49 protein-coding genes, 1 tRNA gene, 1 other RNA gene and 3 pseudogenes (1 of these 54 running past the window's edge) are annotated in these 57671 nt (G+C 56.0%); 20 read left to right on the forward strand and 34 right to left on the reverse strand.

The window, feature by feature from the left end:
• Positions 1 to 403: 403 nt before the first annotated feature.
• The 10 genes from ABRP84_RS00005 to ftsE form a co-directional block, all read right to left on the reverse strand.
• Positions 404 to 1159: an iron ABC transporter ATP-binding protein gene (locus tag ABRP84_RS00005; protein WP_349851936.1), complete on the reverse strand. Its 756-nt coding sequence runs from the start codon at positions 1157 to 1159 to the stop codon at positions 404 to 406.
• On the reverse strand, positions 1156 to 2133 hold the full coding sequence (locus tag ABRP84_RS00010) for an iron chelate uptake ABC transporter family permease subunit (protein ID WP_349852323.1): 978 nt from the start codon (positions 2131 to 2133) through the stop codon (positions 1156 to 1158). The genes ABRP84_RS00005 and ABRP84_RS00010 overlap by 4 nt, the downstream gene beginning before the upstream one ends.
• A 1-nt stretch (position 2134) precedes the next feature.
• Positions 2135 to 3100: an ABC transporter permease gene (locus ABRP84_RS00015; protein ID WP_349851938.1), complete on the reverse strand. Its 966-nt coding sequence runs from the start codon at positions 3098 to 3100 to the stop codon at positions 2135 to 2137.
• 67 nt (positions 3101 to 3167) lie between these two features.
• Positions 3168 to 4160: a siderophore ABC transporter substrate-binding protein gene (locus ABRP84_RS00020; RefSeq protein ID WP_502879757.1), complete on the reverse strand. Its 993-nt coding sequence runs from the start codon at positions 4158 to 4160 to the stop codon at positions 3168 to 3170.
• 85 nt (positions 4161 to 4245) lie between these two features.
• On the reverse strand, positions 4246 to 5013 hold the full coding sequence (locus ABRP84_RS00025) for an amidohydrolase family protein (protein WP_349851942.1): 768 nt from the start codon (positions 5011 to 5013) through the stop codon (positions 4246 to 4248).
• Positions 5014 to 5087: 74 nt separating this feature from the next.
• Positions 5088 to 5470: a transfer-messenger RNA gene (ssrA, locus tag ABRP84_RS00030) on the reverse strand.
• A gap of 66 nt (positions 5471 to 5536) precedes the next feature.
• Positions 5537 to 5902, reverse strand: coding sequence for a DUF488 domain-containing protein (locus tag ABRP84_RS00035; RefSeq protein ID WP_349851944.1), 366 nt, complete (start codon positions 5900 to 5902; stop codon positions 5537 to 5539).
• Complete coding sequence (gene smpB / locus ABRP84_RS00040) at positions 5895 to 6398, reverse strand: SsrA-binding protein SmpB (RefSeq protein WP_023016945.1); 504 nt, start codon at positions 6396 to 6398, stop codon at positions 5895 to 5897. Before smpB ends, ABRP84_RS00035 begins: the two co-directional genes overlap by 8 nt.
• Positions 6399 to 6442: 44 nt before the next feature.
• A complete protein-coding gene (ftsX, locus tag ABRP84_RS00045) occupies positions 6443 to 7345 on the reverse strand; it encodes a permease-like cell division protein FtsX (RefSeq protein WP_349851946.1) in 903 nt (300 codons plus the stop codon).
• Entirely contained in the window at positions 7342 to 8040 is a 699-nt protein-coding gene (ftsE, locus tag ABRP84_RS00050; RefSeq protein ID WP_349851948.1) for a cell division ATP-binding protein FtsE, read from the reverse strand. Before ftsE ends, ftsX begins: the two co-directional genes overlap by 4 nt.
• Before the next feature lie 120 nt (positions 8041 to 8160).
• Here ftsE and ABRP84_RS00055 point away from each other — a divergent pair, with 120 nt between their 5' ends.
• On the forward strand, positions 8161 to 9783 hold the full coding sequence (locus ABRP84_RS00055; protein WP_023025795.1) for an AbgT family transporter: 1623 nt from the start codon (positions 8161 to 8163) through the stop codon (positions 9781 to 9783).
• Between the two features lie 21 nt (positions 9784 to 9804).
• Here the strand turns inward: ABRP84_RS00055 and prfB are convergent, their stop codons facing one another.
• The gene (prfB, locus tag ABRP84_RS00060; RefSeq protein ID WP_005277601.1) at positions 9805 to 10908 is read right to left on the reverse strand and encodes a peptide chain release factor 2; all 1104 of its coding nucleotides are present in this window, start codon (positions 10906 to 10908) and stop codon (positions 9805 to 9807) included.
• 60 nt (positions 10909 to 10968) lie between these two features.
• Here prfB and ABRP84_RS00065 point away from each other — a divergent pair, with 60 nt between their 5' ends.
• Entirely contained in the window at positions 10969 to 11805 is an 837-nt protein-coding gene (locus tag ABRP84_RS00065) for an inositol monophosphatase family protein (protein WP_284869914.1), read from the forward strand.
• Entirely contained in the window at positions 11798 to 12580 is a 783-nt protein-coding gene (hisN, locus tag ABRP84_RS00070) for a histidinol-phosphatase (protein WP_005277599.1), read from the forward strand. The genes ABRP84_RS00065 and hisN overlap by 8 nt, the downstream gene beginning before the upstream one ends.
• Here hisN and ABRP84_RS00075 read toward each other — a convergent pair.
• From ABRP84_RS00075 to ABRP84_RS00090, 4 genes are all read right to left on the reverse strand, one after another.
• Positions 12577 to 12837 (reverse strand): MarR family transcriptional regulator, encoded by a 261-nt coding sequence (locus ABRP84_RS00075; protein ID WP_284869915.1) that lies wholly within the window; start codon positions 12835 to 12837, stop codon positions 12577 to 12579. The two genes, hisN and ABRP84_RS00075, sit on opposite strands and share 4 nt — an antisense overlap.
• Positions 12834 to 14771 carry a ferrous iron transport protein B gene (gene feoB, locus ABRP84_RS00080; RefSeq protein WP_284869916.1) on the reverse strand — a complete coding sequence of 646 codons (1938 nt, stop codon included), beginning with the start codon at positions 14769 to 14771 and terminating at the stop codon, positions 12834 to 12836. The genes ABRP84_RS00075 and feoB overlap by 4 nt, the downstream gene beginning before the upstream one ends.
• Positions 14772 to 14774: 3 nt before the next feature.
• A complete protein-coding gene (locus tag ABRP84_RS00085) occupies positions 14775 to 15059 on the reverse strand; it encodes a FeoA family protein (protein WP_284869917.1) in 285 nt (94 codons plus the stop codon).
• Positions 15060 to 15297: 238 nt separating this feature from the next.
• Entirely contained in the window at positions 15298 to 16389 is a 1092-nt protein-coding gene (locus ABRP84_RS00090) for a S1 family peptidase (protein WP_284869918.1), read from the reverse strand.
• 210 nt (positions 16390 to 16599) lie between these two features.
• Here ABRP84_RS00090 and ABRP84_RS00095 point away from each other — a divergent pair, with 210 nt between their 5' ends.
• On the forward strand, positions 16600 to 17040 hold the full coding sequence (locus ABRP84_RS00095) for a DUF1990 family protein (protein WP_284869919.1): 441 nt from the start codon (positions 16600 to 16602) through the stop codon (positions 17038 to 17040).
• Between the two features lie 63 nt (positions 17041 to 17103).
• Here ABRP84_RS00095 and ABRP84_RS00100 read toward each other — a convergent pair whose 3' ends face one another.
• The gene (locus ABRP84_RS00100; protein ID WP_284869920.1) at positions 17104 to 17718 is read right to left on the reverse strand and encodes a kinesin; all 615 of its coding nucleotides are present in this window, start codon (positions 17716 to 17718) and stop codon (positions 17104 to 17106) included.
• 319 nt (positions 17719 to 18037) lie between these two features.
• Between ABRP84_RS00100 and ABRP84_RS00105 the strand changes: the two genes are divergently transcribed.
• Together ABRP84_RS00105 and ABRP84_RS00110 are read left to right on the forward strand one after the other, a co-directional pair.
• On the forward strand, positions 18038 to 18481 hold the full coding sequence (locus ABRP84_RS00105) for a MarR family winged helix-turn-helix transcriptional regulator (RefSeq protein WP_284869921.1): 444 nt from the start codon (positions 18038 to 18040) through the stop codon (positions 18479 to 18481).
• Between the two features lie 80 nt (positions 18482 to 18561).
• The gene (locus ABRP84_RS00110) at positions 18562 to 19923 is read left to right on the forward strand and encodes a DHA2 family efflux MFS transporter permease subunit (RefSeq protein ID WP_284869922.1); all 1362 of its coding nucleotides are present in this window, start codon (positions 18562 to 18564) and stop codon (positions 19921 to 19923) included.
• Between the two features lie 40 nt (positions 19924 to 19963).
• Here the strand turns inward: ABRP84_RS00110 and ABRP84_RS00115 are convergent, their stop codons facing one another.
• Together ABRP84_RS00115 and ABRP84_RS00120 are read right to left on the reverse strand one after the other, a co-directional pair.
• A complete protein-coding gene (locus ABRP84_RS00115) occupies positions 19964 to 21760 on the reverse strand; it encodes a siderophore-interacting protein (RefSeq protein ID WP_284869923.1) in 1797 nt (598 codons plus the stop codon).
• A 402-nt stretch (positions 21761 to 22162) separates the two neighbouring features.
• Positions 22163 to 23143 carry an ABC transporter substrate-binding protein gene (locus ABRP84_RS00120; protein ID WP_284869924.1) on the reverse strand — a complete coding sequence of 327 codons (981 nt, stop codon included), beginning with the start codon at positions 23141 to 23143 and terminating at the stop codon, positions 22163 to 22165.
• A 568-nt stretch (positions 23144 to 23711) separates the two neighbouring features.
• Here ABRP84_RS00120 and ABRP84_RS00125 point away from each other — a divergent pair.
• From ABRP84_RS00125 to ABRP84_RS00135, 3 genes are read left to right on the forward strand one after another with little or no spacing between them, the layout of a single operon-like run.
• Positions 23712 to 24779, forward strand: a complete 1068-nt coding sequence (locus ABRP84_RS00125; RefSeq protein ID WP_023025755.1) for a FecCD family ABC transporter permease — start codon at positions 23712 to 23714, stop codon at positions 24777 to 24779.
• Positions 24776 to 25867, forward strand: a complete 1092-nt coding sequence (locus tag ABRP84_RS00130; protein ID WP_023025753.1) for a FecCD family ABC transporter permease — start codon at positions 24776 to 24778, stop codon at positions 25865 to 25867. The genes ABRP84_RS00125 and ABRP84_RS00130 overlap by 4 nt, the downstream gene beginning before the upstream one ends.
• Positions 25867 to 26679 (forward strand): ABC transporter ATP-binding protein, encoded by an 813-nt coding sequence (locus ABRP84_RS00135; protein WP_023025750.1) that lies wholly within the window; start codon positions 25867 to 25869, stop codon positions 26677 to 26679. The genes ABRP84_RS00130 and ABRP84_RS00135 overlap by 1 nt, the downstream gene beginning before the upstream one ends.
• A 157-nt stretch (positions 26680 to 26836) precedes the next feature.
• Here ABRP84_RS00135 and ABRP84_RS00140 read toward each other — a convergent pair whose 3' ends face one another.
• From ABRP84_RS00140 to ABRP84_RS00155, 4 genes and pseudogenes are all read right to left on the reverse strand, one after another.
• Positions 26837 to 27667: a GDSL-type esterase/lipase family protein gene (locus tag ABRP84_RS00140; protein WP_349851956.1), complete on the reverse strand. Its 831-nt coding sequence runs from the start codon at positions 27665 to 27667 to the stop codon at positions 26837 to 26839.
• A 1306-nt stretch (positions 27668 to 28973) separates the two neighbouring features.
• Positions 28974 to 30167 (reverse strand): annotated as a pseudogene (locus ABRP84_RS00145) (IS3 family transposase).
• Positions 30168 to 30241: 74 nt separating this feature from the next.
• Positions 30242 to 31606, reverse strand: coding sequence for an MFS transporter (locus tag ABRP84_RS00150; RefSeq protein WP_349851958.1), 1365 nt, complete (start codon positions 31604 to 31606; stop codon positions 30242 to 30244).
• Entirely contained in the window at positions 31603 to 32112 is a 510-nt protein-coding gene (locus tag ABRP84_RS00155; RefSeq protein ID WP_023025736.1) for a ThiF family adenylyltransferase, read from the reverse strand. Before ABRP84_RS00155 ends, ABRP84_RS00150 begins: the two co-directional genes overlap by 4 nt.
• Positions 32113 to 32141: 29 nt before the next feature.
• Here ABRP84_RS00155 and ABRP84_RS00160 point away from each other — a divergent pair, with 29 nt between their 5' ends.
• Complete coding sequence (locus ABRP84_RS00160) at positions 32142 to 32951, forward strand: ArsR/SmtB family transcription factor (protein ID WP_023025734.1); 810 nt, start codon at positions 32142 to 32144, stop codon at positions 32949 to 32951.
• A gap of 93 nt (positions 32952 to 33044) precedes the next feature.
• Positions 33045 to 33438 (forward strand): annotated as a pseudogene (locus ABRP84_RS00165) (IS6 family transposase); the annotation flags it as partial.
• A gap of 877 nt (positions 33439 to 34315) precedes the next feature.
• On the opposite strand, the gene ABRP84_RS00170 reads toward ABRP84_RS00165, so the two are convergent.
• The 6 genes from ABRP84_RS00170 to ABRP84_RS00195 form a co-directional block, all read right to left on the reverse strand.
• Entirely contained in the window at positions 34316 to 35437 is a 1122-nt protein-coding gene (locus tag ABRP84_RS00170) for a YbfB/YjiJ family MFS transporter (RefSeq protein WP_284869926.1), read from the reverse strand.
• A gap of 18 nt (positions 35438 to 35455) precedes the next feature.
• Positions 35456 to 35836 carry a carboxymuconolactone decarboxylase family protein gene (locus ABRP84_RS00175; RefSeq protein ID WP_023025722.1) on the reverse strand — a complete coding sequence of 127 codons (381 nt, stop codon included), beginning with the start codon at positions 35834 to 35836 and terminating at the stop codon, positions 35456 to 35458.
• Positions 35817 to 38720, reverse strand: coding sequence for an FAD/NAD(P)-binding protein (locus ABRP84_RS00180; RefSeq protein ID WP_284869927.1), 2904 nt, complete (start codon positions 38718 to 38720; stop codon positions 35817 to 35819). The genes ABRP84_RS00175 and ABRP84_RS00180 overlap by 20 nt, the downstream gene beginning before the upstream one ends.
• A 630-nt stretch (positions 38721 to 39350) precedes the next feature.
• On the reverse strand, positions 39351 to 39752 hold the full coding sequence (locus ABRP84_RS00185; protein ID WP_156904663.1) for a type II toxin-antitoxin system death-on-curing family toxin: 402 nt from the start codon (positions 39750 to 39752) through the stop codon (positions 39351 to 39353).
• Complete coding sequence (locus tag ABRP84_RS00190) at positions 39728 to 40822, reverse strand: HigA family addiction module antitoxin (protein ID WP_023025715.1); 1095 nt, start codon at positions 40820 to 40822, stop codon at positions 39728 to 39730. Before ABRP84_RS00190 ends, ABRP84_RS00185 begins: the two co-directional genes overlap by 25 nt.
• Before the next feature lie 14 nt (positions 40823 to 40836).
• Positions 40837 to 41136 carry a type II toxin-antitoxin system RelE/ParE family toxin gene (locus tag ABRP84_RS00195; RefSeq protein WP_023025236.1) on the reverse strand — a complete coding sequence of 100 codons (300 nt, stop codon included), beginning with the start codon at positions 41134 to 41136 and terminating at the stop codon, positions 40837 to 40839.
• A gap of 262 nt (positions 41137 to 41398) precedes the next feature.
• Between ABRP84_RS00195 and ABRP84_RS00200 the strand changes: the two genes are divergently transcribed.
• The 5 genes and pseudogenes from ABRP84_RS00200 to ABRP84_RS00220 all read left to right on the forward strand — a co-directional run bounded on the left by ABRP84_RS00200 (position 41399) and on the right by ABRP84_RS00220 (position 46169).
• On the forward strand, positions 41399 to 41539 hold the full coding sequence (locus tag ABRP84_RS00200; RefSeq protein WP_023025712.1) for a hypothetical protein: 141 nt from the start codon (positions 41399 to 41401) through the stop codon (positions 41537 to 41539).
• A gap of 262 nt (positions 41540 to 41801) precedes the next feature.
• Positions 41802 to 42713 (forward strand): DMT family transporter, encoded by a 912-nt coding sequence (locus ABRP84_RS00205; RefSeq protein ID WP_297455193.1) that lies wholly within the window; start codon positions 41802 to 41804, stop codon positions 42711 to 42713.
• Entirely contained in the window at positions 42694 to 44010 is a 1317-nt protein-coding gene (locus tag ABRP84_RS00210; RefSeq protein WP_023025709.1) for an ATP-grasp domain-containing protein, read from the forward strand. Before ABRP84_RS00205 ends, ABRP84_RS00210 begins: the two co-directional genes overlap by 20 nt.
• A complete protein-coding gene (locus ABRP84_RS00215) occupies positions 43925 to 45322 on the forward strand; it encodes an FAD/NAD(P)-binding protein (protein ID WP_349851964.1) in 1398 nt (465 codons plus the stop codon). The genes ABRP84_RS00210 and ABRP84_RS00215 overlap by 86 nt, the downstream gene beginning before the upstream one ends.
• Positions 45323 to 45459: 137 nt before the next feature.
• Positions 45460 to 46169 (forward strand): annotated as a pseudogene (locus ABRP84_RS00220) (IS6 family transposase).
• Between the two features lie 609 nt (positions 46170 to 46778).
• On the opposite strand, the gene ABRP84_RS00225 reads toward ABRP84_RS00220, so the two are convergent.
• From ABRP84_RS00225 to ABRP84_RS00235, 3 genes are all read right to left on the reverse strand, one after another.
• Positions 46779 to 47396: a hypothetical protein gene (locus ABRP84_RS00225; RefSeq protein WP_156904658.1), complete on the reverse strand. Its 618-nt coding sequence runs from the start codon at positions 47394 to 47396 to the stop codon at positions 46779 to 46781.
• Between the two features lie 168 nt (positions 47397 to 47564).
• A tRNA-Met gene (locus ABRP84_RS00230) sits at positions 47565 to 47641 on the reverse strand.
• A gap of 162 nt (positions 47642 to 47803) precedes the next feature.
• The gene (locus ABRP84_RS00235) at positions 47804 to 50773 is read right to left on the reverse strand and encodes a UPF0182 family protein (RefSeq protein ID WP_349851967.1); all 2970 of its coding nucleotides are present in this window, start codon (positions 50771 to 50773) and stop codon (positions 47804 to 47806) included.
• A 123-nt stretch (positions 50774 to 50896) separates the two neighbouring features.
• On the opposite strand from ABRP84_RS00235, the gene ABRP84_RS00240 reads away from it, so the two are divergent.
• Both ABRP84_RS00240 and ABRP84_RS00245 read left to right on the forward strand, forming a co-directional pair.
• Positions 50897 to 51433 carry a PPA1309 family protein gene (locus ABRP84_RS00240; RefSeq protein WP_005281826.1) on the forward strand — a complete coding sequence of 179 codons (537 nt, stop codon included), beginning with the start codon at positions 50897 to 50899 and terminating at the stop codon, positions 51431 to 51433.
• Positions 51434 to 51469: 36 nt separating this feature from the next.
• Positions 51470 to 52123, forward strand: a complete 654-nt coding sequence (locus ABRP84_RS00245) for a beta-N-acetylglucosaminidase (protein ID WP_349851969.1) — start codon at positions 51470 to 51472, stop codon at positions 52121 to 52123.
• Positions 52124 to 52145: 22 nt separating this feature from the next.
• On the opposite strand, the gene ABRP84_RS00250 is transcribed toward ABRP84_RS00245, so the two are convergent.
• Positions 52146 to 53210, reverse strand: a complete 1065-nt coding sequence (locus tag ABRP84_RS00250; protein WP_349851971.1) for a YlbL family protein — start codon at positions 53208 to 53210, stop codon at positions 52146 to 52148.
• 93 nt (positions 53211 to 53303) lie between these two features.
• On the opposite strand from ABRP84_RS00250, the gene ABRP84_RS00255 reads away from it, so the two are divergent.
• Positions 53304 to 54749, forward strand: coding sequence for a zinc-dependent metalloprotease (locus ABRP84_RS00255; protein ID WP_023025690.1), 1446 nt, complete (start codon positions 53304 to 53306; stop codon positions 54747 to 54749).
• 6 nt (positions 54750 to 54755) lie between these two features.
• Here the strand turns inward: ABRP84_RS00255 and ABRP84_RS00260 are convergent, their stop codons facing one another.
• The gene (locus ABRP84_RS00260; protein WP_023025688.1) at positions 54756 to 55277 is read right to left on the reverse strand and encodes a M48 family metallopeptidase; all 522 of its coding nucleotides are present in this window, start codon (positions 55275 to 55277) and stop codon (positions 54756 to 54758) included.
• A gap of 166 nt (positions 55278 to 55443) precedes the next feature.
• Here ABRP84_RS00260 and ABRP84_RS00265 point away from each other — a divergent pair, with 166 nt between their 5' ends.
• Positions 55444 to 56265, forward strand: a complete 822-nt coding sequence (locus tag ABRP84_RS00265) for a hypothetical protein (RefSeq protein ID WP_023025686.1) — start codon at positions 55444 to 55446, stop codon at positions 56263 to 56265.
• On the opposite strand, the gene ABRP84_RS00270 is transcribed toward ABRP84_RS00265, so the two are convergent.
• A protein-coding gene (locus tag ABRP84_RS00270; RefSeq protein ID WP_023025684.1) for an ATP-dependent DNA helicase UvrD2 crosses the window boundary here: on the reverse strand, positions 56243 to 57671 show its 3' portion. The gene runs 626 nt beyond the window's last position; the window shows 1429 of its 2055 coding nt (coding positions 627–2055); its start codon lies beyond the right edge, outside the window; its stop codon occupies positions 56243 to 56245. The two genes, ABRP84_RS00265 and ABRP84_RS00270, sit on opposite strands and share 23 nt — an antisense overlap.

Below are 57671 nucleotides of genomic sequence, written 5' to 3' on the forward strand. Positions count from 1 at the left end.
CACATGCCAACCAATCCATCAATGCAGCCGAAACACTAAACAGTATTCAAAAAGATGCGTATTCCAACACCTTACCGGCACACACCAACCAACAAACCACCATAGGTTCGCCGGCCAACAGACCAATCAACACACAACCATGCACACAAAAATAAAAAATAAGTACATTGGCACACTATTGAGTTCTCAAACAACATCCACACACCACGAGAAAATTAACCAAACGTTAACCTCTCGTTGGCGGCTCGTACCAACTTACCCAACAACCTGAACCAAGTCAAATCCTCGGACCAAGCCAGTACAAAAAGTCACTCACAAGTAACCAACCGGCTACCTCTCGGCGACTCGCTAAAATTTATACCACCCCACTACACAACGCAAACTCGCAGGCCAACGTTTGTTTTTAGTGATAGCACGCGATCTTTCCATCGGGCCCATCGATAACGCGCACCGGAGTGTTGAAGATGGGCGTCAGGATATCGTCGCGCATAATCTCCTCGGCCGGACCGAATTCGACGATCTGCCCGCCCTTGCAAGCACAGATATAGTCCGCGTAGCGCGCGGCAAAGTTGATGTCATGCAGAACCACGATGACCGTGCGCCCCAATTCCTGGGCAGCCTCGCGCAGATGGCGCATCATGTCCACCGAGTGCGAAATGTCCAGGTTATTCAGAGGCTCATCTAGCAACACGTAATCGGTTTCTTGGCACAGCACCATGGCTACGTACGCGCGCTGGCGCTGACCACCAGACAGCTGGTCAAGGTAGCGGTGCTGCAATTCTTCCAAATGCAGGAAGTGGATGTATTTGGAAATGACCTCTTCATCGTGTTTATTAAGTCGACCCTTGGTATAGGGAAAGCGGCCAAAGCCCACGAGCTGGCGCACAGTTAGTTTCGTGACGAAGTGATTTTCCTGCCGCAAGATAGACACAATCTTCGCCAGGTCGGCGGACTTGCTGGATTGAATGTCATAGCCGGCGATTTCGATGCTGCCTTCATCCATGTCGAGCAGGCGCCCGATCATGGTGAGCATCGTCGACTTACCCGCACCATTCGGCCCCACCAGCGCGGTGATGCCTCCTTGCGGGATGGTCAGGTTGAGCGGACCAATAGCGGTCTCGGCGGAATAGGTTTTAGAAACGTTCTTTAATTCGATCACAGTCGGCCCTTTCGCATAATGACAAACAGGAACACGGAGCCACCTACCAGCTCAATGATGATGGACACCACACCTTGGGCGGAAAATACGTGCTGCATGAGGAAGTAGGCCGCAATGAGCACGAAGAATGCTAAGCCCACCGCCATCGGAAAGATATAGCGGTGATCGTAGGTATCGGCGAATTGATAAGCCAGCGTAGCCACCAAAAAGCCCAGGAAGGTCATGGGACCTACCAGCGCGGTGGTCGTCGCCATCAACAACGAGACCAACACCAGCGTGTAAATTGCGTGCGCTTTATGGTTCACGCCCAAGTTTGTGCTGACATCGGCGCCCAAGGAAATCACGTTGAGCTTGCGCGCATTGAGCACCAACAGCGTGGTAGCGATGGCCACGATGGGAATGGCGATGGGATAGTACTCAGTCTCGGCGTTATTGACGGAGCCAAAAAGGCGCGCGGTCAGCACGTCGAACTCGCTGGGGGTTAGCATGCGCTGCATAAAGGTAGACAGCGAGCCTAGGCCACCACCGATGACCACGCCGACCAGCAGCATGGCGTGCATATTCTGTTTTCTGTTGGTTAGCAGCCACGAATAAAGCACCAGGGAAAGGCCCACCATGACGCCCATTTGCATGAGGAAGGTGGGCAAGGTGCGGGCATCGTTAAGCCCACTAGCACCCAGGAAGAAAATGGTCGCGGTATTGATGGCAACGTACAGCGACTCAAAGCCCATGATGGACGGGGTCAAAATGCGGTTATTGGTCACGGTATGGAAAGAAACCGTCGCCATGGCTTGGCACACAGCGACGATCGCCATGGCGATGAGGGCATCGGCGCGGCGCTGGGCGATGAGCCAAAACTTGTGCGTACCAAACTCCATCGGATTGCCATAGGCCAGGTAGGCAAAGGCCAAAGCCGCAGCTAGGCCCCATACGCAGACCAGCGTGATCCAATATTTCTTTGGCGGGGCGGACATCTTAGTTCGCACGGGTCGACCTCACAATCATGATGATGAAGACGATGGCGCCGATGACGCCAAGGATGACCGAAACCGGCATCTCGAATGGGGCGATGATGACGCGACCCACCAGGTCACACACCGTGACGATGCCAATGCCCAACAGGCAGACCCAAGGCACGTTGGAACGCAGGTCATCGCCGCGCACCATGGAGACAATATTCGGCACGATTAGGCCCAGGAAGGGCAGCGAACCCACGACGACGGTCACCACGCCCGTAGCAATGGCGATGAGGCCAGTTCCCAGCAACAACATGCGGTTATAGTTCAGCCCGACGTTGGTGGCCACGTCCTCGCCCAAGCCAACCACGGTGAGGCGGTCGGCGTAAATGTACACCGCCACCAGCACCAAAAGCACGATCCACAAAACCTCGTATTGGCCCTTGTACACCGCGGTAAACGAGCCCATGAACCAGATTCCCAATTGCTGGAGCATATCGGTCATCAGGGCGAAAAACGTCGAGATTGCAGAGACCACGGCACCCAGCATGATGCCGATGATCGGCACAATGAGCGAGGAGCGCAGGGTCACCCGACGCAGGAAGAGGAAGAATACGACGGTGCCCAGGAAGGAAAAGACCACCGCACCAATCATCTTGACCAGAATCGAGGACGTGGGCGCGACGGCCATGACGGTGAGCAGGCCCAACCCGGCCCACTCCGTGGTTCCGGTGGTCGAGGGTTCGACGAAGCGATTCTGGGTGAGCAGCTGCATGACCAGGCCGCTTACAGCCATGGCCGCGCCGGCCAGTACCAAGGCGATGGTGCGCGGCAAGCGGGTAATGCCGAACATGGCGGCGCCATCGTCGGCACCAAAAACGTCGTACTGCCCAGTCAGCAAGGAGGCAACGAGCAACGCGGCGACGATGAGCACGCCGAGGCCGAGCTTCCAATCCCAGACCTTTGTGCGGGTGGTGGTTTCCATAACTATCCTTTACGCACCTGAAAACCGGAGGGCACAAATCCCTCCGGTTTCCGATTTTTAGTGGTGGCTAGTTCTTTTCAAACGCGTCTGCCATCGCGTTGAGCGTCTCCGTGAAGGTAATGATGTTTTCATTGGTGTAGGTATCCTGCGGAGCGGAAACGATCTTGCCTTCCTTAACGGCAGTCACGTTCTTAAGGGCCGCGGAATCCTCTACAAGCTTCTTACCTGGGGTGTAGCCTGCTTCATCCTTGGCAACGGCACCATCGCGGTCCATGATGAGGATGTAGTCAGGGTTGGAATCAGCAATTGCCTCGACGGAGATGTCATCGCCTTCGTGGTCATCGCTGGCGTTTTCCACCTCGAGGGAAGGCTTCATGCCCAGCAGGTCAAAGAATGGTCCAAAGAAACGGCCCTTACCTGGGGCGATGTAGTTGATATCGCCACCGGAGGTGTTAACGGCCATGACGGTCTTTTCAGGGTCGTAGGCGTCCTTAGCGCGGTCCAGCGCCTTGTTGAAGTCATCCACGAGCTTCTTTGACTCGTCTTCGTGGTCAAAGATCTTGCCCAGGGCTTCGGTCTGGCGAATGAGTTCTTCCGCCATGTCCTTATCGTCGCGCGGGGAGAAGTCCAGGACCGGGGTATCTTCCATCAAAGCCTCGATATCGGCCTGGTGCTGGGTGAAGCGCTGACCGTTGATGACGATATCCGGCTCTGCAGCAACCAGCGCCTCCAGGTCGGGTTCGCGGTGCATGCCCAGGTTGGCCTCAATCGTGTCCTCATTGATCTTGTCCGAGAGGGTATCCGGGACGATGCCAAGCGGGGCAGCGACGATATTGACGTCCCAATCCGCGAGGATTTCGAAGGCGCGGTTATCCGTTACCGCGACGCGCTCGAACGGTACGTCCAGCTCGTGGGTGCCGTTATTATCTTCGATCTGCAGTGCGCTTTCCGATGTCCCCTTATTCGAACCCTGGTCCTCTTCTTCCGCAGTGCTACATGCGGTAAGCGCCAAGGAGGCGACAGCCACGACAGACAAAAGAGCGCGATGAATTTTCTTCATTGTGCTTTCCTTATAGACGAGAAACAAATGCCCCATAAACTTATCTTAAGTCACCCTAACCAATCAAGGGTGAGGGTAACCTTTCCTAAAATACATCGTCCAGCCCATAGAAACGCGCTGCATTGGCGAAGAAAACGTCATCAGCATGTACCCCCGCCGCCTCCCCGATGAGCCGGAAATCGTCCACCGAAAACACCCGGCTCGCCCGCTGCGAGGGCAAATCGGTACCCGCCATGAGCGCGGTTGGATCAACGTCGACAATGCGGCGCACCACCTCCCTCGGATCGAGGTCCACTCGCCCGAATCCGGTGGCCTTGACCTTTACCCCGGCATCGACAAGCTCTAAGAGACCATCTACCCCCTGCGCGCTCAGGCCGAGGTGGTCGATACTCACGGCAGGCAACTTCTTCAGCACTGGGGCCATATCGCCCACCGTAGCCGCATCCACATAGAGCTCCACGTGCCAGCCGGCCAGGTCATAAATCCGCCACGCCAGCTCCTCAAGGTCCTCCCGCGCTGCGCTGCCACCGCGCCGGAAGTTGAAGCGCACCGCCCGCACGCCTAGGCCATCAAGGCGGCGGATTTCAGCATCGGGGACATCGGCAGGCAGCTGTGTCACGCCTACGAAGTTATCCAACTCCCCCAGAGCTTCTGCCAGATACCCCTGGTCAAAGCCCTGAAAGGAACCGGAAACTACCGCGCCAGCGGTGATATCAAAACCCTCACTCCGCAGCTTTTCGCGCCATACGTCATAGGCCGGAACCAAAAACTCCGGCGGCGTATAACTCTGATTCTCCTGAATGGGGTGGGAAAAATCGATGATGTGGAGGTGGGAATCGAATACTCGCTGCATGTCCACCACCCTAGCCGCGCGCGGGCAACCTTATGAGAAAAGCCCCAGCTAGAACTGAATCTAGCTGGGGCTCTCGGTGGAGCTGCCGGGACTTGAACCCGGGTCCTTCGTCACCTTGCCAGGGCTTCTCCGTGCGCAGTTCGCACATGATCTCTGCTCGGCCCTCCGGTTCGGGCGAACTCGTACCGGATGATGGGCCCAGTCACCAGTAAGAGTCCCATCTGGCCCTGATGACACAGCCAGACGGCAAGTTCCTTAGTCGATGCCAGGTTCTAGGTCAGGAACGAAACCTAGGCTGACAGACACGCGTCGCTGTAATTAGGCAGCGAGGGCGTAGTCACGCTGAGAGTTCTTCTCTGCGTTTATTTGTTTGCTACGACGCTTAAACGGTGGTCGGTAGCCTTCACCGGCACGCTTCCCCTGGCGCAGTGTACGAAGTCGAAACCAAATCAACCCCATAGCACTGTAGGGACGGGATAGTGCATCATTCCCTACGGTTATTCCAACACTACCGCAGACGCTTTTATTTCTCCAAGTGCTCTTCCAGCCAGTCCTTTAAGACCACCGCGTGGTTAATCTCGCGGTCGGCAGCACCAAAGAGCAGGGTGAGGTCCCCCTCCTTTGCCAAGGAGAGCAGCTGGGTGAGCTCTTCGGATTCCCGCTCATCGAGCTCGGCGCGGTAGCGGCGCGAAAACTCTTGGAAAGAATCCGCGTCATGGCTCCACCACTTGCGCAGCTCGGGGCTAGGCGCCACGTCCTTGAACCATTCGTCATAGTCCAGGTCCGCCTTGGCGATGCCCCGCGGCCACAGGCGGTCTACTAGGACGCCGGTTCCGGAAATGGAGTCCTCGCCCTTGACTGCGTCGTGAACCTTTACCGTCTTAAGCATTAATCCCCTTCACGCGGCGGCCGAGCTCGCGGGTGATTTCGCGGTTCTGATCGCGCCGCTTGATGTCTTCGCGCTTGTCATAATCCTGCTTACCCTGCGCCAGCGCCAGCGACAACTTCGCGTACCCATTTTTGAGGTACACCTTGAGCGGCACCAGGGTTTTATTGCCATTGCGCACCTGCCCGTAGAGCTTGTCGATCTCCCGGCGGTGCAGCAAAAGCTTGCGGGTGCGCCGCGGACTGTGGTTGGTCCACGACCCCATCGAATACTCCGGAATGTGCAGGTTGCGCAGGTACACCTCGCCATTATCAATGGTGGCGAAGGCATCATTGAGCGAGATCTTGCCCTCCCGGAGGGATTTGATCTCCGTGCCGAGCAAGACGATGCCGCACTCGAATTCTTCGAGGATCTTATAGTCGTGCCGGGCCCGGCGGTTGGTCGCAAGCGTGGCGTCCCCGGAAGCCGCCTTCTTATTCTTCTTGCCCTTTTTAGCCATAATTGCCTCAGTGTACTGTTCGTTTACCGCACCCGGCAAACGGCTTAGCGGCGGACATAAGAACGTAGGGTAATCTGCGCGGTGGCAGCGGTAACCGCCAAGGCGAGCAGGCCTACCAGCGGCAGCGCTACCCACAGATCACTGGACTTCATCGGCGCCAGCAATTGCGATTCGTACAGGCCCTGCAGGGAAGGATCGATCACTTGGGATTTCGCGACGAGCAGCCCGGCGCCGCCCAAGATCACGCCGATGAGGGAAGCGAGCACGGCTTCTACCACGAACGGCGCCTGCGTCATCCAGCGCGAAGCGCCCACCATGCGCATGATTTCGGTCTCGCGGGTGCGGTGGAAAGCGGCGATTTGCACCATATTGGCCACCAGGAAGATGGCCGCAATGGACATCACGATGGCCACGATGAAGGTGGCGGTGCGGATGGAATCGAGGTTGCTTGCAGCCTCGCGCACCTCTTCTTGCTGGTCCACGACCTCTTCTACCGCCGGGTTATCCCGCACAGCATCGATGGCGGAGGCCTCTTCCGGGTCAACGAGGCGCACGTGCAACGCTGCCGGCAGCGCGTCCGGCGAGGTTTGTTCCACCATCACCGGGTCCGTGTCCTGGAAGAGCTCACGGAAGCGCTCGTAGGAGGCCTCTCGGTTGCGAAATTCCACTGATTCCACGGAACTATCGGATTCCAGCTGGTCCTTTAAATCCGCGCAGGCGGGAGTAGAGCAGTTTGGATCGGTGGCGGAAATATCCTCGTTGAGCTGCACCATGACCTCCACGCGGTCCAAGTAGATATCCTTCGTATCCTTGGTGAGGTTGGTGACCATGATGCCGGCAACCACGGCGCCGACAGAAATGGCCGTGGTAATGATCATCGCGATGGTCATCGTCAGGTTGCGGCCCAAGCCCTTGGTGGCCTCGCGGAAGATGAATCCTAGGTTCATGCTTGCTCCTCCTGCGCCGAATAGGCTGCGTTGTGCTCATCGCGAACGAGCGTGCCTTCGCGCAATTCCAGCACGCGTTTGTGCGCCTTATCCACGGCGCGGGAATTGTGCGTGGACATCACGACGGTGGTGCCACGCTTGTTGATGCGCAGCAGCAAGTCCATGATCCCGTCGGCGGTGGCTGGATCGAGGTTGCCCGTGGGTTCATCGGCAAGCAGCAGCTTCGGGCGATTGACCAGGGCGCGCGCGATGGCCACGCGCTGCTGCTCACCGCCGGAAAGCTCGTGCGGCATCGCATGGTGGCGGTTGTCCAGACCCACCATCTCCAGTACCTGCGGCACCGCGGTGGAGATGCGGTGCTTGCTCTTGCCGATGACCTCCAAGGCAAACGCCACATTCTGGTACACGTTCAGCTTGGGAAGCAGCCGAAAATCCTGGAATACGTAGCCGATGGATTGGCGCAGGGCGTTGATGTCCTTGCCGCTCAGCTCGTTGACGTGAAAATCGCCGAAGTAAATATCGCCCGAGGTCACATTGCTGTAGCGCACCATGAGCTCTAGAAAGGTAGACTTTCCGGACCCCGAAGGTCCGATGAGGAAGGCAAACTCACCGTCCGCAATCTCAAAAGACACCCCATCGAGCGCGGGGCGGGACTGGGCGGAATACACCTTAGTCACGTTATTGAAAGTAATCACTCCGCCACTGTAGCAACCAAAGTTGACAGCAACCTGTGAACGCTATTTAGTAGTGTAGTCTAGAACACAAAATCTGGTGCGCAATGATGCCCGACCCGATCGACAGGAAGTGCCGATACTATGGCCGAGACTAAAACCAAAGAAAAACCGGAGAAAGCAAGCGGCTTTTTAGGCACCGTAGAAAAGATCGGCAATAAATTGCCCGATCCTTTCTGGCTCTTCGTTATCCTCGCGATCATCGTCGCCATTACCTCCTGGATTGGCCACTTGATTGGCATGAGCGCCGAGGACCCTAAAACCGGCGATACCATCGAGGTTGAATCCCTCCTGACCACCGAAAATATCTCGCGCATGGTCACAGACGCGGTGGAAAACTTCACGAGCTTCCCGCCGTTGGGCGTCATCCTGGCAGTGATGCTGGGTGTGGCCGTGGCCGAGCAGTCCGGGCTTTTGTCCGCACTCGTGCGCGCCATGGTGACCAAGGTCAGCCCGAAGCTCCTTACCTTCATCGTCGCGCTAGCCGGCGTGACCGGTTCCGTGGCCTCCGATGCCATTTATGTCATCCTCATCCCACTAGGCGCAATGGCCTTTCACTCGGTGGGACGCTCCCCCATCGTGGGCGCCATGGTGGCCTTTGCAGCGTCCTCGGCAGGCTTCAACGCCTCGCTGATCCTCAACATCACTGACCTCCTGCTGGCCGGTATTTCCACGCCCGCCGCGCAGTTCGTGGATGAGGCTTATGAGGTCAGCCCGCTGGCCAATATCTTCTTCGTCATCCCATCCGCCATCGTATTGTCCCTTATCATCACCGCCGTCACGGAATGGTTCATGGTGAAAAAGGCCCGCGATCTGGTCAACCACGACAAGATCAATTACGAGGAAGTCTCCTTCTCCCAGGCCGCCGGCGCCGCTGATAACGAGGCGGACGAGGAAGAAAGCGACGTTGATTTCGAGGAAGAAGAAGACGAGCTGCGGGTAAAGCCGGAGGAGCAAAAGGGCTTGACCGCCTCTGGCATCGCGCTAGTCATCTTCCTCGCGGGATTCTTTGCCCTGCTCTTTATCCCAGGCTCCCCGCTGGCAAGCCAAGAAGATAGCTTCATGGAGTCGCCGCTCATTAGCGCGATTGCGGTTCCCATTGCCCTGGCATTCTTGGTGTGCGGCATCGTCTACGGCATCTACGCCGGCACGCTGAAGTCCGCCTCCGACGTGCCAGATTTCATGGCTAAAGGCATTAAGACCTTGGTTCCCATGCTGGTGCTCTTCTTCGCTGTGGCCCAGTTCTTGGCGTGGTTCCAGTGGTCCAACCTCGGTGTCTGGACCGCGATTAAGGGTTCTGAGCTGCTACAGGCATGGTCGCTGCCGCCCGTCTTGATGTTCGCCGCACTCGTGGCCATGGTGGCAGTCCTCAACCTGTTCATTACCTCAGGTTCTGCGCAGTGGGCACTGATGGCGCCGGTAATCATCCCGATGATGATGTACGTGGGCATCTCCCCCGAGGTTTCCCAGATGCTCTTCCGTATCGGTGACTCGCCGACAAATATCATCACACCGATGTCGCCGTACTTCGCCCTCGCACTGACCTTCCTGCAGCGCTACTACAAGCCGGCGGGCGTTGGCACGCTGATGTCACTGGCGCTGCCGTATTCCATCGCCATGATCGTTGGCTGGTTCATCTTCTTTATCGTGTGGTACCTGCTGGGTATCCCGCTCGGGCCGGGCGCCCCGATGCACTACCCGGCTTAAGCCTGCAGAGCGCGGTTGAGGTTAATCCTCCCCGCGCTCTTGTTGCATCCGCCACCGGATGCCGGCTTCCAAGAATCCATCGATGTCCCCATCGAGCACCTTGGAGGGATCGCCCATTTCAAAATTGGTGCGCAGGTCCTTGACCATTTGGTACGGGTGCAAAACATAAGAGCGCATCTGGTTGCCCCAAGAGGCATTGCCGCCGGCGCCAAGCGCATCGAGCTCCGCCCGCTCTTCCTGGCGCTTGCGCTCCAAGAGCTTGGCCTGCAAAACCCGCATGGCAGAGGCCTTATTTTGAATCTGTGATTTCTCGTTCTGGCAAGTGACCACGATGCCGGTGGGGATATGGGTCAGACGCACCGCGGAATCGGTGGTGTTAACTGACTGTCCACCGGGGCCAGAGGAACGGTACACATCCACGCGCACCTCGTTATCTGGCACATCAATGTGGTCCGTTTGCTCCACCACGGGAAGAACCTCGACCTCCGCAAAGGAGGTTTGGCGCCGGCCCTGGTTATCAAAGGGCGAAAGGCGCACCAGGCGGTGCGCGCCCTGTTCCACGGAGAGCTGGCCGTACATGTATTCCCCGTGCACCACAAAGGTGGCGGATTTAATGCCCGCTTCTTCGGCATAGGAAATATCGTAAATATCCACCTTGTGGTCATGCTTTCCCGCCCAGCGGGTGTACATGCGCATGAGCATCTCCGCCCAATCGGCCGCGTCTACCCCGCCGGCGCCGGAGCGGATATTGATCACGGCCTCGCGCGGGTCATATTCCCCGGAGAGCATGGTGGTTACCTCGAGGGATTCGATGGCGCTTTCTAGCTCAGCAAGGTCTTCATCGGCAACGGAGACGGTGCCTTCTTCCTCCGCGAGCTCGTACATCACCGGCATATCATCTAAGCGCCCGCGCAAAGACTCCAGTTTGCGGACCTTTGCTTGCGCGCTAGAAAGCTCAGAGGTGACCTTCTGTGCGTGCTCGGGGTCGTCCCACAACGAGGGATCCCCAGCTTGGGCTTCCAATTCCCGAATGCGCGCAGCCAAGGCTTCCGGATCCATGACCTTTTCAATGGTGGTCAGGGTGGTGTCCAATTGCTTGAGCCGTGTAATTACTTCGGGACGCATAGGGCCCAATCTTACCCACCTCCCCCACAGAATTAGCCATTGGTTGGATTTAGGGTGACAATGGTGTGCATGGATCAAAAGCCAAGCTTGCAGGAGATGATCGATGCGGTCATCAAAACGTTTATTGTCGCGCATGCTGACGATGGGGATGCCCATTTGGCGCAGGCGCTTGTGTATAACGCAGGACGCTTGGCTTGGCGCTTGCGCGAGATGGGCGTCTCGGTTGAGCAGAAATCCTCTATTTCTGATGTGGTTACGGATGCGGACCGCGCCGCCGAGCGCTTTATCGCCGGCGTGCTAGAGGCCGTGCGCCCTGAGGACGGCCTCGTGGGTGAGGAAGGCACGGCCCGCGAGTCCCAGTCTGGGCGCAATTGGGTCATCGATCCGGTCGATGGGACCTACAATTTCACCTCTGGCTCGGATTATTGGTGCTCGGCGCTCGCGCTTACCGATGCCTCCGGGGTCGCCCTCGGCGCCGTCCACCGCCCCGCCATGGGCTATACCTGGTTTGGCGGGCGCGACTATCCCACCTCGCTCGATGGCAAGGACGTTGCCAAGCTGCAGGATAAGCCGGCAGAAGAAATCTCTCTCTCGTCCTACCTACACCCAACGTCGCTGGCGGATCCAGAAATTCGTGCCGCGTGGCAGCGGGTGGCCGAAAACTTTGCTACAGTCCGTATGCTTGGTGCCGGTTCGGTGGACTTGGCCTCCGTGGCAGAAGGCACGTGGGGCGCATGGATGCAGCACTCGGTAGCAGATTGGGATTGGTTCCCCGGCAAGGCTCTCATTGAGGCCGCCGGTGGTGCAGCCCGCAAGGTAGAAGCCGGTAGCGTCGAGTGGTGCTTGGCCGGAAATAAACAAGTAGTTCAACAAATGGAGGAATGGCTCCGTGGGTAAATTCAAAGAAGACTTAGGTCTCGCACTCGAGTTAGCCGGTCACGCCGATGTGGTCACGATGCACCGTTTTGAGGCCACCGACCTTTCCGTGAAGGAAAAACCGGACCTGACCCCGGTTTCGGATGCGGATCTGAACTGCGAGAAGCACATCCGCGATTCGCTGAAGCGCTCCCGCCCGCGCGATGAGGTTTTGGGCGAAGAATTCGGTGGCCAGGCCTGCTACGAAGGCCGCCAGTGGGTCATCGATCCCATCGATGGTACGAAGAACTTCGTGCGCGGTGTGCCGGTATGGGCCACGCTTATTTCCCTGCTTGAGGACGGCGAACCGGTCGTCTCCGTGGTTTCTGCCCCTGCCCTGCGCCGGCGCTGGTACGCGGCGAAAGGCGCCGGTGCCTACCGCGTTTTTGGCGGCGAACCGAAGCGCCTGCACGTCTCCCAGATCGAAAAGCTTGGGCATGCATCCCTGGCCATGAGCTCGCTGACAGGCTGGTCCGAGCGCGGGTTGCGCGATAAGTTCCTCAACCTCACGGATAAGACCTGGCGCCTGCGTGGCTACGGCGATTTCTGGTCCTACTGCCTCGTGGCAGAAGGCGCCGTCGATATCGCCACCGAGCCGGAGGTCTCCCTCTGGGACCTCGCCGCCCCATCCCTGCTCGTGACCGAGGCCGGCGGCACGTTTACGGATCTGTCCGGCAATCCTGGGCCGCACGGCGGATCGGCCATTGCCTCCAATGGCCGCCTGCACAAGGCCGCATTGGAGATGCTGCAGGATTAGGGTCGGGCCGAAAGCTTCAATAGGACCGGTTCGCGGAGCCCGGCCTCGGCGCCGGAGCAGCCATCACTGTGCGAGCAACTACCGCAGCCGCCCGTGGGACACGAGGACAGCGATTCGCGCACGAGCTGCGCGCTGTGCTCCAAGTGGGCGAGGATGACCTCCACGGTCCCCTGCCCCAGTCCGGTCGCGCGGGCGATGTTCGCGGGGGTGGAGTGACCGCCGCGGATCGCTTCTTTTACTTTGTCTGTAGGGCTCATAGGAATAACCTCAGCACTTGGAAGACGCCGACGGCCAAGACCCAAGCCGTGACGAGCTGCAGTACAAAGCCGATGAGCGTCCACTTCCAGCCAATTTCGCGCCGCTGCGCGGCCACCGTGGCCACACACGGGGTATAGGCCAAGAGGAAGACCATATATGCCCACACCGCAGCTAGGCCGTGCCCGCCGGAGGTGGCATCGAAATCGCTGCGGATGTGATCGGCCAGCGAAGACTCGGCTTGTTCCTCAGGATCCGCATCCGTGACGTCATCGACGGCGTAGGTCTGCGCCCAGGTGGAAATCAGTGTTTCCTTCGCCACGAAGCCCGTTACCAGCGGGCCGGTCAGGGACCACGAATCGAAGCCAGCCGGCGCAAACGCCGGGGATATCGCCTTGGATACCGCACCATACGCCGAGTCCTCCGGCGGGACGGCTTCCTCGTCGAAGGAGTGGCCACCGGTAACCGGGATGGACATGAGCAGCCAAATGACCACTACCGTGGCCACGATGATGCCGCCGGCGGTATGCAGGAATCCCTTTAAGCGCACCCACATGACCGAAAGCGATAGCTTGAACGTGGGCAGCTGATACGACGGCAAGTCGATAACGAGTGCCTCGGACGGCATGGCGCGCCAGACTGTTTTGCGCAGTGCCAAGCCCACGGCTACCACCAGGGCGATGGACAGAACGTACATGCCAAAGACCGCCGATCCGGCGTGATCTGGGAAAAAGACCTGCGCCAGCATCATAAAGACGATAAGCCGCGCCGAGCACGAGGTGAAGGGGATAAGCAGGCAGGTAAGGATGCGGTGGCGGACATCGCCAAGCACTCGCGTGGCCGAAATCGCCGGCACGTTGCAGCCATAGCCCACCACGATGGGGATAAAGGCCTTGCCAGGCAGGCCAATCGAGCGCATCACCCTATCGGTGACCACCGCAGCGCGCGCCATATAGCCGGAATCCTCCAGCACCGCCAAGCACAGAAACATCAGCGCCAGTAGCGGAGCGAAGGTCAGCACCATGCCGACGCCACCAATGAGGCCATCAACAAGCAAGCCCGAAATCAGCCAGTGATCCAGGCCAATGGCTTCCAGCCCGGCGCGGGCCGCGTCCGAGACCGGACCGGTGACAAGGTCTTCGAGGCCGTCCTGCATGGGCCCTGCCACCGTGGTGGTGATGAAGAAGACCGCCCACATCACCGCGAGGAAGAGCAGCGGGCCCACCACTGGGTGCAGCACCACGCGGTCCACGCGCTGGGTGAGGGTCTCGCCTACCTCCACGCGGTGGACCGCAGCTTTTTCGGCGGCATCGAGATCCGCAAAGCGCTGATCCAGGCCGGAATCCTGGCGGATGATGGTTGGCTCGACGCGCATGGCCTGTGCCACGGTGGTTTCCAGCCCGTCGAGGTTGCGCCGGCGCCGTCCATTGACGCTGACCACTGGCATGCCAGTGGCGCGGGAGAGCGCTTCAGTATCGATGCTAATGCCCTGCTGCTCGGCCATATCCTCCTTGGTCACGCCGATGACCACGCGGTATGGCTCGGCGGCAATTTGCAGCGCCAAGTTGAGCCCGCGGGCCGGGGCCGTTGCGTCCACGAGGACCACGACGACATCAGGGCGCTCGTCTGCCGGGCAGTCAATGAGCATCTGCTTGGTAAAGGCCTCATCCGGGCTCATGGGCTCAAGTGAATAGGCGCCGGGCAGGTCGATGATGTCAAAGGCCTCTGGCTGCGCATTCCAGAGCCCGCGGCTGACCTCGACGGAGGTGCCCGGCCAGTTGCCGGTCTGGACCTTCGCTCCGGTCAATGCGTTAAAGAGGGTGGATTTTCCGCAGTTGGGCGCGCCCACCAGTGCGAGCACCGGCGTGCCTTCCGCCGCTATCCGCATGGTGGAGGTGCTGTGGCAGCTTGCTGGGGCCGTGGAGTTATGTGCCATCGCTTATGCCTCCACCGGAACGACTTCGAGTTGGCGCAGCGTGTGTGCATCCACCGCATAGCGGGCCGTGCCTACGCTGACCACGCGCGCACCGCCGGCAACGGTGCGGCCGATCTGCACCCGGGTACCAGGACGAAAGCCCAGCTCGCGCAGCCGCACGGCCAGTGCCGGTTGGGTCTCGGTCGCGTTGTGCAGGCAATCAGCGGATAGTTCCACCACGGCGTCAGTGGGTGCTTGATCCGCGCGCATGGGCCCGGTTTCTGGTGGGGTGGAATGGGTTTTGTGCATGGGGGAAACCTCAGTTCAAACTTCGCTGTGGAAGCGTTAGCCACAGCAGATATTGACTATTCCTAAATGGACAATAGGTAAGTCTCACCTTAGTTTATGTCTTTGGTTGCAGGCAAGGCTATCCTGCGCTTCCCCCACTTTGGCGGGACACATGCGCGTTATGCGCCCATAGAAATTGCACATAAAAAGCGCCCCGTGCGGCTCTCAAGGCTGAACGGGGCGCTATCTGCTTCGCGGTTTATGCTTCGGGCAAGGTAAACCCTGCGCCAACGCCACCGCGGCGGTTCATATCCGCCAACACGGTGTCCATGTTGGTAGCGGCGGTGGGGTTGTGAACCGCACCCTGCAGCGGGGTGCGGCACGGGAAGTTCACCGGCAGGAAGCCGCCGGAGATGGAACCGATGAGGCGGTCACCAGCGAGCAGCGGCGCGCCGGAATCGCCCATCATGGCGCAGACTTGGTTGACCTGGATGCTTTGTGCCTGCTGATAGGTCATACCGCAGGTCTTGCCGGTGGCAACGCCCTGCTTGCATACGGTCTCACCCGGGTTTACGGTTCCACCCAGGGAATTAACGGTAATCCCGTTGTAGGTGCGGGTGACCTCAGCATTAGAGCCGAATTCGATCACCGAATAATCCAGCTCGTCGTTCTTGGCCACGATGGTGCCCGTCGGGCCAATGTGATCGGAATCGGCCGAGGTAATGGCATCACCCTCATTGCCGCAGTGCCCCGCGGTCAGCCCCACCTTGCGACCGGCATCGTCATTGCCGGCAACGCTCAAGGTGCACATGGTGTCACCATTGATATAGATAGGAGTTCCAGGGCCATAGAGGGACTTGCCCTGGTTCATGGCAACATCGGATTCTTCAGGAATGCGCGGGGCATCGAACAAGGAACCCGGCACGCGGTGCAGAACAAAGTCCGAATCGGGCTTGCCCGCAGCTACCTTGGAAAATCCATCGTTTTTCCACTGGTAGTTGGGATTATTGCCCAGTGGCTTTTGCTCTACTTGGGTGGCTTGCTCAAGCAACCCGAACGGGTTCGGGTTGGTGGCCGGCTCTGCGTACTGGGCCTCCTGCTGGCCGTTATTCGCCACCGCGTCGTGCGCGTTCTGCACCGCGGAATCCACGGTATCGGTGACCTGCTTATCCACCTCTGGGGTCTCAATCCCAAAGTCCGCGAGGCCATCGCGCACTTGGTTGATTAACCCTGCCGAGTCAATATCCGGTTGGGGCAGTTCTTGGGCGCCTGCTGCAGGGGAACCCAAGAAAAACGCACCAGCGAAAGCCGAGCCCACCAGGACTTTCTTTAGGTGCGGAATGCGAAGCATCAAAGTACCTTCTTTCAGTTGTCAGGATCGTGCTAGCTAAATCCTGACACGAATAATGTGTGAAAGCAGCTAAGTCCTGTGACTGTTTCCAAGCCGTTACCGTTCTTTCAGGTTTCGGGGGTGATCACACTATTAATCCGTACCCAAAAACTTTTCGATGCCCTATTCTTCACCCCATGAGGTCCCCACAGATAAGCGCTGAGACTTAAGATGCCAGAGCCGCTTTCTTATTCCGATACCGCCGGATTCCCGCAGCTGCACATGAGTAGGGTCATCGACGCCGACTTCGATGCCGCAGCCCACCGGTTCTTTCGTTGGGGCATCCAGCGTAGCGGCCTTTTCCGCGTGCGCCCCTCCCACCCGGTCGTACAAGAAGGCGCCGAGGTCACCTTAGGCCTTGGCCCGTTTGATTTCCGCTGCCGCGTGGTCGAGAGCTTCGCCGACGATGGCCGCTGCGGCTTTACCTACGGCACCTTGCCCGGCCACCTCGAGCGCGGCGAGGAAAGCTTCACCCTGGAGCGCCTGCGCGATGGCCGGACGCTGCTGCTTATCGATGCCGCCTCCGAGCCCTTCCTTCCCTTCTTGCGCCCGCTTATCGATATCCCCCGTCGCCTCCTCATCCGCCGGTTCTACCTGCACGCGCTGGACTAGCGTGGCAGCACAAAGGCCGCCACCCCTCCTCTCTAGGAAAGGCAGCGGCCTAGGCACAGTTAACTACTTGCGCTTTTCATCGAGGTTATCGCGAGCCTCGCGCACAACGTCTTTCACGCGGTCAAAGAAACCGCCCTTCTTACCGGATTCTTCCTGGTATTCCTGCGCCTTGTCTTCCACGAAGTCCTTAGCGCGGTTGATGGCCTCTTCAACGACATTGCCAGCCTCGGTGACCTTGTCCTTCAGGTCATCGAAGTCATCGCGTTCATCATCTGCAGCGTCCTCTTCCGGCTGCTCCGGTGCGGTGCCGATGTGCTCTTCTTCGGCCTCGCCCACAACGTGCTCTGAGGGCTCATAGTCCGCGTTGTCCTCATCCAGCTTTTCCTGCAGGTCCGGCTGCTCGGACGCGGCGGCGACGTGTTCTTCCTCAGCACCAGTAACGACGTGGTTCTTCGGCTCGTAATCGCTCTGGGTCGCGGAGTCGTCCTGCTCGTCTGCGTTCGCCGTTGCAGCGGCACCGGCAGCTGCGGCACCAGCTCCCGCTGCGCCGGCTCCCGCTGCCGCAGCCTTGCCGGATTCAATCTTGTTGCCCTCGGCATCAGTAGATGCCAAGTAGGTAAATTTCTCGCGGTCCACGTCTACTTCGTGACCTAGGGCGCGTGCAGTTTCTTTAGCCATTGCTTTGTACTCCTTAACTAGATCTATTCTTTCCCATCCTAGCGTTCCAGAAAGTTAAGGTGCGTGCACGGGAACCGGCATTGGGAGAAACCGGAAGGCTCTTTTGTGCTCTTCGGGTGCTACCCCGGCAGATAGAGGTACGGATGAGCGTCAGGCTGCCCAAAACAACCGCATTTCGCCAAAAATCGGACCGAAAAATGGACAAACGCGGTTGCTATGGACGCTTTCTACCCCTTCACCGCGCTCATCCCGCAAAAATTAGCGTGCAGTAAACACTCGTGCACTAGACATGCGTGCACTATGCATGTATTCTGCTGGCATGGACACTCCAAGCAAACAAGTCGCCGACGCACTGGGTCTACTTTCCCAGCGCAGCCTCCGTCGACGCATGTACGCCCATCTCACCGAGGGGCTCGGTGAAGAAATCAACGAATCCACATATTTGGTGCTCAGCGGCCTAGACCGCTGTGGTCCCTCCACCCCGAAAGAGCTCGCCACAGTCATCGGCCTGGACCGCTCAGTGGTATCCCGTCACGCCTCGGCCCTAGAAAAGGCCGGACTCATCGCGCGCGCTACCGATCCCCGCGACACGCGGTGGATACAACTGTCGCTAACCTCACTGGGCCAAGACAACGTCGCCGTGATGCGCTCACGTCTGGCCCAACAATTAGAAGAATTCCTCGCCCGCTGGCCGGAGCCCGCGCAACAACAATTCGCGGAAATGCTCACCGCCCTCACCCACGACGGACCATTCGCCCACTAACTCACACACCTCCATCACTATCTCCATCATGACCACACCTCACCACGCCATCTGCGCACACACTCCGAAGGGAGCCCCTCATGCAGGAAAAAGAAAAACTCGACCCCCAGACTAGGCGGATCGTCATCGCCCTAGTCTTCGGCTCAATTTTGCCGCTGCTAGATATCGGCATCGTTAACGTCGCCATTCATTCCATCAGCGAGGCGTTCAACGCACCGATAGTTCTCGCCCAATGGGTCATCACGAGCTACGGGTTGGCCTCCACCATGGCCATTCCGCTCAGCGGCTGGGCAACGCGCCGCTTCGGCGCCAAAAATTTCTGGATTACCGCCCTGGCAGTCTTTACCGTCGCTTCAATCCTGTGCGCGATGTCTACGCATATCGACTTGCTCATCGCCTTCCGCATCCTGCAGGGATTCGCGGCGGGTTTCTCGGTGGCGGTGATGCAGACCCTCATCGTCACCAATGCCGGAAAGGACCAGGCCACACGCGCCATCACCGCAATCGGGCTACCGGCGGTCATCGCACCCGCGATTGCCCCACTACTGGGCGGGCTGCTTGTCGATGCCATCGGCTGGCGCGCCATCTTCCTCATCAACGTCCCCATCGGCATCGCCGCGATTGCCCTTGCCGTGCACTATCTAGAACGGACCCCAGCAGACCCTGCAGCCCAGCTAGACCGCACGGGATACTTCTTGCTCGCCCCAGGTTTGCTCGCGGCAGTCTATGGCTTTACCACCATCGGGCACATGAGTTCTTGGGCAAGCGTAATTCTCCTCGTCGCCGGCGCGGGGCTGATTGGATACTTTGTGCTGCATGCGCTCCGGGCGTCATCGCCGCTTATCGATGTCCGCCTATTCACCCACGCCTCCTTTTCCTCAGCGTGGGCAACACTGGCCATTGCAAGCACCGTATTTTATGGCGGGCTCTTCCTCATTCCGCTGCACTATCAGAGCAACCATGCCTACACCGCACTGCATGCGGGACTGCTGCTGGCCCTACAAAGCGTGGGCGCCTATTTCAGCCGCTCGGCATCGAAAAAATTCATCGCCCGATGGGGTACGCGTAAGACTGTCTACATGTGCATTGCCGCCACTATTATCGGAACGCTACCTTTCGCCTTTCCCACCGGCCAGGCGACAGGCTGGCTCATCCTTCAAGGCTGCGGGCTATTCGTGCGCGGCGGCGGCATCGGAGCGCTCACGGTGCTCACGATGTCCGCGACCTACCACGGCTTAGCAAAAGATGAAGTCGTCCATGCCAGCGCTGCGGGCCGCATAGCGACCCAACTCGGCAGCGCACTAGGCGTATCAGTCTGCACGGTGCTGATGACTCTCACCCACGGAGTCTGCTGGACAACCTTAGCCTACTTCACCGTGTTCACCACGCTTATGGCAGCCACGGCCACCCGGCTCCCGCGCGGGACCGTGGTTCGGAAATAAAAGGTGAAGCTCGAGGCGTTTGGCCCACCGAGACTCCTCTTTAGGAATTCGCTTCTGCCTCCAGGACGAAGAGGTGTTTGCCCCAGCCAACAGCCGTGGCAGAAGAAATAAGAGCGCGGCTATCAGCAACAACAGCGCTGACATCGTCCTGAGTCGGCACCTTGGTGCCGAACATGGAAAGCCTCACCAAGTCCTCTTCATAGGAATGCTCATCGCCGCCGGTTTCCTCCAGAACCTCGGAAAGGATATAAGCCCGATGGAACGCATCACCGTGAGTGGCGCGGTCTAATTGGGCAGTCACCTCTGCGTTGCCAAAGACACTCCAGGGATCAATGAAGACTACATCAGTTGCCCACGCATAATCCGCCTCAGTGGGATTAAAGCCAGTTCCATCGCCACTCTTTTCGCACCGTTCACGAGAAGCTCCTGCGATTTCCCGTAGCACTGCTTCCGAGGAAGCATCGGCGATCACCCTGCTCTGGGCATGCTCACATCGCCGGAGAATTTCATCTGCATATACTGCACCTCCCTGGCCAATGATCAGAACGCGAGCGGTATCATTCAGATAGTGCTGCATCGCCTGTGCTGCGGACGGAGCAGTCCAGCCAGCGCTCATATTCTTTTGCTCAATGCGCTCGGCCGCGAGTTGTGGGTCACGGCTCACATATTCTGACCACGGCAATCCCTGTTCGCCTTGCGGTGCCGCCTCACCGGTACGAAGGCTATGCTCAAGGCGCATCAGCGCCATCGCCTCAAGATGCGCCGGCCCGCTGAGCCAACGCACCACATTGGAATCTGGGTCCGCTAACTCCATTCCCATTGCAGTCAAGGTGAGGGTGGTTTCGCTGACTTCGACGAGTTCAAGAGCAGCTAGGTAACGGATAAACCTCCGTAACGCCTCCTCGTGAAGGTCTGCCGCAGCAGCAAGGGCAGGAAAAGTATTGGCACCCGCGTCGATCTCTTGGAATAGCCCTAAACGTACTGCAGTGCGGAGCGCAAAGGCTGAATTCAACTCAGTCAAATCATGAATATTGTGCAAAACACTATTGCTGCTCGATGCGCTTTCTTTGCCATCTTTCCGGCTAGTTCGCCGCCAGTAACCTGTAATTTCCTGATGCTCAGGGGCGATTCCGGAAGCCTTAAACAAACGCCGCAGTGTTTTCAGCCGGGAGGCCTCCCCCGCCGCCCATACATATGCTTCGCCCCTAGGCAATTGTGAGTCAGCGGTCTCTTCAAAGAGCGCACTAGCCTTTTCAACGAAGCCCTCGCCCTGGTCACGTATCGCCCAGTGGATCTGTACTGAATCCGGAATGTCTAATTTTTGAATATCAGCGTTCGTCGGAACCTCCACCACCGCAATCGCATCATGCCCAGATGGGAGCGATTCCAGGCAGCGGCCGATGGCTGGGAGCGCAGTCTCGTCTCCTGCCAAGAAAAGCCAATCGGTATGCGTGGGCAACTGTGCACACGACTTCGGGCCTGCCACAAAAATGGGGTCACCAATGCGAGCACTCTGTGACCAGTTTTCGGCCAAGCCCTCACCATGGCGCGCGAAATCAATTGCTAATAGCCCATTAACAGCGTCAAAGTAGCGAACCGTGTATGTGCGGAATAAGTTCTTAACGGCTTCTGGCCACAGGAGGTTGCCATCGTTTTGGGCGATTGGGTGCGGTCGCTCTCCAGTCTCCGGATCCGGGAAGATGAGTCGAACGTCGTCATCAAAACCATGGCTTAATAATGAAGGAACGGAAATACCATCGCGTTCGTGCTCCTGGAGCTGCTCCCCGCTGAACGTAATTCGCCGCATGGATGGCGATATATCTTCGATATTTTCCACGTATAATTCCCGGTAGGAAATTGGATAAATTTCCCTGCTCCGGCTGTTCCTTGGCATTTTTGAGACCATTCCCCTCTCGGTCTTGATGGCTTTTATTTCACTTTGTTCGATGGCCTAATTTTTATTTAGTTTTGCTGACGCTTTGCACGCCTCTCCCAGCGCCAAACATTGTCCAGCTCACCTACATACCTTTAATGCAGTCATCTTTCTGCGCCGATGGGTGACTATGCGGAAAGCTTGGGGCCAAGCTTTCGTGGCTGGAAAGGCAGGAATGGACGCACCACTGCATTGGATACAGTCCATTTAAGACAACGCCTTCCGATAAATCGGAAGGCGTTGGCGACTACCTGCAACAGCGGGGTGAGCCCCATCTAGCAGGCGTCGGAGTTGTGCAGACCTTAACTACTTTCCAACCTTTTCCAGCGTCGGCATCGTCTTGTCCAGCACCCAAGCTCGGCTCAGGCTCGTTGGGTTGTTGAGTCCAGCGACGACCGCTTCGTCACCAGCGAGAGTCGCACCGGATTTCACCTGCGGCAAATCTTTGTATCCCGGAGTATTTTCAACTTCTTCGATTGAGCCGGTGCGGTTATAGATGACCATAAAATCAGCGGCTAGGTAGGACACGTTTTCCGGAGAAAGCGTGACTCGGCCCTTATCAACTGGAACCGTACCGTCAGTCAGTTTCTCCGGGAACTTCATACCTAGATCGTAGATGAAGGATGCACCCGGATCCTCAGGGTCAGCAACGGCGCCAAAGGATCCCTGGGCGAATTGGGAAACAATGCCGGTTTTACCAGAGAGGTTTGGCAATTTTTCCTTCACATCAGCGAAACGCTTCTGATCCTCTTCAATGGCTTTCTTAGCTTCGGACTCCTTATTGAATATCTTGCCCAAAGCTTCTAGTTGTGCTTCCCAGCCAATGCCCTCCCCGGTATCGGAGATTCCGCCGAGAGTCGGTGCGATGGCTGACAATTCTTTGTAATTATCCTCAGATATTGTCCAATAGTCACCAACGATGAAGTCGGGTTCGATTGCCGCGATTTGTTCTTGTGGCAGAGTTTTGAAATCTGCCTGATCGATCACCTTGACACCATCGAGCTTCCCCTCGCGCCAAGGCGAGTTCTTATCCTTTGCATTCTGCACGACGGCTGCTGGTTTAATTCCAAGTTCCAGCAGGTTATCAACTGCAGGCCCCACGGCAACCACGTTTTGTGGATTGACCGGATACGTATCTGTACCCCGTGCATGCTCAATGGTCACGTCTTCTGCAACTTCGGAAGTTGCCGCTTCATCGGTTGAATCGTTCGACGAGCATCCTGACAGAACCAATCCGGCACAGATAGTGGCCGCGATAAATGACCGTGCTCCCCTTTTTAATGACATCCCTATTCCTTAAAGTCGATTTCCTGAAGTTGCCTTTTCAACGCCTTCCATTGGATTTCCCACAGACCCGCAAGCAACTTTTAGGTTAGGTTAGCTTTACCTTTACCACATTGCAATAGTGTGCCGATACATATTTGTGGAATATGTCATTAACTGGCCCCACCTGGACCGAAAATCGCCCCGAGAGGATTACACCCCTCCCTCGATTGCAATCGAGAGGCGAAAGCCTCCATCTACCCCCCTCCCCACCCCAGGACAAGTTAGTATCAAATTTACCCACCTGGATTAGGGTTGACTAACCTAATCTGAAAAGCATATATTTGTGCCACACCTAACACTTCGTAGATTGTCGATGACGCTGAACCGCGCAAATTCAGTCGCTAGCTCAGCGTAAGCCACAAGTGGGAACAGGAGTTTTCTTTGAGGAGATGGAAAGACTTCAACCGCAAGCCAAACACCTCAAACGACTGATTTCTCATTCTTATGGGCCTGACTCTTGGTTGAGCCTATCCAGCCCTAAAGAACACAGGTCTTACCGCACAGAACAGGAACTTCTCGACTGACCGCCATGAGTACTCATTCCAGTTTCAGCACTAACGGCACCCAAGTGCCTCGAAGCCGCACCTATTCGCGACGCGTTGCTGGACTCATACTATGTCTGGCACTGCTCGTCCTCGGAATTTTCTTGAGCATCGCTGTCGGAGCTAGAAGTATTCCACTGACCGACGTCATATCTGCCCTCAGAGAAGTTCCATCGCACCGTGAAACTGCTCTAAACTTTGAACAGCAAGTACTCTTCGAGCTCCGTGTGCCGAGGACGTTGATCGCAATCGTAGTGGGTGCTTCTCTCGGAGTAGCTGGCGCTTTAATTCAAGGCCACACACGAAACCCGCTCGCAGATCCAGGCATTCTTGGAGTCAATGCTGGCGCCGCCTTAGCCGTAGTTTCCAGCTTCGCGCTCTTTGGCTCAATCAGTATGTTTGCCACCACTGTGGCTGCTTTCTTGGGCGCGATAAGTGCAACCATCATTGTCTTCGGTATGGGACGCATCAATGGAGGTAATGCTAGTCCGCTTACTCTTACGCTGAGTGGCGCAGCCTTATCCGCTGTGTTGAATTCAATCACTACAGGCCTCATTCTTGCAGAAGAAGCCAATCTGGACCGTATGCGTTTTTGGACAGTAGGTTCGGTAGCGGGTCGAGGTCTAGACGTCTTTTGGGGAGTACTACCATTTCTAGTCTTGGGCATCGTCTTAGCCTTCGCTTCAGCCCCATCGTTAAACTTGCTTAGCCTCGGAGACGATGTGGCTCAAAGTCTCGGTGCTCAAACCGATCGGGCTCGTCTCTTTGGCATGGTCCTGATCGCTCTGCTTGCGGGGGCTGCGACGGCCATGGCAGGGCCCATAGGGTTCATCGGCCTGATAGTGCCGCACTTGGTGCGTGCCATCACGGGTCCTGACTATCGGTGGATTTTGCCGTATTCCGCCCTATTGGGCGCCACGCTACTGGTGCTAGCTGATGTCATTGGCCGGATCATCGCACGCCCTGGCGAATTACCAGTAGGAATTGTCGTCGCTTTTATTGGCGCCCCATTATTCTTCATGCTCGTCTTCCAGCGGAAGGGAGTAGCGCTATGAATAGTCACCGCAATTCTGTCCCCGGTCGCCCCGCCTTCCGCATTGGTACAAAACTATTAGAGCTCTCAACTGTTTGGCGCCCGTGGCAGCTATCTACAACTTTCATCCTCGCTATATTGGCCCTACTTCTTGTGCCTTTTTCTATCATGCTGGGAGATTATCCAATCTCTTTCGGTCGAATACTGGAAGTTATTGTAAGCGGCCAAGGCACTCGACTGGAGAAACTAGTCGTCTTCGAATGGCGAATGCCCCGTGCTCTCACTGCGTTTACAGTAGGATGTGCACTTGGTCTCGCTGGGGCTCTAACACAATCGATAACCAGAAACCCGCTCGCCAGTCCTGACATTTTAGGCATGACCGCTGGCGCCTCAGCAATGGCGGTTACGGTTATCGTCTTCGGCTCGGGTAGCGGCTTCATAGGTTGGTTAGCCGGCATCGGCGTCCCACTAGCCGCTTTTATCGGAGCTGTCAGTACAAGCGTCGTCGTGTGGGTTCTTTCCTGGAAAGGAGGCGCAAACCCATTCAGGCTCTTGCTTTCGGGCATAGTCTTGACGTCGCTGTTGTCTGGCTACATCAGCTTCGCTATGATTCGTGCGCAATTGCACGATGCCTCCGTCGCCCAATTTTGGCTGACCGGCTCACTAGATCGAGCTAATTGGACTACTACTTTCCCAGTAGCTATCACAATAATAATGTCTGCACCATTGCTCGGATGGGTTAGTTACCAATTACTTCCCACGGCGCTTGGCCCAGACATGGCACGAGCACTCGGTTCTCGTTTCAATGCGGTGCAATTCTCTGTACTCATACTCGCCGTAGCATTAACTGCCGTTGCGGTCTCCGCAGCAGGCCCCATTGGTTTTGTAGCCTTTGTTGCTCCTCAATTAGCACTTCGTATTTGTCGAACCTCAACACCTCCGCTGCTAGCCTCTACCTTCACTGGAGCGATTCTCTTACTCGGTGCAGACGTCATCATACATGTTCTGCTGGGAATCGAGCTTCCTGTTGGAATCGTTACTTCGATAATTGGGGGCCTGTTTTTACTCTATTTACTCGTTCAGCAAAATCGGAAGGTCCAATCAGCTTAATGTCTGACCCATTAATCACTTCGCGCACAGCAATTACGGCATCAAACCTCACTGTAGGATACGCGCGCAATACTCCGATCCTTGAAAATATTGATGTAGAGCTCCCGAAAGGCAAAGTCACTACGATTGTTGGCCCCAACGGATGCGGAAAATCGACACTCTTACGCAGCCTCGCGAAGCTGTTACCCATAGAAAGTGGCACCGTAATGTTAGGTGAGCGCGATATCACCGAGCTTCGCCGAAAGGATGTGGCCACAAAAGTTAGTGTGCTGCCGCAGGCCCCTATTGCGCCAGAGGGTTTACTTGTATCCGATCTTGTCGCTCGCGGGCGCCATCCACATCAATCGTGGCTGCGCCAATGGTCAGCATCCGATGAGCAGGAGGTTTATTCCGCGCTCGCACAAACCGGCTCGCTGCAATTTGCCGAACGCTTCATTAATGAACTTTCCGGTGGCCAACGCCAACGAGTGTGGATTTCCATGGTTCTAGCTCAAGACACAGGGGTTATGTTCCTTGACGAACCCACAACATACTTAGATTTGGCGACGTCCATCGAAATTCTCGAGCTCATTCATTCGCTACGAACAAGACTGGGGCGCACCATCGTTATGGTTCTACATGACCTCAACTTAGCTATTAGATATAGCGACCATTTGATTGCAATGAATCAAGGAAGAATTCTTGCAACTGGGGCTCCCAAGGAGATTATTTCCCCTCAATTACTTCTCACCGCATTCAACTTAAAAGCCTTGGTTATTGAAGATCCAGTTACAGGAGGCCCGCTCGTTGTCCCCTCCGGCGCCAATACATAGTGACGGCACCGCTCTTTGCATGTCCGAGACCCCCAGTGGGTTAAGGGTGAGAATAAAAAATGACCTTCACCAGTGGAAAGCACGGGTGAAGGTCTAAAAATTGGCGGCAAGAGCAGAATTGTAAACCACTACCCCCAATTAAAGGAGCTTCGAATACTTATACGTGAGCCAAAAGAGTGTTGGCCATGTACTCGGAGCCTGCGTCCGACGGATGAAAGTTCATGTTGTAGTTCGGCGTCGTGGTATCAATCAAGCCAGCAACCCAGCGCTGGGCATCTGGAGCACACGTATCATGGCCGCGAGCGCCATCAATCATGTCAACGTAGGTTGCCCCAATTGAATTAGCGGCCTCGATTTGGTTAGCGCGGTTCCAATTTTCGACATCCCGCACGATTGGGACATAAATACCGCCCGGGTGGTTCGGAATCACATTGACTGCACAGAACGTTGCGTGTTCACGGTCCACCGTGGGCAGCGCGCCCGATACAACGATCTTTGCTCCCGGTGCTGCGCGGTGAATCTTGTCGCCAGCTTCCCGCAAACGGTTCACATAGTTGTCGTGGACGTTTTTCGGGACATCCGGAGAACTCTTCAACACATCGAAGTTAAATGGACCGTAGTCATTCATTCCTACAGCGATGACGACGGTGGAGTCATTGCGGACGTCACCATTGGCAATAGCCCGGTCCAAGCGTTGATTCATGGTGTTGGAAGTCTGAGCGGTGCAGGACCAATCGGCCAGTGGTCGATTCGTCTTTGCGGCAAGCTTCCGCGGCCAGTTATTAGGCGCCTGAAGACACCCCTCGCGCTGGGGATAGTTATCGGTTGCGCCAGGAACCCCACGGAAGGTATTTCGGACTTGGTCAGGGTTGGCGGAGTAGGAGTCACCGAGCGTGACGAGATTACCGGTCGGTGCGGCTGACGCGACACCGGAAAGACCAGTAGCGAGCATGACTGCTCCGCAAGCTGCAGCAATGTATTTGCTCACAAGGCGCATATTTGCGTTTCCTTTCAATCAATATTGAGTTGCTTTTCTAGCCTTCCGATAGATGACTACTCACATTGAAAGTGTCATCAGCATCGATATAAACAATTTATAGATGGTATCCATCGGTGGCTATGATTACCGCTATCACTATAGCGAACTCTCCCAGTGGGTGCAGGGATTTTTACTTTTATCTCAAAGCCCTAGTATTTTCACTCACATTTCTTACGTAACCCCAGAATGAGTATTTTATTTTCAATATAAGCGCAATCTATTACTTCTGGGTCTTGCGGTATCAAACTCGGAAGTTTCCGGTGGGGAAGGTACCCCACTTTGATTCTCATTTTGATTCCCAAATCCAGCCGGGGGATACAAATCTTACGCATCGGTCCCACATACACCTATATCCCGCCGAAAAGGCTGATGCAGTATACGGTGGCTTCCAAGGAATCCGCAGACCCGTCCTCGACCCTCTCAAGGATGCGCTCACCGAAGAACATGAGCCCCAGATATCACTCTAGGGGTTCAATAAGATCGGCACGAATGACAGCAAGTTCTCAGGGCGCCAAGCGTTGCTAGAACTCATCATTTCCAATTTCGCCTGGCAAAAGAGCGTAAGGCAGGGTGACGTCAGCCTTGATGTGGCTTTTATAACTGAAGCGACTATTGAGCCACTTCGTACGCGTCTCGATATTGCCGCCTCCACGTGCATTTCTTACATCAATATGGAAGTAGACCAGCCTTCTACAACAACGCTATCCCAACCGCATACTCACACTCCATAGGAATCAGAAAAGGACCCATGAAATGACAAAAAGTGCCCAGCCGACGACACGCCAACCAGACACACATTTTACTACTTAACCCTCAATCTAGACGGCTACCCATAATTGGCCTTACAACGGTTCTATATCTCTAGGCTATGCGAAGTTTCCATAGCCAGAAATGGTACTCACCCATAAGAACGCTGATACGACAAAAACCGTGGCGAATGTGAAGGCAAAACCACGCCATGATCGGTCGCTAAGCCGATCCTTTTTCAACATGTAGACAGACATGGCTAATACACCCAAAACCACCAATGAAGGTAAAGGTAGCCCATAGAAAACGAAGGGGATTGGAAGCCATGTGGACAGTAGCACTCCGCCATAAAGAGTTGCGACGCCCAAGACTATTCCAAAAAGTATTCCCGGAATGATCGTCCCTTCCTTCACAACAAATTCCTTACCAATCAGTTTATTTTGATCAGACCACCGTTTCTAGCCTGCTCAGGGCCTGACCCCCGGAAAGTAGACACGTCGGGGGTTAGCTATGCTGCTTGGGTCAGTGTAGCCGATGTGAGTGCTTCGAAGTCGTCGGGGGCTAGAAGGTTGCACCAGGAGTGCCGTCTGCGCGTGTTGTAGCGCATACACCACCGGAAGACTTCTTGGCGGCAGACAATGGGATTGTCAAAGACTTTCCGATCACGCAAAACTTCACGCTTTAAGGCGGCATTAAAGGATTCTGCCAGGGCATTATCGGCACTTGTACCCACTGCTCCCATGGACTGGCGCACACCAAGATGGGCACAGTGGTCCCTAAATGCCTGTGAGGTGTACACACTGCCGTGATCAGAATGGAAAATTGCCCCTGTAAGGCTTCCGCGGACTTTCCTGGCATGGGACAAAGCTTCGATAACCAGCGATACCCGCATGTGATCGGCCAGAGCATGGCCAACGAGTCTGCGCGAGTAGACGTCGATGACCGTAGCTAGGTACATATTCTTGCCGCCCTTACACGGCAGGTACGTAATGTCGCCTACGTACACGTGGTTCGGCCTGTCAGCGCTGAATTTACGGCCTACTAAATCTGGCATGACGCGGTGGCCAGGCTTGCGCCTGGTGGTGATACACCGACGCCGCTTAGTAAAGCCTTTCAGCCCCATGGATTTCATGATGCGTGCGACCTTCTTGTGATTGATCGGAGGAAAGCCCGTATCGTCGTTGAGGCTTGCAGCGATGCGTTTAGCACCATAAAGCCCGTGCTCATCATCAAAAATGGTCTTAATTCTTGCACCAATAAGAGCATCGGAACACGTCTTTAACCTGCGATTTTCGCGGGTGTTGAGCCATTTGTAGAATGAGGATCGATTGAGCTTTAACACGTGGCACATCCGTGTGAGCCGAGTACTCGGTTCGGTGGTCATAGACAAACTGGAAGCGGATTACCAGCGTGTCTCTTCGGCAAAATATTTCGCGGCCTTGCGCAGGATATCGCGTTCTTCGCGCAGCTTAGAGACTTCTTTTTCTAGCTGGCGGATCCGTTCGGAATCAGTCGTCGCCTGGGCCTTGTCACGCAGGGTCTTCGTGCGGGCGCGTTTGCCGGTGCCGTACTGCTTGATCCAGGAATAAAGTGAGGAACGATTGACTCCAAGCTCTGCTGAAGCCGCGTGAAGTGAAAGGTCCTCATTGTTTTCGTAGAGGGCCACAGCATCACGTTTGAACTGTTCGGAGTACCTAGGCATGATGGTAGATTACCTTTCTTCCCAACCCAACCGGGCTGGATATCAGGTGTCTACCAAACAGGGGTCAGGTCCTTCTAAACTTCAGGTGTAACTGGCTCCTGTAGGTGACTGATGATGGTGGCAGCAACTACGAGCGCTGCGGCACCGAAGACTCCACCGGCGACCGCGACGGCTGTGTGGAAGCCTGTGAGGAACGCTCCACTGGCGACCATTCCGCCGAGGACTGCGACGCCGACGACGCTGCCGGTCTGGCGGGCGGCATTGATGACTCCTCCTGCGATGCCGACATGTTCCGGCGGGGCCGAGGCCACTGCGGCCGAGGTCGCGGCCGGCATCGCGAAGGCCATCCCGAATCCAGCCGTGAAGGTCAACACCGCGACCACCACGTAAGGAGTTTCTGCGGTGAGCAGCACGAGGCTGCTGAAGCCGATCGTGCCGACTACCAGGCCGGTGAGCATGGTGGGGAACGCGCCCCACCGGGCGACGGCACGGCCGCCCAGCGGTGACGCGACCACGGCGCTGCACGCCTGTGGTGCCAGCGCGAGGCCTGCCAGCCACGGCTCGTATCCCAGGTACTGCTGGAAGAAGAGGGAGAGCACGAAGAGTTGTCCGAAGAAGCTGATGTTGAGCGCGAGCCCTACCATTGCGGCCACGGAGAACCGGGCACGAGTGAACAAGGCCATCGGCAGCATCGGGTCCGGGTGTCGTCGCTCTGCGATGATGAACAGGGCGAGGAAGACGCCCCCGGCGATCAGCACGGCTACCTGCCAGGGTGACCATCCGTGTTCGCCTGCGGTGATGACTGCATAGGTTACTGCCACCAGCGTGAGCACGGAGAGCACCTGTCCGGGTAGGTCCACCCGTCTCGCGCGACTGCCCTTGAGCGCGGGAATTGCCCACAAGGTGAGCAGACAGCCGATAGCGACGATGGGGAGGTTGACCCAGAACACCGCCCGCCACCCGATCGTCGACACCAGCGCTCCGCCCAGGACCGGTCCGATCGCGGCGGCAACACCTCCTGCGCCGCCCCACAGCCCGATGGCGCGTGCTCGTTCCTTCGGATCGTCGTACACAGCCGACAGCAATGCCAGAGAGCCCGGCACGATCGCTGCCGCGCCCACGCCCTGGACGGCGCGACCAGCGACGAGGAACCCGCCTGTGGGAGCGAGGGCGCACACGGCCGAGAGCACAGCAAAGACCACCAGGCCAGCGAGGTAGACCCTGCGAGCCCCGAGACGGTCGCATGCGGCCCCAGCTGTGAGAAGGAGCGCGGCGAACACGAGGGTGTAAGCGTCGACGACCCACTGCAGTGAGCTCACCGTCGTGTCGAGGTCAGTGCCGATCTCGGCGAGGGCGACATTGACGATGGTCGTATCGAGCATGACGATGAAGAAACCGAGGAGGGTCGCGACCAGTGCCGTGCGCCGATGCGCGGTCATACGCGAGACTCCAGCGAAGCCTCGGCGGGCGGGTGGCCGAAGTAGGTGCGCTTGCTCAGGTCTTGATCCCAGGTCCGGTAGGACCGGTCCAGCAGTGTCGGCAGCACCAGATCGAACAGGCGCCAGGACGCGGCGAAGTGCATGTCCCGGATCTCCCTGGCCGTCTCTCCCCCGGTGAGCGCGAGGAGTTGCTGGGCGACGACTTCGGCCTTGTTGCGGCCGATCGTGTCTCGCCCGGCGCCGTACTGGCGTTGCACGTTAGTCAGGTCGAAGTGGTCGGGATCGGCCAGTTTCAGGTTGAGTGCGCCCATGCGCACCAGGCGGGCGGCTGCGGCACCGCCGATGCCCCCGGTGCCGACGATGCCGATCACGGCATCGCGCAACCGTGCTTGGCGTTCACGCTGTTCCTCGGTGGTGTCGCCGAGCCAACCCAGGTTGCGGTCAACGCGTTCCCAGTAGAAGTCCTCATCGTAGTGCTCGCGTAGCCGTTGGCGGTCCCCGTTCATCGCGATCGCTCCCTTCGTCTCCTGATGCAATGAATCTGGTGAGTTCAGACTACGCCTGCGATTGTTCGGTCGTCACCGAACAGTTCCGGGTGCATACTGGAGGCATGGTTGCGCGCGTGTTTCCTGAAGCGGTCCCGGATATCTCGACAGTCGCGTCGGCTCTGGCTGACTCGTCGCGGGCGGCCATGTGTGCTGCGCTCATGGACGGGCGGGCCTGGACGGTTGGTGAACTGGGCAGGTACGCGGGCCTGGCCCGGTCGACGGCGAGCGAGCATGTTGACGTGCTCGTCACCCACGGTCTCGTCCACGACATTCGGCAGGGCCGGCACCGCTACATTCGCCTGGCCGGGGAAGACATCGCACGAGTGGTCGAGAGCCTTGGCGTGGTCGCCCGCTCGCCCCTGCCCACTCCTCACAGCCTCAGCGCGTCACGGGCGAATGCGAACCTACGTGAAGGCCGCACCTGTTATCAGCACCTCGCCGGTAAGCTCGGGGTGCGCCTGGCTGAACAACTAGAAGAGCACGAGTTCATCGACTCGCACTGTCAGGTCACTAATCAAGGTCATCGCTTGTTCATACAGTGGGGTGTGCCCCTGAAGATGCTCGACACGGGCAGGTCGTGCATGGACTCCACCGAACGCCGCTTCCACCTCGCCGGCCCTCTCGGCACGGGAATCTGCAAGACTCTGCTGGATAAGGAATGGCTTTCCCGCAGGGGTCGTACCCGGGCCGTGCGTCTCACTCCCGCCGGGCGGGCAGCGCTCAACGACGCGGGGATCTCCCTCAATTGCCCGACAGCCGTCCCTGAGGGCTTCAGTCGTTCTTCGGCACCGACGTGACCTTTCGGACGATCGAAAGCCGGTCGGAACAGGATGAGAGGTGCTGTTGCAAAGTTGGGGCAGTAAGAAGAGCGACGTGAAATAATCACAGCCATGAGTATCTTCTCCGGTCGTCATTTCCCCCGTGACATCATTCTGTGGGCAGTGCGGTGGTACTGCCGCTACGGGGTGAGCTACCGCGCTGTGGAGGAAATGATGACTTCAGCGGGGCGTGCCGGTCGATCACACCACGATCTACCGCTGGGTCCAGAAATACGCGCCTGAGCTGGACAAGCAAACACGGTGGTACCGGCAGGTACCTGACTGGCAGGCCAGTTCCTGGCGGGTGGATGAGACCTATATCCGCGTCGGCGGCAGATGATGCTACCTCTATCGGGCGATCACCGCCGGTGGCCAGACCCTGGAGTTTTACCTCTCTTCGAAGCAGAACGTGGCTGCAGCGAAGCGTTTCCTGGCCAAGGCCTTCAAATCCAATGCGTCAGCCGGGTACACCTTACTTGTATCACCTGCGGCTAGCCGTGAGCGTTTTTAGGAGTATTAATTTTTTGGCGCTTTAGAACGACGGTTATAGCCACTATCAAAAAAATAACTGCTGTAACACAGCGAGTAAAGGTACTTGGATGCCAAACTGCTGCGCCAAAGGAGAGGAGGCTAAGCAGAATCCCGTAGGCGTAGGAAGTTACGACCTCGTGTTTTACGGTGCAATATATCAGCCCTAATCCCCCCAAGGACGGAAGGTGCCGCCCATATAACGAAGTTCTCTGGAGAAAGAGCCGAACTCTCTTCATGAAACTTCGACAACAGGACGGATCCGCTTAAGATTAGCGCAAGCGAAAGGATACTGGGCCAAGTAATGTTCTGTCTTGTCAAGATTCCCTCTTTTGTTAACAGTAGTCTGCGTATACTGGCGGATAATCCGCATGTACACCAATTTTCAAGCCTTGCCCTGATACTGCAGCCTTAGCTGCTCGTCCTCCTATCTCAATTAGAGAAACTGATAAGGCAATGCGCCGGCGCATTGCCTGACGCAAGCGACCTGCTATCTGGGCACCAGTGTTCACACCCTCTGACCATGACCTATAGTCGCTGGTGCACCTAGTTTCATGGAACAAAGAGCAGGTCGATGAGTAGATTGAAATATACTGGGACGACATAGCTGAGCTGCGTAACGAATTTTCTGAACTAAAAGAGGAAAATAGTCTTCTAAAGAAAAAGGTAGATTAGTCGAGTTAGTATTAGCTTTGTTTGTGACTTCATTCGGGATGTGATATGTGTCTTCTATAGTGAATAGAAGGTTTCGTATATCTTTTGGTCCTTGGAAGGCGTGATGATATCTGCGCTGCGCCTGGGAGGTTGACTATGAATTATAACCTTGAAACCTTAATTGTTGCCATACCGATGATGATAGCAATGGTTGCAATGATAAATGATATGCGGATTGAGTTTGATAACAGTACTCCAATGGCCGCCGGGCCGACGACTTGTCCTAGGCTATACCAAGTCGTTAGACGTGCAGCTCCTCCGTTTATTCTATAAGCGACTCCCGTTGAAATAGTAAGCATCGTAATTCCCATGAAAGTAGCACCAAAAAGAATGGCAGCAACCATCAGTAAAACAGTCGAATTGCCAAAAGTGGCGGCAATTGCTCCAGCTACTTGGAGTGTATAGCAGCCAAGTAATGCACGACGTCGGCCAAAACGCTCTGCAAGTGCTGACCAGAAATAGGGAGAGGGGATTGCTGCGACGCCAGCTACGGCCCATGTGATGGCAGCTGCTGATGAGCCGAAAACAGGGTCGGCCAGCACAACGAGATATGTGCCAATAATAATGTATCCGAAACCTTGAAAAAAGTATCCCGCATTCAGTAATCGAAAAGCTTGATGAAGTTCTGGGGTGGATCGTTCCGTAGAACTGGCCAGTACCTTGCGATCCTTAGTCTTCTCTTCAGAGCCAATGGGCCAAGTCCAGGCGATGATGCTAAATAACGCACTGATTAGGGTAGCGATACCCCACAAGTGTGTCCATGCCAAGGTTTGACCTAGTGACCACACCGTTAGTCCAGAAACGGTAATGCCTAAGCCAACACCACCATAAACAAAGCCAACTAGAGAGGAGGACTGTACATTCTGGGTAACAAACTGGGTGATGCATACAAAAATGAATGCAGACGCTATGCCGGCTAAGAACCGTAGTAAAACATGCATTCCTGGACTATCTGTCAACGCCATTGCAGCAAGCAGTAGAGTTGAAAATATTAAGGAACTGCGATAAAGGGTTCTCGTTTTAGATAGCCAGTTTTTAGAAAGGGTCAAAGACCCGAGCAGATAGCCGAGATAATTTGATACTGCAATCCAGGACGAGATGGAACTTGACCAGTTTAAAGCTGCCATCATGAGGGGAAGCAGTGGCGTATAGAAGAACCTGCCGATCCCCATTGCCACTGCAAGTCCAAGTGTGCCTTGAATGCTTGAAGACGTTGCTCTCATCTATCTGAATCCGGTTACTTATGAAGTTACTTGTTGCTCTTCCGTAGCGATGCGTTGGGCAATTTTAGCTCCCTCCACTGCTGTAGGCATTCCTGAATAAACACCAGAATGAAGGATCGCTTCGATAATCTCTTCGAAGCTACACCCATTTCTTCTAGCTCCGCGAATATGCGTTTCTAGCTCTTGATGCCGGTCAAGGGCTGCCAGAATAGCTACTGTGATTAGACTGCGAGATTGCAAAGACAATTGTTCGCGCGGCCAAAGAAAACCCCAGGGAGTATTTTCCAAAAGTTCCAGAACGGGCCGTGCGGGTTCCCAACCGTTGAGCGTATTGTTGACGTAGTTGTCGCCTAGAACCTGTCGACGGATTTGATCGGCGTTATTGTTTCTTTCGCTCATGAAGGTCCTCCTGAATGCTTGAAGCGATTGCGTCTGCATCGTGAATAATTACAGAGTTTACAAACGGACGTATAGTGGCAGCGGTTCCCCACTGTAGGCCCTCGAGGGGAATCCCGTATGCATAGAGAGAAACGCTTTGTTCGCTATCAGACTGCACCCTGAAACTGTGTGGATCCACATCAATTGCCCCGGATACACAGGGGGTATTTTTAAAATAGTGCGGCCTGATAAGGCCAAGTGATGCAGCTGAAACGATGAGCGGATCTGCTGTATTTTGAATAGATGATGTTGGTAATCTTGCTTCCACTAGAGCCGTTGCTTCTCCTTTCTCTTGCGGCATCGATGGATTGAAATAGTCAACTTTTCCGTTTGACTCATCTAGGGAGATGATTGGATCAGCAGGGAGCACAGTTAAGATACCCGCTTTGATTAGAGCTTGCATTTGTTCCAGTCTTTGGATCGGGGGGCCGATAGAAAGGAAAGCGTTAGTAGGGCTATACCTAGCTAGGAGTTCTTCCTTGAAGGACTCTCCCGTTATACGCCCGTATTGAACGCATTCGCGAACCTCGTTTCTAATGTCTCTAAGTACGTCTAGTGCAGCTTTGAGTGGCCCGGATTTATTTCCCTTTTCTGCCTCGGCGATGTCATTTTCAATCTTCGAAGCGACCGTGTCCTGGTAGTCGCGGAGCTTCTCTCCAGGGGAGTTGGTCCATTTTGCCTGAAAAAGCTCACCCCAATCCAAGGTCTCTGTATATCCTTGGTTGTGTCGCCATTCAACTAGACTGTGGCCTCCTTGCTTTGCAAGGCTAACAAGAGATTCTTCATCGTAATCGGCGTTGTTTGCTTCGAGGAGCGAAATTGTGAAAGCTAGTTCAACTTCCTGAGCGATTCGGGGCCAGACGTCTACAGAGAATGTAGCGTTCGAAAGAGTAGCAGCGTAATCTTCGGTTAGGATTCGTGGAACCCATCGTTCGTCAGGACGTTTTTGGTTTTTTCCACGGGCATGGTGGGGTGCTCCCTTTCGAGAACATGCGATGATATGTGGTTCTTTCCCGGAAGGTATGTAGTGCTTTCCGTGTGCATTTTCTCTAAATTGCCCACCTCTTCCTTCCGTTAGGAGGATCATATAGTCGAAGAAGGTGAGGCCCATGCCTCGGAGGATGATTGATTCTCTTGTGGGGAGCTTTGCAGCTTTTTGGATAGATGCGTCCCCACTGGGAAGATAAGTTACTGTCGATTCCTTAGCTTTTTTAGAAAGGCTCTCTTCCTTTCCGGAGAGATTCTGCGAAGTGTGGCCTAGAGACAGCACTACAGATTTAGCTTCTACACACCCTCCGAGACTGTCGTGTATGAGAAGTGAATCCTCCCTCTTTTCAAAGGATACTGCTCGCCTAGCGACCAGTTCGATTGGGGAATATTCCCTTGAGTCCTTAAGTAGTTGATTCACTGACCATTGAAGATAAGCACCATAGAGAGCGCGAGAACTATAAGTATCCTCGGTGGCGGAGCTTGCTTCTGCTAGCAGTACGGGGTCGGAAGATAAGAATTCTCGAGCATCGTTTGATTTAAGCCAGTCATAAAATGTTGGTCCAGTGGCATGTTGGCCGGAAAGTCCCGCAGATTCGTCGGGAAAAGCTGACAATTGTGCTGTAACAGTATTCATGAGCAGCAATTGACACTGGTAGGGGCTCCAAACTTTACCCGATCCAAAGCCGTTATCGTCATACCAGACAATATGGATTGGCTTGTTTAAGTTTTTGTCCTTGATGCGTGAACTGAGTCTTTCAATGACGGCCATTCCTCGTGGTCCACCACCGATTACAGCTACGTCTGTATGTGAAAAACTTACTTTGGACGATTCTTGCGCTTGTGAGTATGGTAAGAGTTCGTCAATGATTTGTTTGGCGGTTGCTTCTCGGCAATTAGCGAATCCTTCGCCTGCCCAAAGGTTAAGATATTCGGGATCCTTTGCGTTATTGGCCTCAGCTCTCATTCCCGCAGTTAAGTAGTGGATTTCGGGGTAGATATAGGGCGCCTGTGGTGTGAATGTTTTGGTGAATGTATTGGAAATTGCTCGAGCCGGTTTCCCGGAGAAGGCATGGGTAATAACAGTGTTTCGGTTAGTTAGCTCCAGAAGTGCATGCCGGTGTGTGTCTTTTGTGCCTGCTTCCTGTGCAGTGAGAAAACGAGTCCCTACGATTACTGCGGTTGCGCCGGATCTGAGTAGGTCTAGTGTATCTTCTGCTGTACCTACGCCCCCGCCGGCAAATACAGGTTTTTCTGTCTTCGCTACTGCATGGTGCAGGAGAGTTTTTGCATCGTAGGAAGATCCCTCTATGTTATTGTCTAGGACTGTTGCCCGGTGACCGCCAGCAGCCTTTCCTTGAAGAGACAGAATATCGCAGTCGAGCTGGATGATGTGATCGATTTCTCGTGGAGTTGTGGCATTGAGAACTACTTTCTTGCCTGCTCGACGAATCGTTTTTAGCGTATTTGCGTCAGGGTATCCGAAAGTTAAGGAAATGAACTTAGCGTTGGACTTCAGCGCAATATCGAGCTTTCGATCGTAATGATCATCTGACCACTTAGGGCGTGAAGGAAAATCGGAGTAGCTTACGCACTTTTTAGTCAGTGCCTGATGATACTTAGAGTATTCGGCGTGCTGGTCAGAATTGGGATGGGAAGGGTAAAATAGATTGATCCCGAACGGCTGAGTGGTTAAAGACTCAACAGTGCTTACTTGTTCTTCAAGCTTTTCTGGAGTGAGGTAACCGCCGGCGAGAAAGCCTAACCCGCCCGCATTGGTTACTGCTGCGCATAGCTCAGGAGTTGACGGCCCTCCTGCCATAGGCGCAAGAACGATAGGTTTTTCGAACAGAGTCACTGGAGATCCTTTCCAAGTGAATGTGGTGTGATGTGCATGGGATAAAAGCGAGCAGTGGTGGTGCTTTGAGCGCTTCTAGCGGTTTGCTATCTTGCTTGGATAGGGGGTTGGCTTTTGGATGTAAAGTTTTCACGTTGGCCTGACGGCGGAATGGTGTTAGTTCCCTGTGAGAGGGTTTCGACATCCGCTGTAATCAAGGCGCTGTTACTATCTTTACCATAGATCCATGTTCTTAGCAGAGAGTGAGAGAAATGGGCTCTCTGCTGTGTCTCGTTTGGGCCTGGTGCACGTTTAGGCGGCAGATGCTTTAGGCAATGTATATTGCCTCATTGGCCCTCATGTACTGCTATGAGTTTTAAGTTAGCTATAGCTCGTCGGGTCGGTTATGTTGGTCTAAGTGGGCTTGAATTGCTTGTACTTGAATTTTGAGTTGCTTCCTTTGTTCGAGAGGATTATCAGCTAAAAGAAGTAGTTCTTCAGCGAATCCGCGTGCTTGGCTGGGGGGTAAGTACCGTTTCGACAGGGGTGCCTTCATCCGAAGTGAAATACATGTAGACAAGACGTGTTCCGTCGGGAAGCTCCCCAATTCCCGTGAGTACACCTTCTAAGTCTTCTAGGACATTTGTTACTTCAAATCCTGGGGGGTAAATGGTCGACGTTACCCAGGAGGGGAGTAACTAGGGAACGCAGAGTACCCGCGATTTCTGATATCTCTATCTTTTTGTTGGCTATCTTTAAAACGAGGCGTTCAGCGGCGTCTGCATCAACTTCTCCAAGCAAGGGGCCTACTGCCAAGTTCAGTCTGAGGAATAACCAGCAAGCAGCCCAGCCGGTCCGCTTATTGCCGTCAAGGAGACTTTGGGTAGTATAGAAGGAATGCAGTAATGCTGCGGCCTTATCCCAAGCGGTCGGGTGCGGCCTTATCCCAATAAGTGCATCGCTTCCGTTACTTTCAGTGTCCGATAGGCAAACGTCTTGCTGATGATGAACGAAGCTACCAATCTCAGTCAGGCTGGGAGGGGTGATTTCCAGCTTTCAAGCTGAGCGATGACGGTGGGAGCGTTGCGCACGAGAGTGGTTTTCCACGACAGGTTACCCTCTTTTTGAAGCCTTCCAATCAGGGTGATGGGATGAACCCCTAGGTGGTCGGCTTGTTCTTTAATCCAGGATGAGTGCACACGATCAGGAACCGCCGGTAAAGGGCTAGAGATCACGAGTTCGCTGGCCAGCTGGTCTGCCTGGGCTTCATTATTGGCACTGTCATCTGATAGGTCATCTAGGATGACCTCGCCATTGTCGACAAGGTGACCCAATAATATATGGGCTGTCTCATGCAGGATGGTAAATAGTATCTTATCGAGCCGTTTCCCTCGTCCCGATATGCCAATTACGGGGTGCCCGTCGACCATCATGGCGCAGCCGTCGAGTTTTCCTCCCGGAAAAGCCTCCACATAAACAAGTTTCACCCCTACCTCGGCGAACAGAGTCTGGAACTCAGCAAACGCCTGCGGGTCACATGCTCTACTCGACAGCGTCCGGGCGAGGTCTTCTAGTGCCTTCCGGGAGTAGGGGGCAGTCTCGAGAACTCTGGCAGTTGCTCTAACGCAAGCTGCCCACGCTTCCTGCAGGACGGTGACATTTTCCTCGCAGTTACTACGGCGGGCGGCGAAGCTTATTCCCAAGGGATCTTCAAAGGATTTCTTGCCAAATAAGTTCAGCACCTCGCATGCCTGACTTTGTACGTCGGTGGCGGTGATGTATCCCCGCTTGACGAGCAGAGGGACGGGGGCTAACTCTCGTAACTGTGCGCGGGTCTTCACGATGTTGAGGTTGTTCTGCGTCTGGTCGTCCTGGGACTGCTTCCATAGCAGGTAGGAGTCCTGGAGGTTAAGCCAGAATTCCGCGGAGGTGCCCAGGGCGGCACCGATCTGGGCTGCGGATTCGCGCGTGATCTCCTTTTTTCCGGAAATAATCTCCGAGACAAACTGTGCCGGACGTCCGAGCACCTCGGCAAAGTCGGCCTGGGTCCATCCGCGTGTGTCTAGCTCGTCAGCGAGGATCTCTCCGGCCGGGAATAGCTCCGCCGCAATTGGAGTATTCATGAGTTCACCTTCTCTCAGTGGTAATCCACCATTTCAATAACGATGACCACGCGGCCGTCGCTGTTGGTTGCGAATTTGAGGATGAGCCGAAACTGCTTGTTCAGGCGGATCGAAGAGGTCCCGGCTCGGTCACCTTTCAGTTGTTCCAGATGTAACGACCGCATGGCCCGCAGGTCGCGTTCATCCACGGCTCCCTTCAGGATCTGGATCTTCTTGCGATACGCCTTGATGATGTCCGAACCCCATCGTTTGGGGATGTAGGAGGCATCCTCGGCCACTCGTTGAAGTTCGTCGTCCTCGAAGAGGATGCGCACCAAGTCCACCTCGTCCAGTTCACTAGTGCCGCGCCCAAATGACGTGACCCTTTCTTCTCTACTTATCTAAGGCTCATCACCCTTCGCGTGAAGTACGCTATCTTAAATGTGCCGGTTCCGCAAGGTGGAACCAGGTATAAAGAGGGGCGCCTCGCTGCAACGAGGTGCCCCACCGGCAAGTCCTGAGAGCTGTCAGAACCCATGCACCTTCTGGTAGTAGCGGAGTATTTCCCCCTCGGACTGATTGACTCGAGAGGAGAAAATGGCTCGTAACTCCAAGCAGACCAGCAGGTCTGCGGCGAAGGCAGCCAGTAAGGTACTGCGCAGCAAAAACTATAGTGCCGCTGCGAAGAAGGCCGCCGGCAGCACACTGTCTCAAGCGCCGAAGCGTCGCGAAAAGTAGCTGCACCAGTGTTGTGTCTCGAGAGAGATACTCCGAGGCGCAACACTCTGCCATTCACTAGAAGCGTGTCTATACTTGTGAATATAGGGTACGGGCAACCGAACCCGGACGCGGTGATCGTCAACCGGGTCTTCGAGACGGCCTAACAACGCCCACACGCAGCGGCCGTCAGGGAATGAGAAACTGAGTCTTCGCTGCTCTCCGCCCAACTTTGCAACAGCACCTATTAAGTTAACTTTACGGATTTTGAGGGTAAGGTTTTATGATCCAGTCCAATAAAGCAGGTGTAGGGGCGGTTATCGTAGCCCTAGCTGTCCTATGGCAAGGAATCGGCACTGCGATAGTCGGAGCCCAAGTAGACCCAGAGCTATCTACTTTTACTACGTTTTCAGCGTTTCTTATCGCGGCGATTATCTCCACAGTGGTCTATTTAGCGTTTTATCGTAGAAAATACCGAGCTACGGAAACACCGCATCCCCCCATGAAAATGACAACTGCAGCAAGCCTCAATCTGTTTACTGCGGGCGCTTTCTGCTTATTCTATGTGTCCACTACTTTGATGCAGCCCACTGCAGCAAGTGTCATCGAAACAGGAGTCGGCCCTTTTATTGTCGCAGTAATAATGACTTGGTCGGCCAGAAGGCTCAGCAGTTCATTGGTGTCAGCAACTGCAGTAGTGGTTCTGGCTCTATGTTTTTTCTTCCTAGGAACGGGAAGCAGTTCACCCCAGTCTTATCTGGGTTTCGCTCTAGCTGTAGGCGCAGGAATTTCTGCGGTAGGAGTGCTTTACTCCTCGCGCTGGGCCACTGAACAAGGGAACAGCGTTCTCACGATTGCAGCAGTGAGGTTTCACTTAGCTTGGATTATTAGCGGTCTCGTGGCTTTCTTTTCCGTGGAAGCGGAGATGCTTCGAGGCTCTACTCTGTCAATCGTCCTGCTATCGGTGATGTGCATTACTTTTCCTATCCTGCTCTTGCAGTGGGGAATTACCTTAGCGCCGCCTTTGATCTCGGCACTGATCATCGCGGCCCTTCCGGCCGTGGTGATGGCTACCGAGGTAGCATTGGGCTCTCAAGTTGAACCAATTCAGTTAACTTTGTTGATGCTCATTGTGGCAATAACCATAAGCCAAGCAATGTGGGGAACACGGAAAAATGAAAATATTAGTAGTTGATGATTCTTCAAGTGGCGCCGATCTGGTGGCAACCCTGCGCCAAAAAAGGGACGTAGAGGTTGCTACTGCTAACCCGCCGTATGCCATCTCAGCTAACGAAGACGGGAGCATTTCCGATCCATGGGCCCTGGCCCTACTCCGGGAATGTAGCCAAGAAAAATTTGACCTTGTTGTGCCGGGAAGCGAATCAGGAGTATCCATAGCTGAGTGGGTTTCAGCTGAGTTAGGACTACCGCATAACGGTAGAGAGAAGATCTGGCACCGTCGCCATAAGCAAGGAATGATTGAAGTTGCTCACCAATATGGACTGCGTGCCCCAAGGTCTGTTACCCTATCCCCCGCTTCTGCACAAGACAGCCTTTATCTAGACCCGTCCCTGGTCAAGGATTGTGTTGTCAAGCCTGTGGGAAGCGGGGGCAGTGACCATGTCTATTTCTGCAAAACAGAGCCCGAGACTCTTCAAGCGATTACTACCATTCAAAATTCTACGACTTTGCTAGGAGAAAAATCACCCTCCGTGGTTCTTCAGGAGTACGTAGACGGACCTCAATATTTTGTGAACACGGTGACAGCCGAAGGGCGTCATGTTGTGACCGAAGTTTTCCGATACGGACTTACGGAGGAATCTGGAGCTCCCCACATATATTCAGCTATCACAGTAGGACCGGAGGACAACCACTATTCCGGTGCCGTGGAATATGCCTTATCGCTCCTTGACGCTCTGGAAGTAAACTTCGGAGCCTCCCACGTGGAACTGAGGTGGTCTAAGGGGCAGTGGGTACTTATTGAATACAACGGTCGCTGTATGGGCCCCGAAGTACCCGACGAGGTCTATTTCCCGACTCGCGGTTTCAGCCAGATCAGCGTTCTCGCCACGATGCTAGTGGATGGTTTACAAGCTGCCGAACAGGAAGTACTCGCCGGAAATCTTGACGGGTGTGTCGCCTGGCTCATGCCTACCCCGCAGTCAAACGGTGTGCTTCAACAGTGCCACTGGGATCTTGTCCAAACTCGCCCGACCGTTCAGAGAATCTCGCGGCGACCAAAGATCGGCACTTATATCGATAACTCGAATCGGGTAACAACTGGTGCGTTTGGCATGGTTTTCTTGGCTCTTCTGACCGTGCTGCTGTTGAGACCGATCTTCAATCTCTTGAGTCTTTCGACGCCCATGGTGATCTGTTTACTGTTGTCCCCGGAAAGGATGCGTGATGACGACCCGAATTGCTGTTATCGGCGCAGGGGTCGCTGCTGCAGCGGTCGCACGACGGGTATCTTCTACTTTCCCGCATATTGAACTCACTATTTTTGACGCGACACCTCCTCAGAAGCACCTTGCTTTTGGCCATGTTGATAAACGCTTGCTATGTAACACAAGTACTTCAGTAATGTCGCTGGATGTCGAGGAACCACATGATTTTGCGGAGTTCCTGGGATACAATAGGCGAGAGTCCAGTTCTGTATTCTCTTCAAGAAAAAAGTACGGATCTTACCTGCAACAGGCTCTACCCTCTGAGAGCGGCAGCTGCGATGACCGTCTTCAGTACGTACTCGATTCGGTCATTTGTGTAGAAGATTCTGCACCCCCTGTCCTCATTCATACTGCGCGTCACGGGCTCTTTAAAGCCGATTTCGTCATCATCACAGGTGGCCGAAAAACAGCACGGGTCCCTTCATCTTGCCAGTCATACCGTGATACGGTCCCAGTTTTCCCCAGCCCCTATGACCCCAGTTTTTCACACTGGCTAGAAAACCATCCCACTTCCCGCATCGGTATTTTAGGGACTGGCCTCTCTGCCGTGGACGCTGCACGATTAGCGTTATTTGAGGGGGTGGAGGCAGTTATGCTTAGCCCCAGCGGCCAGCTTCCCGGGGTACGTACTTCGCTTCAGTTAAGCGCCCCAAAGGAAATACCAGCAGAGGAGTTCCGTGCACACTCCCGCAGCGTAGAGGATTTTAGACAATACGCCATTCAGCACGCCACCTCCCTCGGCTGGTATCCGGGACGTCTTAGGGAGCCCCTCCCCAGGAATGGCACTGATCGTTTTCTGCTGGACTATGAATTAGCTGAAAATGGTTATTCTGTATGGGAAAAAATGATCGGTCGCATGGTGGACCTAGCCAATCAGACCTGGTCACCTCTAAAAGTCTCCCTAAGGCAGACTCTCCTCAATGGGATATCAGATTGGATACATCGTTACGTGACCGCCATGCCTGTGCAAGGCGCGAAAAACCTACGAGAAGGTTTTCAAGCAGGGAGCCTTGTCCTAGCTCGCGGCCAGGGATCAGGGGAACAAGCTCGAAACGCTGTGGACCTAAAAGATGCTTCGGGTAATTCTCACCGAGTCGAAGCGGTAGTTTGCGCCTGTGGCTATGAGGACCCCGGATGGATCAAACACAACAAAGGAATTTTCCCTGGTCAAATAAAGCCAAACGCTTCTCGCTGGGTCGGTGCCCCTTTAAATAATGGTTGGGGCACTGCGCAGGCCGGTAACAGAGTTCTATTTGCGGGGGAAGCAGCAGCACCGACCACCGCCATTCCAAGCTACGCCCGCACTTCAATCATGCAAGCCAATTTTGCCCTTGATTGGATTAACTCCCACGCATAGGTTGATGCCCCGGGGAGATCGGTCACATCCTCGGGGTGAAAACTGCCTATTAGCAGGCTCCGTGCCTTTCCCCGAAAGACAAAGGTGCTGTTGCAAAGTTGGGGCAGTAGGAAGGGCGACGTGAAATAGTCACAGCCATGGGTATCTTCTCCGGTTGTCATTTTTCCCGTGGCATCATTCTGTGGGCAGTGGGTGGTACTGCCGCTACGGGGTGAGCTACCGCGATCTGGAGGAAATGAGGACCGAGCGGGGCGTGCCGGTCGATCACACCAGGATCTACCGCTGGGTCCAGAAATGCGCGCCTGAGCTGGACCAGCAAACACGGTGGTACCGGCAGGTACCTGACTGGCAGGCCAGTTCCTGGCGGGCGGATGGGACCTATATCCGGATCGGCGGCAGGTGGTGCTGCCTCTATCGGGCGATCACCGCCGGTGGCCAGACCTTGGAGTTTTACCTCTCTTCGAAGCAGAACGTGGCTGCAGCGAAGTGTTTCCTGGCCAAGGCCGTCAGATCCAATGCATCAGCCGGGTATCTCAGAGTGATCAACGCCGATAAAGCACCCTCCCTTGCCAGGGCAATCGCCGAGTTGAAGTCAGAGGGAATCTGCCCGCCAACAGTGGAACACCGGTAGGTGAAATACCTCAACAACATCCTGGAAGGCGACCATGGTCGGCTGAAGCGGATCCTCGGGCCGAAAGGCGCGTTTAAGAACCGGACATCTGCATATCGGACGTTGAAAGGGATGGAGGCGATGCACTCATTGCGGAAAGGGCAAGGCGCGATGTTTGCCAACAGGCAACCGAACCCGGACGCGGTGATCGTCAACCAGGTCTTCGAGACGGCCTAACAACGCCCACACGCAGCGGCCATCAGGGAATGAGAAACTGAGTCTTCACTGCTCTCCACCCAACTTTACACCAGTACGACGATTTGTATACCTATAGCACCTTCAATGCCCGATACACGGTAGGTTTGGGACGGAATCTATGTGGGCACAATCAGGAACTATAAAAGATCATATTACTTGCATCCAAGCCTATACTTTCAGAGAATCTCCTTGGCTTGGCGGCAACAGGTGCTAGGTGTGTGTTAGTAAAATTGGCGCGGGTTAATGTCGCGATCGGGGGACATCGATTTATACATCCTTAATGCGGGTCGATTTACTTCGATTGCGGGACTGGCCTATGGCCAACAATATAAACGTGTTTAAAAATACGTTTACTAGAGACAACAAATCGATGGAATCATGTCCTAGACCTAAAAATCCTGATAGGCCTAGGACAAACGCTAGGCAGGTATTTAAAGAGGCTGCAATAAAACCCATTTAGCGGTAGTTTTTCTGTACCTGTATAGCGCGCACCAAATAATTAGGGTGATTCCAATTAAAACTAGAACTCGGCTATTTTCCATGTCTACTTACGGTGAAATGCGCAACTGTATTTCTTGATTCTAGATTCTAGCATCGAGTTGCATACGGGAATACGATGTTTGGGGAGTACTTTCCTCCGAGGGCTCGGATGGTAAGGCATCGACCTGTATTAGTGGCGTGACCTGCTACTGCGGAAACGCCTGCGCACGCACCTTTGGCTAGCCAAGAGCCTAGGCCAACTCCTGCTAATTTACCGGCGCAGTAAGCAGTTCCTATGACGATCCCGCTCGTCTCGTCCTTGGAAAAGACTAGCTCTTGTCCGATTTTCTTTCCCCAGCCATGAACGTCTCGGATATAGGGATCTGAAATAACCGGCTTGCCGGCAGGGCTCGACGAGATGTGCTGGATTATCTTATCTCCATCAACTGAAAAATGAGTATTTACCTGGTTTCCATCTACGTCTTTGGCCCAGGCAGGTTCAATGTATGCGCTAGGTTCCTCACCTTCTGCTGGACGTACTAGAATGTGTCCGCTTGGAAGCTTTTCAAGAAAGGAATCTGAGAACTCAAAAGAAAGTTCCAAAGGGGCGTCTCCATCACTAGTGCTAACTAGCTGGTTGCCATCTTCGCGCTCTATTAACTTTGTCTTTGTTCCTGCGTTCTTCGATGGCGCCGGAGTGGTTATGCTGTCCTGCTGTGGAAGCAAGGATCCTTCGTTTATTTTTAAGCTTCCACAGCAGGGCAGCATCACTTCCAAACCGGCTTAAGTGACAAAATGCCATCGCTAAAGTCCCGATTTGAGTCCCAGGACGTGCTCCTTAAGAGAAATAACTAAAGCCCCTACCAGCGTTTCTACTGGTAGGGGCTTGGAAGTTGGTAGCGGGGGCAGGATTCGAACCTACGACCTCTGGGTTATGAGCCCAGCGAGCTACCGAGCTGCTCCACCCCGCGTCGAGATGACTTCCATCATCTGCGCTTGAACAGTGCGTTAATACTTAATGTATTCGCTCTGTCCCGGCGACTTCTGTAACTATACAGACAGGAAGGCACCTACCCAAATCCCCTGGGTAGGTGCCTTATTTCCTGAGTTTCGAGTGCGAGAAGTTGGAGGTTTTAGCCCTCGGACTTCTGGTAGGACTCAACTGCCTTGTCCAACTCATCTAGGGCGCGGCCGTACTCTTCGAAGGAACCGTCGCGGGCATCTTCCAGGCCCTTCAGGGCCTTGTTGATGTCATCGATAGCGCCTGCTTCATCGGAGGAACGAGGGGCCGAAGCCGGAGTGGATTCCTCAGAAGACTCCTTCTTCTCGTCCTTCTTATCGGTAGAGGCTTCGGATTTATCGGCATCATCGTCGCCGGAATCGCCCTCAATCTCTTCGATGTCTTGCGCGGACTTTGCGTCGATTCCCACCTGCTCAAGGGCATCACCGATAGTCGGTGCATACCCCACGCGGCCCTTGTAGGACACGAGCACGCGCAGGAGCTTCGGGAAGGCGGAGGCCTGATCCTTGCGCTGCGAATAAATCGGCTCGAGGTAGAGGATCTCGCCGCCACCGACCGGCAAGGCAAGCAAGTTACCGTTGTGCAGGTCGTTGGTGCCCTCCCACAGGGTGCGGTCTCGGGCAACCTGGTCAGAAGACATCATGGCGTCCTGCGCCTGCTTCGGACCCTGGGTCTGCGTATTGGTTGGCAGCACGCGAACGGTGATATCGCCGTAGGTATCCGGATCGGAAGATACCGCCATGTGCGCGGACAGGAACTCACGGTTCAAACCACGGTACGAGGTGGTCAGCTGGAAGCTCGGATCGCCGGTTTCCGGATCAGCAGCCATCACGTAGTACGGCGGCTGGTTCAGATCACGGGATTCCTCCGCGGTCGGGTCGTTCGGCACGGACCAGAAGGCGTCGTTATTGAAGAAGACGTTCGGGTCATCGACGTGGTAGCGCGCTAGCAGGTCGCGCTGCACCTTGAACATGTCCTCTGGGTAACGGAAGTGATCGCGTAGCTCATCGGAGATTTCAGATTCCGACTTGACCACATCCGGGAAGACGCCTTCCCATGCCTTGAGCACGGGGTCTTCCTTATCGAACTCGTAAAGATCCACGCTGCCGTCATAGGCATCCACGGTCGCCTTCACGGAGTTGCGGATATAGCCCACCTGGTCATTGACCAAGCGCTGGGTGGTGCCATCGGGGTTGAGGGCGTCCTGGGTGGCATCGGAAAGCGAAGCACGCTGCGAATACGGCAGGGAGTCCAGGGTGGTGTAGCCATCAACGATCCACTTCAGGTGGCCATCAATAACGGCCGGGTAGGTAGCGGAATCAGTGGTCAACCATGGGGCAACCTTTTCCACACGCTCGCGAGGATCGCGGTCATAGAGCAGCTTGGATTCGCTGCCCACGCGATCCGAAAGCAGGAAGTTCAGCTCGCGGTACTTGGCGGCGTACATGGTGCGGTCAAAGATACTGCCAATCTCAACGCCACCGTCACCGTCATAGGTGTAGTTGGTGCTATCGGTGTCGTATTCCACCGGATTCTCACCAGTGGTACCGGTAATGGCGTAGTCCAGGTTATCGGCGGCGCTTGCGATGACCGGGCCGTAGTAAATACGGGGCTGGTCTACCTTAATGCCCAAGGACTTCTCTGCGTCTTGAGTCTCGCCCTCACCCTCGGACTCGCCGGCTTGGGTCTGCAGGTCAGAAACGGTGAAGATGGGGTAACCACCGCGGGCGGAACCAGCATCGCGGGCGACCTCATCCACGGTATTGGCCTGCGCAGCTACGAAGCCATTGCCGTGAGTATAAACGGTGTGGCGGTTAATCCAGTCGGACTGGTTTTCGCGCAGCTCGTTCGGATCCAGCTCGCGGGCCGCAACGACAAAGTCGCGCAACTTGCCATCGATTTCGTAGCGGTCCATGGACAGCGTTTCTGGGAAACCGTAGAAGTTCTTCAGCTGCTGCATCTGGGTGAACGTCGGTGACAGAATCTCTGGATCCAGCAGGCGCAGGTTATTGATGGTGGCGTTATCGGAGGCAACCTTGTCATCCGATACGTCATCGCCGCCCCAGTTTTCCTTGTAGGTCACGTGGTCATCGGTAAGCCCATAGGCAAATCGCGTGGACTCAATATTGCGGGCAATGGACTCGTTTTCCTTGGCCTGGCGGTTTGGCTGTACCGAGAAGCGCTCCATCAGCAGCGGCCATGCCTGGCCGATAATCAGGGAGGACGCGAGCATCAACACAACGGCGAGGCCAGGGATGCGCAGGTCTTTAATGACGATGGCCATAAACAACGCAATGGCGACGAAAACGCCGATGATCATCAAAATGATCTTGGCAGGCAGGTAGGCGTGGATATCCGTGTAGGAACCACCGGTAAATAGGTCGTGCTCGGAATACAGCAGCCCGTAGCGCTCCAGCCAGTAGCCGGCGACTTGGGCCACCATCCACAGACCAGCCGTAATGGCTAGCTGCAGGCGTGCCGCGCGAGAGATGGAGCCGCGCACCCCAGCGGCTTTATTGCCAATGCGGATTCCTCCCAAGATGTAGTGGCCGAACAGGGCAATGAGGAAAGCGAGCACGAGCAGGATGGACAGGGTGCTGACCACCATCTGCAATACGGGCAGGCTAAAGGCATAAAAGCCCAAGTCGTGGTGGAATTGGGGGTCCTGCACGCCAAAGTCCTGGCCGTTGAGGAATAGCATCACATCGCGCCAGTGGGACTGGCCGATGAATCCGGCGATGATACCCACGATGGCCGGGATGACCTTGAACAGCACACCCATGGACTTCTCAATGGACTGGCGGTACTGATAGACCGGCGAATTCAAATCCCCCATATCCAGGGAGTCGGGGCGGCCGCGCCAAGCAAAGAACCCGGCTGCCCACACTACCGCGGCAGCGACGAGCCCGAAGATGATAAAGAGGACTATGCGCGCAATAATTGCGGTAGTGAAAACGCTGCGGTAATCAATGGAGCCAAACCACCTCCAATCCGTGTACATGCCCACGAGCATGGGGCCGAAGAACAAGAGGACGGCAATGATGGCCGCAATAATTGCCGCGACCTTGGGAGGCCGCTTCAATGGGGCGGCTGGTGTGGATGACCCTAGGGACAACGCCAGCTCCAATCAAATAGTGCGAATATTAAACATGTAGACTTTTCCCAGTTTAAGGAATCAATACACAGATAACGAATAAGGATGCCTATGAGTTCCCCCGAATTATCACAGCCAGCATTAAACCGCGCTATGACGGAGGCCGTGGATTTCGTCCATGCTGAAGGTTGGGACGCCCGCCCCACCATCTTTGCCCTGGTTCCCACCCACCTGGTGGCGGATCAGCTAGCGGCGATGGATGAGGACACCGCGTCCCCGCTAACTCTTATCGTCCAAGACAATGTCCCCGAAAACATCGAGCCGGGGTCCGAAGAATTGGCTGATTACGTCTCCCGCTTGGCCTGGCCGCGCGAGGTCGCGGGCGCCATCTTGGCCCAGGAGATCAAGTTCCGGGATACTTCTAGCGAGGACCCCTCCCCTCGCCCGGCGCGCCTGTATTCGGGTGCCCTGCGCGAGGAAGGAATTGAAACTACCTTGCTGCAGCTGCGGCCCACTGAAGAAGAGCTTGAGGCAGCGGGTCCCTTTGCTGAGGACGATATTCAGCTCCGCGGCGGCCCGCAGGTGGCCCCTGGTGTTATCGCCGCGCTGCGCTATGGCCTTAACCAGGACCCGGATGAACTAGACTAGGTAGCAATTAAGCCCGCAACCAAGGAGTTCTATACAGTGCGACGCCTTCCTTCTTCCCGCCGATCGTCTGCCCGTACCGCTACCGCGGCGGTGCTGCTGGGCCTGAGCGTGACTGCGGCAAGTTGTTCCTCCGATGCTGATGCGCCTGACGATGCCCCCGTGGAGACCACCTCTGCGTCCGCCACAACCTCTGAAAACGATGAGGAGTCCACAGCATCTAACACCGAGTCCTCCACGGAATCAGAATCGGCAGATAAGGATGCGGACGAGGCTTCCGAAGAAAACACCACCAGCGAGCCGAGTACTAGCGGCGAGTTGGATAAGTCAGTGGCCAAAGTCTATGACGTGTATAAGTCGCTCGCGCCCAAGGACCTATTTGCCCAGTTTGAGCGTTGCGATTCCACCGGCGGGGATTCTTCCTACAATTGCTCCGGCCCTAAGGTGGGGCAGTTCCAATTCTTCAAGTCCCACTCCAAGGCCTCCCAAACCACCCAAGTCCTTACGGAGCTGCGCAGCTCCCATGCCATCGAGGATGATGGCGATCGCGTCGTCGGCTGGTCCACGTTGGGCACCACTGCGGTTATCACCGTGGTAGATAATAAGCAAGGCTTGGTCATGCAGCAGATGATCTCTTCTGACCAGGTAGATCCGGAAGAAAAGATTAAGGAATTGGGCTTAGTCCAGGACTAGGCCGCGGCCTCATGAGCGTTTATTAGCTGCATTCTTTTACGTCTTTGCCCGCCGCAAAGTCTTTCATAGCCGCCACGGCATCGTCGAGGTCTTCTACCTGCGCAATGGTCATATCACCGTGGTCGCTGCCGGCCGCGGCCGCGCAGTTGTCCTTGGGTGCCAAGAAAAGCTCGGCGCCTGCCTCGTGCGCAGCGGCGATTTTATGCTCGATGCCACCAATTGGCCCGACCTCGCTATCGGCCTGAATGGTGCCGGTGCCGGCCACAAAGGTGCCACCGGTTAGGTCTTCATCGCTGAGCTTGTCGATGACCGCCAGGGTAAACATCATTCCCGCTGACGGCCCGCCGATATCCTGCAGGTTGTAGTTCACCGAAATATCGTCCTTGGGCTGAGATAGCATGGCGATTCCCAGCAACGCCTTGCCCTTATCGTGCGGGTTTTCGCCCAATTCAAATTCTTCGCTGAGCTCTTTATCCCCGCGCGTGACGCTGACTTTCACCTTATCGCCGGGGCTTTTGTCCTTGATGATGTCTTGAACCTCGCTCGGCTCGGTGACTTCGGTGCCATCGACGGCGGTGATGACATCGTCTTTTTTAAGGTGCTCCGAAGCGGCGCCGTCCTCGATGACCTCCGCCACGGTGATTTTGACCGGCAGCTGCAAATAGTCCATCGCCGCGATGGTGGCCGCAGACTCCGATTGGGTAAAGGCCTGCTTATTGGATTCTTGGACCTCTTCATCGGTCATGTTTTGCGGAATGACGGTATCGATGGGCACCAGGGTGTCATCGGTAAGCGCCCAGCGCCCCAGTGCCTGAGCCAAGGTCATATTGGTGCGCACGGACACGGTGGTCATATTGAGGTGCCCACTGGGCTCATAGGTCTTCGGCGCCTGCACATCAACGACTTGGGTGCCATCAACCTCGCCCAGCGTATCCACGGTGGGGCCAGGGCCTTCGGCGGCATAGGGAACGGTCAGCGAGACATCGGTGCCCGGGATATGGTCAAGCGATACCAACGCACCGGTAAGCACAACGGGGATAGCCCCCCAGGCGATGGTGCGGACGCGACGGCTAGCAGGAGAATTCACGAAGCAATAGCCTACAACCTTTGGCGTACTGTTCGCTGTCAGCGTTGCTGTGATCATGGAAACTTTCCGCACGGTGCCGGTAGATTGGAGCACATGAGCAACGGATTCGGTTTTTCTTTCCCAAATAACGATGACGACGATAATGACGGCCGTCGTGACCAGAACCCGTTCGGCGCATTCGGCGGCGGTAATGGTGGCGGCCTCGGAGACATGCTGAACCAGTTCGGTCAGATGCTCTCCGGCATGGGTTCGTCCATGAACTCGCCCCAGAACTCCGGGCCGGTCAATTACGACATGGCCAAGCGCATCGCCCTGCAGCAGATCCCCAAGTCAAAAAATATCAGCGCAGAAGATTCCAAGGCAGTAGAGGAATCGGTGCGCCTAGCGGAGCTGTGGCTTGACGATGCCTCCATTCTCCCCACCGCTTCCGGCGCCACGCAGGCGTGGAATTCCAAGCAGTGGCTGGAAGAAACCATGCCCGCCTGGAAGCGCATGGTCACCCCGGTAGCCCAGCACATGAACGATGCCCAGCTGGAGTCCATGCCGGAAGAGGCCCGTGAAATGATGGGTCCAATGACCAAGATGATGGGCCAAATGTCCAGCATGAATTTCGGCATGCAGCTAGGCCACGCCTTGGGCGATCTGGCCAGCCAGGCACTAACCGGCTCCGACTTTGGCCTGCCCATCGCCCCGGCCAATACGGTGGCGCTTTTGCCGCATACCATTCAGAAGGTCGCGCGCGAGCTCAACGTTCCTGGCCAGGAGGTTTTGGTCTACATCGCCGCGCGCGAGGCCGCCCGCCAGCGCCTGTTTAAGCACGTGCCGTGGCTGGTAGAGCGCATCGTCTCCTCCGTGGAGGAATACGCCATCGGCTTGGTCATTGATACCTCCCACATTGAAGAGCTCGCCCGCGAGCTGAACCTGGAATCCGGCGACCCGCAGGCCATCCAGGAAGCCATGAGCAAGTTGCAGGGAATGGATCTCTCCCCGCGCATTACCTCCAAGAACACCGCCGCCGCCTCCAGGCTGGAAACCCTGCTGGCCTTGGTTGAGGGCTGGGCCGAGCACGTCGTAAGCGAGGCCTTGGGCGAGCGCATCCCCTCTACCTCCAAGCTCACTGAGGCCTGGGCGCACCGCCGCAGCACCGGTGGATCTGCCGAGCAGGCCTTCAGCAAGGTCGTCGGCATCGAGCTCAACGCCCCCAAGGTGACCGAGGCCGCCGAGCTATGGCGCCGCGCCACCGTAGCCGTGGGTGTAGAGAAGCGCGATAAGGCTTGGGACCACCCAGACTTCCTGCCCACCGCAGAGCACCTCGATAACCCGGCCGCCTTCATCGATTCCCTCTTGGATGACGAGCCGGATGAGGGCTTCGAGGAAGAATTTGCAAAGCTCGAGGAGATGCTCAAAAACGGCGAGGACTCCGAAAAGAATTCCGAAGAGCACAAAGATTCTGCAGAGGACCAGGATTCCAAGGGCAGCGACGACGGTGACGACAGCGACGAGAGCACCGATAAGGACAACGGCGGCGAGGATAAATAGCTCGCTCTAACCGCCCCAGCGCTGGTAGGCCTCAAGGTAGCCCTTGGCCCGCTCGGCGTGGGGCGCCCTATCGGCCCACTGCCAGAATTCGCGCCCATGGCGCGGGATGAAGGTATGGGTGAGCTCATGGATGATGACCGAATCCAATACATAATCCGGCACCTGCTGTAGGCGGTTGCTCAGCCGGATATCCGCGGTGGAGGTAGTACAACTACCCCACCGCGTATTTTGATTACTCACCCACCGGATGGACCCAATCCACGCGCGGCCTTCCAGGTACTGCGCGTTGAGCTGTTTGGCGCGCTGAAGAAGCGCCGCATCGGTCTTCGCCGCACCACCGGTTTTCTTCTCCAAGCGCGCGAGCATATCCTGTACCGCCTCGTTTTCCTCGCGGGCGGACATCCAGGCCGGAATGCGCACTTCCAATACCCCGGCCACCATGCGCGCCTGCACCGACTTTCGCCGCCGCGCAGAGCGGATAACCTTGACCTCAGGGTGGGTACGTCCTGGTGGTTGCGTGCTCGACATGACAGGCCATTGTACCTGTGGTGCAATGGACGCACATGCGGCACATGTGCCGTATTCGGGGTGATAAAAGGGGATTCGAGGGGGAGAACCAGTGACTGGCTCACAAGGCACGGCTCAACGTGTGACATTGGCGCCAGGGTGTGGCGTATTTTGCCGCGAGGATTCCGTGGTGCAATTTGGGATGGACGCCACCCGGGTGGCGGTGGCGGATACGGGCAATGCGCAAGGCGTGGCTCGCGCCTTTGCCACGGCCCATCAGCCCGTCGATTCCGGGGAATTGGCGGCGCGGTTGGAAGCGGCCGGCTTGGATAGCGCCGCCGCCAGCAGCCTCATCGATGATGCCTTGGACTATGGCATCCTCTGGCCTCAGCCGCCACATCCCGAGCAGCGTGAAACCATCATCATGCTAGGCGAATCCCCGCTTGCTCTGGAGTTGCGCGCCCGCTTGGCAGCAGATGGATATACGGTGCGCATCCCCCTTGATGAGGATAATATCTTTTCCTATATCCACGACCTCGATGGGCTTTTTACAGTACTTGGCATAGACCAGCTCCACTGCCCCATCGATTGCGCCAATGCGCTTGCCGGAACCCCGACGACGTGGCTCCCCATCTCCCTCCTAGATAACCGCGGCATCATCGGGCCCTTGCGCGTGGAAGGGCAAGGCCCCTGCCCGCTGTGCATTCACTTATTCCACGTGGATGCGGATCCGCAGTGGAGCGCCATCGCCTCCCAGCTCACCAGCGTGCGCAGACAGCCAGAAAACCTGGTCATCGATGCGGTAGCGGCCCAAGCACAGGTGGTGATCCGCCGCCTAAGCAAGCGCCCCCTCCCGCCAGGCGCGCCAACCTCATTTCCGCGCCCGGGCCAACAATGGGAGGTAGACGTCTACGGCCGCCACCAGCAGCGCACGGCCATCGCCCATCCGCGCTGCCCGGTGTGTTACGGCGGCAAGGTCAATCTGGCTACATCCGCACCGAGCGAATGACCTCCAGGATTTGCTCGCCGTAGCGCTCCAACTTATTGGGCCCAATTCCAGATATGGACAGCAGCTCCGCCTCATCTACCGGCAGCTCTTCCGAGATGGCCTGCAGAGTGGAATCCGTAAAGATGACATAGGCCGGAACCTTTTCTTCCCGGGCAACCTGCGCGCGCCACGAACGCAGGGCGGAAAAGACCTCGTCATCGCCATTGCCCTCGCAGTCTTCGTGCCGGCCAATGACCTTTTCCGCCGGGGTCTCTAGTACCCCGCTGCACACGCGGCAGCGTTTCGGGCGACGGGAGCGGCCACTTCCCGCAGCCGATTCCACGCCTGGCGCGATGCCGTCGAGGAAGCGGGTGCGCTCCCGGGAGGCCCTGGAACCGGCGGTCTTCGCCAATGCCCACGACAGGGCTAGGTGTTCACGGGCGCGGGTAATGCCTACATAAAACAGGCGGCGTTCTTCCTCGATCTGCTCGTTACCCGCCTTAATGGCGTGGTTGATGGGCATGAGCTTTTCGCTCAGCCCGACGAGGAAGACAGCGTCCCACTCCAAGCCCTTTGCCGCGTGCACCGTAGCAAGGGTAACGCCCTCCATAGCGGGGGCTTGCTTATCGGTGGAGCGGCGGCGCAGCTCGCCCAGCACCCCGTTGAGATCGATACCCGGGGTGGATTCCACGATCTTCTCAATCAATCCCACCAGCGCGTTCAGCGATTGCCAGCGCTCGCGGGCCTGCGCGCCCTGCGGTTCGGTGGCGCTGAGCCCAAGCTCAACGAAGGCAGCACGCGCAATCGCCACCGGGTCTTCCGGCAAATCATCGCGGCGTGTAGCGGCAATGAGCACGCGAATGGCCTCCAGAATCTCCGGGCGGCGGAAGAAACCTTCACCGCCGCGGACTTGGTAGACCACTCCGGCATCGGCAAGCGCCTGCTCAAACTGCTCCGACTGGGCGTTAATGCGGTACAAGATGGCAATCTCTGAGGCCGGCACGCCCTGGTTGAGCAGGGTGAGCACCTGCCCAGCCACCTCCTGCGCCTCATTTTCCTCAGACTCGTAGGCCTTAAACGTCGGCTCCGGCCCAGGCTCGCGCATGCCCTGCAGCTCCAGGCGAGTACCCGCCGCGCGCCCCGTAGCCTTGCCGATGACCCGGTTAGCCAAATCCGTTACCTGCGGCGTGGAACGATAGTCGCGCTGCAGCTTGACGATGGTCCCATCCGGATAGCTGCGCGAAAAATTCAGCAGGTACTCCGGTGATGCGCCATTGAAGGAATAGATGGTCTGGTTGGCATCGCCCACCACGGTGAGATCATCGCGATCACCCAGCCAAGCATTCAGCACGCGCTGCTGCAGGGGCGTGACGTCCTGGTACTCGTCAACGACGAAGGTGCGGTACTGCTCGCGGAAGGTCTCCGCA

Source organism: Corynebacterium sp. KPL2861, assembly GCF_040225475.1.
Lineage (GTDB): Bacteria > Actinomycetota > Actinomycetes > Mycobacteriales > Mycobacteriaceae > Corynebacterium.

Coding starts and splice junctions, on each gene's coding strand:
- ABRP84_RS00025 (WP_349851942.1), bottom strand. CDS start 5,013: ATGCAGCGAGTATTCGATTCCCACCTCCACATCATCGATTTTTCCCAC.
- ABRP84_RS00105 (WP_284869921.1), top strand. CDS start 18,038: ATGGACACTCCAAGCAAACAAGTCGCCGACGCACTGGGTCTACTTTCC.
- prfB (WP_005277601.1), bottom strand. CDS start 10,908: ATGCGTCCCGAAGTAATTACACGGCTCAAGCAATTGGACACCACCCTG.
- ABRP84_RS00135 (WP_023025750.1), top strand. CDS start 25,867: ATGTCTGACCCATTAATCACTTCGCGCACAGCAATTACGGCATCAAAC.
- ABRP84_RS00035 (WP_349851944.1), bottom strand. CDS start 5,902: ATGCTTAAGACGGTAAAGGTTCACGACGCAGTCAAGGGCGAGGACTCC.
- ABRP84_RS00215 (WP_349851964.1), top strand. CDS start 43,925: ATGACGACCCGAATTGCTGTTATCGGCGCAGGGGTCGCTGCTGCAGCG.
- ABRP84_RS00090 (WP_284869918.1), bottom strand. CDS start 16,389: ATGCTTCGCATTCCGCACCTAAAGAAAGTCCTGGTGGGCTCGGCTTTC.
- ABRP84_RS00170 (WP_284869926.1), bottom strand. CDS start 35,437: ATGAGAGCAACGTCTTCAAGCATTCAAGGCACACTTGGACTTGCAGTG.
- ABRP84_RS00020 (WP_502879757.1), bottom strand. CDS start 4,160: ATGAAGAAAATTCATCGCGCTCTTTTGTCTGTCGTGGCTGTCGCCTCC.
- ABRP84_RS00085 (WP_284869917.1), bottom strand. CDS start 15,059: ATGCACAAAACCCATTCCACCCCACCAGAAACCGGGCCCATGCGCGCG.
- ABRP84_RS00175 (WP_023025722.1), bottom strand. CDS start 35,836: ATGAGCGAAAGAAACAATAACGCCGATCAAATCCGTCGACAGGTTCTA.
- ABRP84_RS00255 (WP_023025690.1), top strand. CDS start 53,304: ATGAGCAACGGATTCGGTTTTTCTTTCCCAAATAACGATGACGACGAT.
- ABRP84_RS00260 (WP_023025688.1), bottom strand. CDS start 55,277: ATGTCGAGCACGCAACCACCAGGACGTACCCACCCTGAGGTCAAGGTT.
- ABRP84_RS00125 (WP_023025755.1), top strand. CDS start 23,712: ATGAGTACTCATTCCAGTTTCAGCACTAACGGCACCCAAGTGCCTCGA.
- ABRP84_RS00190 (WP_023025715.1), bottom strand. CDS start 40,822: ATGAATACTCCAATTGCGGCGGAGCTATTCCCGGCCGGAGAGATCCTC.
- ABRP84_RS00120 (WP_284869924.1), bottom strand. CDS start 23,143: ATGTCATTAAAAAGGGGAGCACGGTCATTTATCGCGGCCACTATCTGT.
- ftsX (WP_349851946.1), bottom strand. CDS start 7,345: ATGAACCTAGGATTCATCTTCCGCGAGGCCACCAAGGGCTTGGGCCGC.
- ABRP84_RS00075 (WP_284869915.1), bottom strand. CDS start 12,837: ATGAGCCCTACAGACAAAGTAAAAGAAGCGATCCGCGGCGGTCACTCC.
- ABRP84_RS00095 (WP_284869919.1), top strand. CDS start 16,600: ATGCCAGAGCCGCTTTCTTATTCCGATACCGCCGGATTCCCGCAGCTG.
- ABRP84_RS00130 (WP_023025753.1), top strand. CDS start 24,776: ATGAATAGTCACCGCAATTCTGTCCCCGGTCGCCCCGCCTTCCGCATT.
- ABRP84_RS00240 (WP_005281826.1), top strand. CDS start 50,897: ATGAGTTCCCCCGAATTATCACAGCCAGCATTAAACCGCGCTATGACG.
- ABRP84_RS00205 (WP_297455193.1), top strand. CDS start 41,802: ATGATCCAGTCCAATAAAGCAGGTGTAGGGGCGGTTATCGTAGCCCTA.
- ABRP84_RS00065 (WP_284869914.1), top strand. CDS start 10,969: ATGGTGTGCATGGATCAAAAGCCAAGCTTGCAGGAGATGATCGATGCG.
- ABRP84_RS00155 (WP_023025736.1), bottom strand. CDS start 32,112: ATGAACGGGGACCGCCAACGGCTACGCGAGCACTACGATGAGGACTTC.
- smpB (WP_023016945.1), bottom strand. CDS start 6,398: ATGGCTAAAAAGGGCAAGAAGAATAAGAAGGCGGCTTCCGGGGACGCC.
- ABRP84_RS00110 (WP_284869922.1), top strand. CDS start 18,562: ATGCAGGAAAAAGAAAAACTCGACCCCCAGACTAGGCGGATCGTCATC.
- ABRP84_RS00160 (WP_023025734.1), top strand. CDS start 32,142: ATGAATCTGGTGAGTTCAGACTACGCCTGCGATTGTTCGGTCGTCACC.
- ABRP84_RS00010 (WP_349852323.1), bottom strand. CDS start 2,133: ATGTCCGCCCCGCCAAAGAAATATTGGATCACGCTGGTCTGCGTATGG.
- ABRP84_RS00055 (WP_023025795.1), top strand. CDS start 8,161: ATGGCCGAGACTAAAACCAAAGAAAAACCGGAGAAAGCAAGCGGCTTT.
- ABRP84_RS00210 (WP_023025709.1), top strand. CDS start 42,694: ATGAAAATATTAGTAGTTGATGATTCTTCAAGTGGCGCCGATCTGGTG.
- ABRP84_RS00150 (WP_349851958.1), bottom strand. CDS start 31,606: ATGACCGCGCATCGGCGCACGGCACTGGTCGCGACCCTCCTCGGTTTC.
- ABRP84_RS00200 (WP_023025712.1), top strand. CDS start 41,399: ATGGCTCGTAACTCCAAGCAGACCAGCAGGTCTGCGGCGAAGGCAGCC.
- ABRP84_RS00015 (WP_349851938.1), bottom strand. CDS start 3,100: ATGGAAACCACCACCCGCACAAAGGTCTGGGATTGGAAGCTCGGCCTC.
- feoB (WP_284869916.1), bottom strand. CDS start 14,771: ATGGCACATAACTCCACGGCCCCAGCAAGCTGCCACAGCACCTCCACC.
- ABRP84_RS00100 (WP_284869920.1), bottom strand. CDS start 17,718: ATGGCTAAAGAAACTGCACGCGCCCTAGGTCACGAAGTAGACGTGGAC.